The 57,671-nt window shown below is 51.7% G+C and carries 49 protein-coding genes (2 of these 49 running past the window's edge); 17 read left to right on the top strand and 32 right to left on the bottom strand.

Annotated elements, in window-relative coordinates:
• Positions 1 to 4: the 3' portion of a LytR/AlgR family response regulator transcription factor gene (locus BLX24_RS07625; RefSeq protein WP_071502787.1), read on the top strand. It extends 776 nt beyond the left edge of the window; 4 of the gene's 780 nt are visible here — the last part of the coding sequence; its start codon lies beyond the left edge, outside the window; its stop codon occupies positions 2 to 4.
• Positions 5 to 136: 132 nt separating this feature from the next.
• Here BLX24_RS07625 and BLX24_RS07620 read toward each other — a convergent pair whose 3' ends face one another.
• From BLX24_RS07620 to BLX24_RS07590, 7 genes are all read right to left on the bottom strand, one after another.
• A complete protein-coding gene (locus BLX24_RS07620) occupies positions 137 to 1,534 on the bottom strand; it encodes a DEAD/DEAH box helicase (protein ID WP_083421850.1) in 1,398 nt (465 codons plus the stop codon).
• 128 nt (positions 1,535 to 1,662) lie between these two features.
• Complete coding sequence (locus tag BLX24_RS07615) at positions 1,663 to 2,745, bottom strand: complex I subunit 1/NuoH family protein (protein ID WP_071502520.1); 1,083 nt, start codon at positions 2,743 to 2,745, stop codon at positions 1,663 to 1,665.
• An 87-nt stretch (positions 2,746 to 2,832) separates the two neighbouring features.
• Entirely contained in the window at positions 2,833 to 4,302 is a 1,470-nt protein-coding gene (gene asnS / locus BLX24_RS07610) for an asparagine--tRNA ligase (RefSeq protein WP_071502519.1), read from the bottom strand.
• Positions 4,303 to 4,470: 168 nt separating this feature from the next.
• On the bottom strand, positions 4,471 to 5,820 hold the full coding sequence (locus BLX24_RS07605) for a RagB/SusD family nutrient uptake outer membrane protein (RefSeq protein ID WP_071502518.1): 1,350 nt from the start codon (positions 5,818 to 5,820) through the stop codon (positions 4,471 to 4,473).
• 21 nt (positions 5,821 to 5,841) lie between these two features.
• A complete protein-coding gene (locus tag BLX24_RS07600) occupies positions 5,842 to 8,919 on the bottom strand; it encodes a SusC/RagA family TonB-linked outer membrane protein (RefSeq protein WP_071502517.1) in 3,078 nt (1,025 codons plus the stop codon).
• 199 nt (positions 8,920 to 9,118) lie between these two features.
• Positions 9,119 to 9,874 carry a LytR/AlgR family response regulator transcription factor gene (locus tag BLX24_RS07595; RefSeq protein WP_071502516.1) on the bottom strand — a complete coding sequence of 252 codons (756 nt, stop codon included), beginning with the start codon at positions 9,872 to 9,874 and terminating at the stop codon, positions 9,119 to 9,121.
• Between the two features lie 11 nt (positions 9,875 to 9,885).
• Positions 9,886 to 11,100 carry a sensor histidine kinase gene (locus tag BLX24_RS07590; RefSeq protein WP_229201733.1) on the bottom strand — a complete coding sequence of 405 codons (1,215 nt, stop codon included), beginning with the start codon at positions 11,098 to 11,100 and terminating at the stop codon, positions 9,886 to 9,888.
• 163 nt (positions 11,101 to 11,263) lie between these two features.
• Between BLX24_RS07590 and BLX24_RS32635 the strand changes: the two genes are divergently transcribed.
• Complete coding sequence (locus BLX24_RS32635; protein ID WP_071502514.1) at positions 11,264 to 12,013, top strand: outer membrane beta-barrel protein; 750 nt, start codon at positions 11,264 to 11,266, stop codon at positions 12,011 to 12,013.
• A 420-nt stretch (positions 12,014 to 12,433) separates the two neighbouring features.
• On the top strand, positions 12,434 to 14,887 hold the full coding sequence (locus tag BLX24_RS07580) for an outer membrane beta-barrel family protein (protein ID WP_071502513.1): 2,454 nt from the start codon (positions 12,434 to 12,436) through the stop codon (positions 14,885 to 14,887).
• A 171-nt stretch (positions 14,888 to 15,058) separates the two neighbouring features.
• Here BLX24_RS07580 and BLX24_RS07575 read toward each other — a convergent pair whose 3' ends face one another.
• Entirely contained in the window at positions 15,059 to 16,246 is a 1,188-nt protein-coding gene (locus BLX24_RS07575; protein WP_071502512.1) for a phosphoglycerate kinase, read from the bottom strand.
• Between the two features lie 152 nt (positions 16,247 to 16,398).
• Here BLX24_RS07575 and BLX24_RS07570 point away from each other — a divergent pair, with 152 nt between their 5' ends.
• Positions 16,399 to 16,929 (top strand): Uma2 family endonuclease, encoded by a 531-nt coding sequence (locus tag BLX24_RS07570; protein ID WP_229201732.1) that lies wholly within the window; start codon positions 16,399 to 16,401, stop codon positions 16,927 to 16,929.
• Here the strand turns inward: BLX24_RS07570 and BLX24_RS07565 are convergent.
• The 9 genes from BLX24_RS07565 to rimP form a co-directional block, all read right to left on the bottom strand.
• Positions 16,926 to 18,617: an NAD(P)-binding protein gene (locus BLX24_RS07565; protein ID WP_071502510.1), complete on the bottom strand. Its 1,692-nt coding sequence runs from the start codon at positions 18,615 to 18,617 to the stop codon at positions 16,926 to 16,928. The genes BLX24_RS07570 and BLX24_RS07565 overlap by 4 nt on opposite strands.
• A 13-nt stretch (positions 18,618 to 18,630) precedes the next feature.
• Complete coding sequence (locus BLX24_RS07560) at positions 18,631 to 20,157, bottom strand: polyamine aminopropyltransferase (protein ID WP_071502509.1); 1,527 nt, start codon at positions 20,155 to 20,157, stop codon at positions 18,631 to 18,633.
• A complete protein-coding gene (locus BLX24_RS07555) occupies positions 20,150 to 20,368 on the bottom strand; it encodes a DUF350 domain-containing protein (protein WP_071502508.1) in 219 nt (72 codons plus the stop codon). Before BLX24_RS07555 ends, BLX24_RS07560 begins: the two co-directional genes overlap by 8 nt.
• Before the next feature lie 12 nt (positions 20,369 to 20,380).
• Positions 20,381 to 20,602 (bottom strand): hypothetical protein, encoded by a 222-nt coding sequence (locus BLX24_RS07550; protein ID WP_071502507.1) that lies wholly within the window; start codon positions 20,600 to 20,602, stop codon positions 20,381 to 20,383.
• An 11-nt stretch (positions 20,603 to 20,613) separates the two neighbouring features.
• Positions 20,614 to 21,924 (bottom strand): DUF4178 domain-containing protein, encoded by a 1,311-nt coding sequence (locus BLX24_RS07545; RefSeq protein ID WP_071502506.1) that lies wholly within the window; start codon positions 21,922 to 21,924, stop codon positions 20,614 to 20,616.
• A gap of 6 nt (positions 21,925 to 21,930) precedes the next feature.
• Positions 21,931 to 22,284 carry an S-adenosylmethionine decarboxylase family protein gene (locus BLX24_RS07540; RefSeq protein ID WP_071502505.1) on the bottom strand — a complete coding sequence of 118 codons (354 nt, stop codon included), beginning with the start codon at positions 22,282 to 22,284 and terminating at the stop codon, positions 21,931 to 21,933.
• A 126-nt stretch (positions 22,285 to 22,410) separates the two neighbouring features.
• Positions 22,411 to 25,950 (bottom strand): translation initiation factor IF-2, encoded by a 3,540-nt coding sequence (gene infB, locus BLX24_RS07535; protein ID WP_071502504.1) that lies wholly within the window; start codon positions 25,948 to 25,950, stop codon positions 22,411 to 22,413.
• Positions 25,951 to 26,130: 180 nt separating this feature from the next.
• Entirely contained in the window at positions 26,131 to 27,375 is a 1,245-nt protein-coding gene (nusA, locus tag BLX24_RS07530; protein ID WP_071502503.1) for a transcription termination factor NusA, read from the bottom strand.
• A 79-nt stretch (positions 27,376 to 27,454) separates the two neighbouring features.
• Positions 27,455 to 27,976, bottom strand: coding sequence for a ribosome maturation factor RimP (gene rimP, locus BLX24_RS07525; protein WP_071502502.1), 522 nt, complete (start codon positions 27,974 to 27,976; stop codon positions 27,455 to 27,457).
• 240 nt (positions 27,977 to 28,216) lie between these two features.
• Here rimP and BLX24_RS07520 point away from each other — a divergent pair, with 240 nt between their 5' ends.
• Positions 28,217 to 29,326, top strand: coding sequence for an endonuclease/exonuclease/phosphatase family protein (locus BLX24_RS07520; RefSeq protein ID WP_071502501.1), 1,110 nt, complete (start codon positions 28,217 to 28,219; stop codon positions 29,324 to 29,326).
• 48 nt (positions 29,327 to 29,374) lie between these two features.
• Here the strand turns inward: BLX24_RS07520 and BLX24_RS07515 are convergent, their stop codons facing one another.
• The 3 genes from BLX24_RS07515 to BLX24_RS07505 form a co-directional block, all read right to left on the bottom strand.
• A complete protein-coding gene (locus BLX24_RS07515; protein ID WP_071502500.1) occupies positions 29,375 to 29,785 on the bottom strand; it encodes a molybdenum cofactor biosynthesis protein MoaE in 411 nt (136 codons plus the stop codon).
• Between the two features lie 30 nt (positions 29,786 to 29,815).
• Positions 29,816 to 30,064, bottom strand: coding sequence for a MoaD/ThiS family protein (locus tag BLX24_RS07510; RefSeq protein ID WP_071502499.1), 249 nt, complete (start codon positions 30,062 to 30,064; stop codon positions 29,816 to 29,818).
• A gap of 147 nt (positions 30,065 to 30,211) precedes the next feature.
• Positions 30,212 to 30,493, bottom strand: coding sequence for a hypothetical protein (locus BLX24_RS07505; RefSeq protein ID WP_071502498.1), 282 nt, complete (start codon positions 30,491 to 30,493; stop codon positions 30,212 to 30,214).
• 113 nt (positions 30,494 to 30,606) lie between these two features.
• On the opposite strand from BLX24_RS07505, the gene BLX24_RS07500 reads away from it, so the two are divergent.
• A complete protein-coding gene (locus BLX24_RS07500; protein WP_071502497.1) occupies positions 30,607 to 31,080 on the top strand; it encodes a hypothetical protein in 474 nt (157 codons plus the stop codon).
• A gap of 132 nt (positions 31,081 to 31,212) precedes the next feature.
• On the opposite strand, the gene BLX24_RS07495 is transcribed toward BLX24_RS07500, so the two are convergent.
• Positions 31,213 to 33,732 (bottom strand): S9 family peptidase, encoded by a 2,520-nt coding sequence (locus BLX24_RS07495; RefSeq protein WP_071502496.1) that lies wholly within the window; start codon positions 33,730 to 33,732, stop codon positions 31,213 to 31,215.
• Between the two features lie 180 nt (positions 33,733 to 33,912).
• Between BLX24_RS07495 and BLX24_RS07490 the strand changes: the two genes are divergently transcribed.
• From BLX24_RS07490 to BLX24_RS07480, 3 genes are all read left to right on the top strand, one after another.
• On the top strand, positions 33,913 to 34,785 hold the full coding sequence (locus tag BLX24_RS07490) for a YjiK family protein (protein ID WP_071502495.1): 873 nt from the start codon (positions 33,913 to 33,915) through the stop codon (positions 34,783 to 34,785).
• A gap of 73 nt (positions 34,786 to 34,858) precedes the next feature.
• On the top strand, positions 34,859 to 36,334 hold the full coding sequence (gene crtD, locus BLX24_RS07485) for a 1-hydroxycarotenoid 3,4-desaturase CrtD (RefSeq protein WP_071502494.1): 1,476 nt from the start codon (positions 34,859 to 34,861) through the stop codon (positions 36,332 to 36,334).
• Positions 36,335 to 36,361: 27 nt separating this feature from the next.
• Complete coding sequence (locus BLX24_RS07480) at positions 36,362 to 37,543, top strand: cation:proton antiporter domain-containing protein (RefSeq protein ID WP_071502493.1); 1,182 nt, start codon at positions 36,362 to 36,364, stop codon at positions 37,541 to 37,543.
• Here BLX24_RS07480 and BLX24_RS07475 read toward each other — a convergent pair.
• Positions 37,537 to 37,863 carry a hypothetical protein gene (locus tag BLX24_RS07475; RefSeq protein WP_071502492.1) on the bottom strand — a complete coding sequence of 109 codons (327 nt, stop codon included), beginning with the start codon at positions 37,861 to 37,863 and terminating at the stop codon, positions 37,537 to 37,539. The genes BLX24_RS07480 and BLX24_RS07475 overlap by 7 nt on opposite strands.
• Positions 37,864 to 38,133: 270 nt before the next feature.
• Between BLX24_RS07475 and BLX24_RS07470 the strand changes: the two genes are divergently transcribed.
• Positions 38,134 to 39,564, top strand: a complete 1,431-nt coding sequence (locus tag BLX24_RS07470; RefSeq protein ID WP_177225812.1) for an amidohydrolase — start codon at positions 38,134 to 38,136, stop codon at positions 39,562 to 39,564.
• Between the two features lie 97 nt (positions 39,565 to 39,661).
• On the opposite strand, the gene BLX24_RS07465 is transcribed toward BLX24_RS07470, so the two are convergent.
• A complete protein-coding gene (locus BLX24_RS07465; protein ID WP_143092598.1) occupies positions 39,662 to 39,826 on the bottom strand; it encodes a lmo0937 family membrane protein in 165 nt (54 codons plus the stop codon).
• Positions 39,827 to 40,152: 326 nt separating this feature from the next.
• On the opposite strand from BLX24_RS07465, the gene recG reads away from it, so the two are divergent.
• Positions 40,153 to 42,327: an ATP-dependent DNA helicase RecG gene (gene recG / locus BLX24_RS07460; RefSeq protein ID WP_083421849.1), complete on the top strand. Its 2,175-nt coding sequence runs from the start codon at positions 40,153 to 40,155 to the stop codon at positions 42,325 to 42,327.
• 194 nt (positions 42,328 to 42,521) lie between these two features.
• Positions 42,522 to 43,322, top strand: coding sequence for a transposase (locus BLX24_RS07455; RefSeq protein ID WP_071502489.1), 801 nt, complete (start codon positions 42,522 to 42,524; stop codon positions 43,320 to 43,322).
• A 283-nt stretch (positions 43,323 to 43,605) separates the two neighbouring features.
• Here the strand turns inward: BLX24_RS07455 and dacB are convergent, their stop codons facing one another.
• A complete protein-coding gene (dacB, locus tag BLX24_RS07450; RefSeq protein ID WP_310590773.1) occupies positions 43,606 to 45,033 on the bottom strand; it encodes a D-alanyl-D-alanine carboxypeptidase/D-alanyl-D-alanine endopeptidase in 1,428 nt (475 codons plus the stop codon).
• A gap of 274 nt (positions 45,034 to 45,307) precedes the next feature.
• Between dacB and BLX24_RS07445 the strand changes: the two genes are divergently transcribed.
• The 4 genes from BLX24_RS07445 to BLX24_RS07430 all read left to right on the top strand — a co-directional run bounded on the left by BLX24_RS07445 (position 45,308) and on the right by BLX24_RS07430 (position 49,822).
• The gene (locus BLX24_RS07445; RefSeq protein WP_071502487.1) at positions 45,308 to 46,747 is read left to right on the top strand and encodes an MBL fold metallo-hydrolase RNA specificity domain-containing protein; all 1,440 of its coding nucleotides are present in this window, start codon (positions 45,308 to 45,310) and stop codon (positions 46,745 to 46,747) included.
• A 50-nt stretch (positions 46,748 to 46,797) separates the two neighbouring features.
• Complete coding sequence (locus BLX24_RS07440; protein ID WP_071502486.1) at positions 46,798 to 47,751, top strand: acetyl-CoA carboxylase carboxyltransferase subunit alpha; 954 nt, start codon at positions 46,798 to 46,800, stop codon at positions 47,749 to 47,751.
• Positions 47,752 to 47,919: 168 nt separating this feature from the next.
• Positions 47,920 to 48,567 carry an HAD family hydrolase gene (locus tag BLX24_RS07435; protein WP_071502485.1) on the top strand — a complete coding sequence of 216 codons (648 nt, stop codon included), beginning with the start codon at positions 47,920 to 47,922 and terminating at the stop codon, positions 48,565 to 48,567.
• 97 nt (positions 48,568 to 48,664) lie between these two features.
• The gene (locus tag BLX24_RS07430; protein ID WP_071502484.1) at positions 48,665 to 49,822 is read left to right on the top strand and encodes a site-2 protease family protein; all 1,158 of its coding nucleotides are present in this window, start codon (positions 48,665 to 48,667) and stop codon (positions 49,820 to 49,822) included.
• Positions 49,823 to 49,825: 3 nt separating this feature from the next.
• On the opposite strand, the gene radC is transcribed toward BLX24_RS07430, so the two are convergent.
• The 3 genes from radC to BLX24_RS07415 all read right to left on the bottom strand — a co-directional run bounded on the left by radC (position 49,826) and on the right by BLX24_RS07415 (position 51,486).
• Positions 49,826 to 50,521 carry a RadC family protein gene (radC, locus tag BLX24_RS07425; RefSeq protein ID WP_071502483.1) on the bottom strand — a complete coding sequence of 232 codons (696 nt, stop codon included), beginning with the start codon at positions 50,519 to 50,521 and terminating at the stop codon, positions 49,826 to 49,828.
• A gap of 125 nt (positions 50,522 to 50,646) precedes the next feature.
• Positions 50,647 to 50,907, bottom strand: a complete 261-nt coding sequence (rpsT, locus tag BLX24_RS07420; RefSeq protein WP_071502482.1) for a 30S ribosomal protein S20 — start codon at positions 50,905 to 50,907, stop codon at positions 50,647 to 50,649.
• Positions 50,908 to 51,087: 180 nt separating this feature from the next.
• Complete coding sequence (locus tag BLX24_RS07415; RefSeq protein ID WP_071502785.1) at positions 51,088 to 51,486, bottom strand: Dabb family protein; 399 nt, start codon at positions 51,484 to 51,486, stop codon at positions 51,088 to 51,090.
• Between the two features lie 90 nt (positions 51,487 to 51,576).
• On the opposite strand from BLX24_RS07415, the gene BLX24_RS07410 reads away from it, so the two are divergent.
• A complete protein-coding gene (locus BLX24_RS07410; RefSeq protein WP_071502481.1) occupies positions 51,577 to 52,590 on the top strand; it encodes a zinc dependent phospholipase C family protein in 1,014 nt (337 codons plus the stop codon).
• A 55-nt stretch (positions 52,591 to 52,645) separates the two neighbouring features.
• Here the strand turns inward: BLX24_RS07410 and BLX24_RS07405 are convergent, their stop codons facing one another.
• The 5 genes from BLX24_RS07405 to BLX24_RS07385 form a co-directional block, all read right to left on the bottom strand.
• Entirely contained in the window at positions 52,646 to 53,704 is a 1,059-nt protein-coding gene (locus BLX24_RS07405) for a peptidoglycan DD-metalloendopeptidase family protein (RefSeq protein WP_071502480.1), read from the bottom strand.
• A gap of 85 nt (positions 53,705 to 53,789) precedes the next feature.
• Positions 53,790 to 54,743 carry a thioredoxin-disulfide reductase gene (gene trxB, locus BLX24_RS07400; protein WP_071502479.1) on the bottom strand — a complete coding sequence of 318 codons (954 nt, stop codon included), beginning with the start codon at positions 54,741 to 54,743 and terminating at the stop codon, positions 53,790 to 53,792.
• Between the two features lie 221 nt (positions 54,744 to 54,964).
• Complete coding sequence (locus BLX24_RS07395) at positions 54,965 to 56,854, bottom strand: OmpA family protein (protein ID WP_229201731.1); 1,890 nt, start codon at positions 56,852 to 56,854, stop codon at positions 54,965 to 54,967.
• An 89-nt stretch (positions 56,855 to 56,943) separates the two neighbouring features.
• Positions 56,944 to 57,567: a 7-carboxy-7-deazaguanine synthase QueE gene (locus BLX24_RS07390; protein ID WP_071502477.1), complete on the bottom strand. Its 624-nt coding sequence runs from the start codon at positions 57,565 to 57,567 to the stop codon at positions 56,944 to 56,946.
• A gap of 77 nt (positions 57,568 to 57,644) precedes the next feature.
• Positions 57,645 to 57,671: the end of a fibronectin type III domain-containing protein gene (locus BLX24_RS07385; protein WP_083421848.1), read on the bottom strand. 6,141 nt of this gene lie beyond the right edge of the window; the window shows 27 of its 6,168 coding nt (coding positions 6,142–6,168); the start codon falls outside the window, past its right edge; it ends in the stop codon at positions 57,645 to 57,647.

Here is a 57,671-nt window from a genome sequence, read left to right as displayed (position 1 = left end):
TTGATGGGATGGGGATGGCGGATGCTGGCTGGTTTTGATGCTGGATTGGCTGGATATAAACGTGGAGGCACGACTAAGAGTCGTGCCTCCACTATTCTTTATCTCTTTCTGCCTTTCGCCGCGCGACGGTCGTTCTTTAAATGACCGGCTTGGAGCGGGGGCGATTCCATTTTTTGAATGGGCGGGACGATTTATTGCCTGCGGCTGCCGGTTCACCGGAGCGGGCTGTTGGCGCTGCCTGTGCAGGTGCTTGCCGCTTTTCGTCTTTTGATCGTTCCCCGGACGGTTTTTGCCCGTTGCCCTGGCTTTTGCCGAAGGAGCGCTGTCCTGATTTTTGGGAAGGTTTCTGCGAGGCCGGTTTCGCTGGCGGCGTATCTGCTACCAGTTCCGGTATGCTCTGTAAAATACCTTTCTCTACTTCGGCAACCGGTATCGATTTGCCGATCAACTTCTGGATATCTTTCAGATAAGCCCGTTCCTCCCCGTCGCAGAATGAATAGGCCATGCCGCGGTGCCCTGCCCTGCCGGTCCGGCCGATGCGGTGTACGTAGGTTTCCGGAATGTTCGGCAGCTCGTAGTTAATAACGTGCGAGAGTTCATCAATGTCGATGCCACGGGCGGCAATATCCGTTGCAACCAGTACGCGGGTTTGTCCCGACTTAAAGTTGCTCAGGGCCCGCTGACGAGCTGTCTGCGATTTATTGCCGTGGATGGCTTCTGCCTTTACCCCGACTTTGCCCAGGTCTTTGGCTACGCGGTCAGCGCCGTGTTTGGTACGGGTAAAAACCAGTGCCGAAGCAATGGTCTGGTCCTGAAGCAGGTAAGCAAGCAGTTTACGCTTATCGCTTTTTTCCACAAAATACAGCTTTTGCTGAACGGTGTCTGCCGTTGAGGAAACCGGCGTAACCTCTACCCGTGAGGGATTAGAGAGAATGGTATTAGCGAGTTTGGCGACTTCGGTCGGCATGGTAGCCGAGAAGAATAGCGACTGGCGTTCGGCCGGCAATTTGGCAATAATCCGTTTAACGTCATGAACAAAGCCCATGTCGAGCATCCGGTCAGCCTCGTCGAGAACAAATGTATTCAGGCTTTTCAGCGAGATAAACCCCTGATTCATCAGGTCCAGTAAACGGCCGGGGGTAGCAATCAGGACATCTACGCCGGCTTTCAGGGCGTCGGTCTGTGGTTTTTGGCCCACGCCGCCAAAAATCACCGTATGGCGCAGCGGCAGATGACGGCCATAAGCCGAAAAGCTGTCGCCGATCTGGATGGCAAGCTCGCGGGTTGGTGTTAAAATTAACGCACGCACCGGACGCGCCCCTTTCTGAGCAGGTGGCCGGGCGTTTAAGCGCTGCAGCATCGGAATGGCAAACGCGGCGGTTTTACCCGTTCCGGTCTGGGCAACACCCAACAAATCGTTGCCGTCTAAGACGAGCGGAATGGCTTGTTGCTGAATCGGAGTAGGGGTTGAGTACCCTTCCTGCTGAAGGGCTTTTAGTATAGGGTCTATCAGACCAAGTTGCGAAAAAGTCATGTAGTCAGCTGGCGTATGCCGGTCTTGTCCGGAACGCCGATCGGTATTTATAATAGTAAAACAAGATCAGCCCTAAACAGTTCATTCGGGACGTGATAATGAGAATATTTGACTGATTTTGAGCAAAATCAGATCATCAGCAGGCGCCAGACACCGGAAATGAGCAGCAAGACAATACCAATGGGTGTCAGGACCTTCCAGCATAAAAACATCAATTGATCGACCCGGAGGCGTGGCAGCGTCCAGCGGACCCACATCTGCACCATAATCGCTGCAAGGGCTTTGGTCAGCAGCCAGAACGCACCGGTCAGGTTGCCCCAAACGGTCCCCGGTGAACCACTTGTCCAGTCGGCCAGCCGTACCGGCCCGATGTTTGGCAAAGGCGTATTCCAGCTGCCCAGAAACAAAATGGCTCCCAGAAAAGCGACCAGCAGCATCATGGCATATTCGCTCAGGAAAAGCAGTGCAAACCGCATGCCAGAATACTCGGTATTGAAACCGGCGACAATCTCCGATTCGCCTTCGGGTAAATCGAAAGGCGCCCGGTTGGCTTCGGCCAGGGTGGCGATAAAGAAAATCACGTAGGCAATCAGCAGAAAGGGATTCCGGAGGATGTTCCAGCTAAAAATACCGCCCCAGTCCGTAACGTCGATCCCGAGGGCCCGTATGCCGAACAGATAGTTGGGCTCGTAGGTATAAATGCCCTGCTGAAAGCTGATTTCCTGTAAGTTAAGCGACTGGCAAATCATCACCACACACAAAATCGTCAGGCCCAGCGGGATTTCGTACGATACAATCTGCGCTACCGACCGCATGGCGCCCAGCAGCGAATATTTGTTGTTGGAGCCCCAGCCCGCCATCAGAATACCGACCACATCGAAGGAGACAATGGCCATCAGGTAAAAAACACCGACCGCCGTAGCCGATCCCTGTAGATCGGGCGTGAGCGGCATCACCGCAAAACCCGCAAATACAGAGGCAAAAATGACAGAAGGGGCGAGGAGAAACAGTTTGCGGTCGGCGGCCGCCGGCACAATATCTTCTTTCTGGAGGAGTTTGAGCAAGTCAGCAAATAGCTGCAGCAACCCCCATTTCCCCACTTCCATCGGGCCCAGGCGATCCTGAATGAACGCCGATATTTTTCGTTCAAGGTAAACCCCGACGACAACAAAGCCGGATGAAAGTGCCAGAAAGATCGGTAATGCCAGCAAAATGGTAAAAGGTAAATGAATGTATATACGTAGAGACAAGGCAGGCCTTGTCTCTACAATAATCATATTCGTTATGCGGTGAATCGGTTAAAATTCAGCCGATTTAGGCGTCCGCGGGAACGGAATAACATCGCGGATGTTGCCCATGCCGGTTACGAACAGCACCAGGCGTTCGAAGCCAAGGCCAAAGCCGGCGTGTGGCGCGGTGCCGAAACGGCGCGTATCCAGATACCACCAGATCGCTTCCGGCTCGATTCCTACTTCTTCCATACGGGTAACCAGCTTGTCGAGGTTTTCTTCCCGCTGCGAACCACCGATGATTTCACCGATGCCCGGGAAGAGCACGTCCATCGCCCGGACGGTCGGGCCGAACACCTCGCCACGGGCGTTGGTCGCCGGTTCTTCGTCCTGCTTCATGTAGAACGCTTTGATCGCGCGCGGATAGTTGGTCAGGATAACCGGCTTTTTGAAGTGTTTCTCAACCAGGTAACGCTCATGTTCCGACTGCAGGTCGATGCCCCACGCCACCTCATACTGAAACTGGCCTTTTTTCGCCGGCTTCGAGTTCAGGAGAATGTCGATGGCATCCGTATATTTCAGGCGAACAAAGTCATTATCAACCACAAAACGCAGCTTTTCGATCAGCGTCATGTCGCTTTGTTCTTCCTTTTTCTTATTCTTTTCTTCTTCTTTCAAGCGGTTTTCGAGGAAGGCCAGGTCATCGGCGCAGTGGTCAAGCGCATACCGGATGACGGTCTTTACGAAATCTTCGGCCAGATTCATATTGTCTTCCAGCTCGAAGAAGGCCATTTCCGGCTCGATCATCCAGAACTCCGCCAGGTGGCGGGTGGTGTTTGAGTTTTCGGCGCGGAATGTGGGTCCGAACGTATAGATTTTACCCAAAGCCATGGCTCCTAATTCGCCTTCGAGCTGCCCCGACACGGTCAGGTTGGTCTCGCGGCCAAAGAAGTCCTGGCTGTAATCGACCTTGCCGTCTTCGGTCCGTGGCGGATTGATCGGGTCCAGCGTCGTTACGCGGAACATCTCACCGGCCCCTTCGGCATCCGAAGCAGTAACGATAGGCGTATTGAGGTAATAAAATCCGTTGTCGTTGAAATACTTATGAACGGCAAACGCCAGGGCATGGCGAATCCGCAGGATGGCGCTGAACGTATTCGTCCGCGGACGCAGGTGAGCAATCTCGCGCAGGAATTCCAGTGAGTGTTTTTTGGGCTGCAGCGGGTATTTCTCAGGGTCGGCGGTTCCGTAAACCGTTACGTTAACTACCTTTACCTCAACGGCCTGTCCTGAGCCCAACGACTCAATCAGATTGCCTTCCACTGCGAGGCAGGAACCAGTTGTAATCAGTTTCAGCGTTTCTTCTGATAACTGACCTGGTTCTGCTACAGCCTGAATATTGTGGATCGTTGAGCCGTCATTGATCGCAATGAAAACGGCGTTTTTACTTTCACGTTTGGTCCGTACCCAACCTTTTACGGTAACCGTCTGGCTGGCTGGTGCTGTTTGCAGTAATTGTTTAATTGGCAGATAACTCATTCGGAATGACTTACGGATTGATTTTCGTGGCGCAAAGATAACGCTCTCAACCGGATTTTACAGGTTTAAATGAAAAGTGATGCGGGGAGGGGGATTTAAAAAAGCAGTGGCACGACATTGTGCCGTGCCACCACTAAAAGAAAGTCTGACCACTCAGCAATCCGGAAATTAATATCCCGGATTCTGAACGAGTTGCTTGTTTGTATCAATTTCGCGCTGCGGAATCGGCATCACAAGGTTGTTGGCATTGTAGGCAACAGTACCAACGCGGCCGGCGGTACGCTTGACATCGTGAATCTGCTGTCCTTCAAAAGCCAGTTCGAGGTGGCGTTCTTTCAGGATAGCATCCAGCGTCAGCTGAGCCGTGGTCAGCGCCGGTAAACCAGCCCGTGTCCGGATGGCGTTGATATCGGCCAGCGGCGTAGCGCCGGTAGAGGTGCCGAGGCGGAAATTCGCCTCGGCCCGTATCAGATACATTTCAGACACACGGATGACCGGCACATCGCCAAACTGATCATTGTGCTTGCTGGTAAACGTGTTGTTGCTGGCGCGGTTAAAAAATGTTCCCCGCACATCACCCGTTGTATACAGGGCCAGGTGCTTTGACTGTACCCGCACGTCGCCGCGCCCCTGATTAAGCGATGAGGCGTAGAATGTATTCAGGTCATTGGCGCCATCCTGCTCCGACACCAGAATCTTGAAAATCAGTTCCGATCCCGATGTGGCATCGTCAAAAATTTTCTCGAAGTCGGTGTTGAGTGCATTCGCGCCGGTCTGAATCACCCGGTTCGCTGCATCGCGTGCACCGGCATAGTTCGCCTGTTGCAGGTAAACGCGGGCCAGTTGGGCGGCGGCGGCATTTTTGGTGGCGTAACCGCTGCCCGCGCTGTTGCTTAAGCCCTGCTCTGCTTTCGTCAGGTCGGCAATAATCTGGGTATACACTTCCGCAACGGTATTACGGGGCTTGTAGTCGGCGGTTGTAATATCGCGGGTTGGCGTCAGAATGAGCGGTACACCCGGGTTGGCGGTATTGGTGCCGTCGTTCCACTGTTTGGCAAACAGCCGGACCAGCTCAAAATAGAGGCTGCTCCGGATAAACAGTGCCTGCCCCTCGATGCTGGCGCGGTTTGCCGCCCCGACTTTATCCAGACCGGCCAGTACGTTGTTGGCGCGGTTGATGGTGTTGTAAGCGCTAAGCCAGATGTCCCGGACAACGGTATTCGACGGCGTGATGGTTTTCCGCCAGATTTCATCGAGTGTTGCGTACGTACCCCCGAAAACGACTTCACGGTCGTCGCCCAGAAACTCGCCTGAATACTGAATGGCACCGCCATACAGGTTTACACTGCTAAGACCGTCGTAGGCACCTTGCAGGGTAATCTGCACATCCTGTTCGGTCAGCAACGCATTGGTTTCTTCAATGGTTTGCGTTGGCTTTACGTCAAGGCGGCTATCGCAGGCAGTAACCATGAATAAGGTTGTGCCGGCCAGTAACCATATTTTTATGCTATTTTTCATGATCTCCAAGTCGTTGATGGTTTAGAATCCGATAGTTACCCCACCTGTAATGGTCCGTGCCTGGGGCGCCGTGTAGAAGTCATAGCCTTGTGCGATGTTCGATACCACATCATCGGCATTTACTTCCGGATCCCAGCCTACATACTTCGTAAAGGTCAACAGGTTCTGGCCGGTTACGAAAAGGCGGGCGCTGTTCATTTTAATCTTGCTCAGCAGGGCCTTCGGTACGTTATACGCCAGAGTCACGTTCCGCAACCGCACGTAGGAACCGTCAACGACAAAGCGGCTTGACGGCTGGGCACCGTTGTTGTAGAACAAACGGGCTTCCGGTACGTTTGTATTCGGGTTTTCCTTTGTCCAGGCGGCCAGCTGATTAACCGTCTGATTATCTTCGAATCGGCCGTTTGCCGATGAGTAGCGGCCCACCCCATAGAAGTTGATCTTGTTGCCGACTACGGCATTAAAAAACACGCTCAGGTCAAAGCCTTTGAAACTGAAAGTGTTGGTAATACCGCCCTGCCATTTCGGCATCGGGTTACCAACGACAACGCGTTGTGCCTGGCTGTAGACGTTGGTTGTAGACCGGTCCAGTGACCCATCGGTGTTCTGTGTGTTCTTATACCAGAGAGCGTCACCGTTGGCCGGATCAACACCGGCATACTCAGCGGTGTAGAAAACGCCCAGTGGCTGGCCTTCAACCGCGCGGCTCATGTTGTTGAGGCCGCCTTCAATAATCTGCCCCTGCAGGTCCTTAATCTTGTTGCGGTTTGCTGCGAAGTTGAGGCTGGTTTTCCATTTAAACTCGCCAACGATGTTGTCGGTGTTGATAACCACTTCAACGCCCTTATTTTCCAGTTTACCCACGTTACGGAACTGCGTTGCAAAACCGGATGTACCCGGCACGTTTACGTTCAGCAAGAGGCCGGTTGTTTGCTTGTTGTAGTAATCCAGCTCACCGTTGATGCGGTTGTTCAGGATACCAAAATCAAGACCGATGTCGGCCTGGTCGGTTGTTTCCCAGCTCAGGCCTGGGTTGGCCAGCTGTGATGGGCGCTGGCCCGGTAAAGCACCGTAGCTGGCATCACCGATGAACAGACCCAGTTGCGGGAAGTTACCGATTTCGGCGTTCCCGGTCCGGCCGTAGCTGGCCCGTAGTTTCAGGAAGCTGAACGTTCCGTTGTTTTTCAGGAAATCTTCTTCGGTAATTACCCAGCCTACTGACGCTGCCGGGAAGAAACCATAGCGGTTTTCACGACCGAAACGCGACGAACCATCCACACGCGCGCTCACACCTACCAGATAACGGTCGGCAAATTTATAGTTGGCGCGGGCGAAGTAAGACAGGAAGCGGTAGTCCGTTTGAGTTGAGCTACCTGATGAATATTTCGCGGCGCTGGCAATCATCCGGTAGGCGTCCGACGGGAAGTCGCGGCCCTCGATAAAGTTGGTTTTGCTTTGCGATTGCTGGTATGACAAGCCAAGCGTACCGTCGATTACACTTTTGCCAAACGACTTATTATAGCTGAAGAAATTGTTGGTGTTGTAGTTTTCAACCCGGACGTAGCGGTTGCGGCCCACGCCTTGTGGTGCGCCAAAGTTCCGCTGTGTTTTGCTGTTGTAGTACAGTTCTTCCTGCTGGTTCAGTACATCGACACCCAGTTCGGTACGGAATGACAGGCCCCGTGCGATTTCCAGCTGACCGTAAATGCTGCTGATATTCCGGTAAACGGTTGTGTTGTAATAAGCGTTTCCGATGTTAATCAGCGGGTTATAATACACCGGGATGCTAAGGTCGCCCGGAGGGGTTCCTACCGGTAAGCCCGTTGCCGGATCGGTCGACGGCGTCATTGGCGGCAGGGCCACCATCTGCATCGGGTTATCGAACTGGCGGTCGCCCGAAATCCGCTTGTTCAGCGTACGGCTGTTACCGGTGTTAAATCCAATCCGGAATTTGTCAGATACGCGGTGGTCAAGGTTAATCCGGCCCGACATCCGGCCAAGCTGGTTTCCGACCAGAATCCCTTTCTGATCCAGGATCTGGCCCGAGATATAGAATGATGTTTTTTCGTTACCACCGTTCAGGTTCAGGTCATACTGCTGGAAAGGCGCATCCTGATAGGCCAGATCACCCCAGTTGGTGCTCACCTGATTGGCGGTGCCGAATGTGCCGAGGCTCTGGGCTTCGAAGAAACTCTTCATGTACGAAGTATACGAATCCGGATCGTTTACGTCAAGGCTCTCGATGCGGTCAGAGTTACCGGCTGCTTTCAGGTAGAAGTCAACGTACTGCTGCGTATTCAGGAACGCCAGCTTCCGGCTTGGCGTGCTGGCACCGTACTGCGCACCGAATGTCACGTTTGTACGACCGGCTTTACCACGTTTGGTTGTAATCAGTACCACACCGTTGGCGGCCCGTGAACCATAAATGGCGGCGGCAGAGGCATCTTTCAGGATCTCGATCGACTCAATATCCTGCGGGTTAATGTCCGACAACGGGTTGGTTGCACCGTCAGACAGCGCCAGGTTGTCGGTCGTTACCGGAATACCGTCGATGACATATAACGGTTGGTTTGAGGCCGATACAGAAGACTGGCCACGCACACGGATCTGGATGCCCTGACCCAGTTTACCCGATCCGGCGTTGACCTGCACCCCGGCCGCTTTGCCCTGAATAGCCTGGTCAAACGTGGCCACCGGCATGTCCTGAATCTCGGATGTCCGGACTTTAGCGATATTACCTGTTACATCGCGTTTGATCTGCGAACCGAAACCGGTCACGATCACTTCCGACAGGTTGCGGACATTCGTCGCCAGTTTCACATCAATGGTTGTGCGGGCACCAACAACCTCTTCGGCAGTCGTAAACCCGATAAAGCTGAAGACAAGGGTTGATGTAGAGGAAACAGCGATCCGGTAATTACCCGAAGCGTCGGTAACAACTCCCCGTGACTGCCCTTTTACTGCTACTGAAACGCCGGGTAAACTGCTGCCGTCTTCTGCCGATGTAACACGGCCTGAAACAGTTTGATTTTGGGCAAAAGCCACCGAAGTAATCAGCCACGCAGTGATGATGAAGTAGAATCGTAAAGTAACTCTCATCTTTACACGTGATTTTTAGGTTAAAAATTCGGGTAAAAATAGGGTCGAATTTTAATAAATAATTAATCTATAGTATTATTCTGTTTTTATTACAGTAATTACTTAATAATGTTAAATAAAATTATTGTTTTAACAATAGTTGAAGGGCTTAGTAGTGAAGTAATTACGACAAAATAAAGGGTAAATTTATTTGTATACCTTATTGATCAATACGTTTATAAAAATCATCCCTGAATGTATCTCCGATCGGGATAATTGCCTTGCCGATATAAATCCGGTTTCGTTCAATTGAATCAATCCTTTTTAGGGCGATAATATAGGATTTATGCACCCGCATAAATTGTTCCGGCGGTAGCTTTTCATCCATACTTTTCATGGTTTGCAGGGCCAGAATCCGTTCGGTTGTGGTGTATATTGACAGGTAATCTTTTAATCCTTCTATATAGAGAATATCGGGTAAATTTACCCGCTGTAGTTTATACTCGGTTTTGACAAATATAAAATCAGGTGTTGTTGCCGGAGTTCTGGAAATAAGCGTATCCGGAGTGGCAGGGGAGGCTGCCGGATCACCGGCTGGGTCCGCCTTTTGCCAGGCTTTCTGAACGGCCTTCAGAAAGCGGTCAAACGAAATTGGTTTCAACAGATAATCGACCACATTGTATTCATAGCCTTCAAGGGCGTAGTCTGTATACGCTGTAGTCAGGATAATCCGGCATGTATGTGAAGTAAGGCCGCTCTCAGCGAGCTTCAGAAACTGCATACCGGTCAGCTCCGGCATCTGAATGTCGAGCAGAATCAGGTCGACCTCATTGCGTTGCAGGCGGGTCAGGGCGTCAATCGGACTGGTAGTGGCACCGACCAGGGTCAGGAAAGGCACTTTGGACACATAATCGGTGAGAATCATGTGTGCCAGGGGCTCATCATCCACAATCAGCGTACGTAGCGGGTTGGCCATTGTTTTCAGAGTCAAAGTTGAATGGTAAGATGACAAACGTAGGATCCGTTTTCATCATTAATCTGTAAGGTATGCCGGTTTGGGTACAGCAAAGCTAATCGCCGCTGCACATTTTGCAAACCAATACCACCAACCGCGTCTTTTTGCCGCTGCGACTTCTTGTTTTTGGTGATGAATGTCAATTGGCCTTGTTTAACCGAGAGCAGAATTGTGAGCGGCTGACTGGCATTGGTCAGGTCACCGTGTTTAAAGGCATTCTCCACAAACGTAATCAGCAACAGCGGTTCAATACGATACAGGTCGAGGTTACCTTCTGTCTGAACATGTACCTGCGCATTCGCTACGCGGATTTTTTCCAGATCAATCAGGTTAGTGAGGTATTTTACTTCTTTCGACAGGGCTACTTTCTGCGACTGGCCATCGGGACTGCTGCTCTCGTAGAGCATATACCGCATCAGCCCGGATAATTTAAGGATAGCTTCCGGTGCCTCCGGCGATTTGGTATAGGCAAGGGCGTAGATGTTGTTGAGTGTATTGAACAGAAAGTGCGGATTAACCTGCGATTTCAGAAAAGCGAGTTCGGCCGTGTTGCGTTCGGAGACCAGGCTGCTGCGTTCGATCTGGTAGGTAAACCAGTCTTCCACCAGTTTGACCAGCCAGCCCAGGCCAATTGTAGGCAACGCAAAATACAGATTGTCTTGTATATAATAAGCTAATGTTGTCCCGTCGGCGTAGTTCCGGGCGTTGAAAAGCAATGGCGAAATGATCTCCTCCAGCGAGTAGCGGACGGCGATAAAACTTAGGCCGGCCAGTAAGGTGCCCGCCAGGATGGCCACGTATTTCCGGGTAGGCAGGAACCGGTTCAGGACCCATACATGGTAGATATAGACACTGATCCAGCGCGCAAGCGTGAACGTGATGGTAAAATAGGAAAGTCGGCCCGGGCTGCTGGCAATGGTGAACAACTGCACAAAAAAAGCCAGCAGGTATAAGCTGTTGCGGATGAAGTTGGCCGATAACCGTGGAAAGGCGAGGTTCATGACTGTCGGAGTTTGCTGCAAACTTAACCGCAGGGAATACCCGTGCCAACAATCTTCGACAAACGCCCTGGTTTGTCCGACAAACCCGAAAGGCGGCAGGGGCTTATCCGGAAGTCCGTTCATCGGGACAGAAACAGGCTGGACGAGGTGTTTAGGGCGTTTGTCGAATGGATGCGGCAAGGGCATTTTCAACGCTGCAAATTTGAACCGTCGTTCAGAGCAGAATCGCTGGATGCCGGCACGAAGAAAAAAAATAAAAAAAAATGTGCAGGCGTGCAACCTGCGCTCAGAAAGCCTGCATCTACCCATCAGAAAACGACAAATACAAATCATAAACTCACAAAAAGCCATGAAAACGTTCTCAACCCTTTCGTTCGCAATTGCTGCTTTTGCCACTTCTATGGCTGCTGCCCAGACACCTTCAGACAGCACAAAAACTACCACCACGAGCTCAACGACGGTAACCACCATTACGATTGATACCAAAGCCGACCGTGTTGTGAAACGGGTAACGAAAGACTTCGGTCTGTATATCGGTTTCAATAACTGGAATTCGGCCGCACCGCTCAACTATGACCTCCGTACCGGCGGTTCCCGCTTTGTAGCCTTGTCATGGCGCCGGAACATCACGCTGGTGCAGGGGAAAAACGCTAAGCTGCGGTTGGGGATCGGACCAGAGATCGCCTGGAATAACTTTATGTTTGAAGACAACAAGGTGCTGGTAGAACGTAATAATGTCTTAGACGTAATTCCGGCTGTGCAACCGCTCCGTAAATCAAAACTGGTTGTTACGCAGGTAAACGTACCGGCCGTGCTGAATGTCCGTTTCTCGTCTGGCTTCTGGTTTGGTGCCGGTGCCTACATCGGAACGCGTGTTGATAGCTATACATCGCTGAAACCGGAAGAAACGGATGGCCGTAAAAACCGCGCGATCCGCGATCATGGTTCATACAACCTGAGTCCTGTCCGCTGGGGGGTAACCGGCGAAATCGGCTGGAACAAAGGCAGTGCCTTCTTCTTCCGCTATGAGCCGTCTCCGCTGTTCCGCGCCGGACAAGGCCCTGACTTAAATGTCTGGAGTGCCGGCCTGCGCCTGTAATCCCCTCGTAGAGACGCAAGATGTTGCGTCTCATTTCTGGGCCAGCCGATTTCTGTAATTAACCGTCTGATTCGGGCTAACCTAACGGTTTGATGAGACGCAAGATGTTGCGTCTCTACGGGGATTTTTGCGATTTAGTCGCTTGTTTTTGCGGGTTCATGCAACGTTTGGTTGTGGCCCTGCATCTTTAAAAAGAACTTTACATCGTCGTTAAGCACGTTTTGACGCTTTCCCCCCGACAGAACCAGTCATCCTTTCGAATCGACCATTCGTGTAAGAAAAGGTACTATGCAATGCAAACTACCTAACTTTGCAATGTAGTTCAACGGGGACAATAACCTGCCTGAGCAGTAACAACAACAACAGCTTGAACAGCAACAACACTGAATCTGAATCGTAGACAACAAATTTCTTAACACGATGAAAACGTTTATTACCTCCACATTTATTGCCGCTTTGCTTGCCACCACCACCTGGGCTCAGAACCCTGTTCGGGGTACTGTCCGTGGTACAGTCGTCGACGGTGCCGGTAAAGGACTGGAGTTTGTTACCATGATGCTGGTGAAGGCGAAAGACTCGACGCTGGTAAAAGGGGCGGTCAGCGATGTATCTGGTAAGTATGACTTCGAGAGTATCGGAGCCGGTCAGTACCGCGTATTGGCGCAGCAACTTGGCTTCCGTAAAACATATAGCGAAGCCTTTACGCTTGACCAGAATCATCCGTTTGCCGAACTGCCGGCCTTAGCGATGCTGGAGGAATCTAAAAACCTGAACGAAGTAAAAATAACGGCGAAAAAGCCGTTTATCGAGCAGGAAATCGACCGCACGGTAGTAAACGTAGAAAACAGCATCGTGTCGAGCGGCAGCACAGCGCTCGAAGTGCTGGAAAAAGCCCCGGGGGTAACCATCGACCGGCAAACCGATCAGCTGCAACTAAAAGGTAAATCAGGCGTGATTGTTATGATTGACGGCAAGCAAACCTATCTGTCGTCGGCTGATGTCGCTAACCTGCTGAAAAACACGCCAAGCGATAACATTGAGAAGATTGAGATCATCACAAACCCATCTTCAAAATATGATGCGGCGGGTAATGTCGGGATCATCAATATCCGGATGAAAAAGAATAAAAACTTCGGTACGAATGGAACACTGACTCTTGGTGCCGGTTATGGCCGCTTCGAAAAAGCCAATACTAACCTGAGCCTGAACCACCGCGTTGGCAAAATTAACGCCTTTGGCAACTATAGCTATTTCCACAACCGTCGTTTCCAGATGAACGAGATTTACCGGACCATTCCGAATGGTACGTCGCTGACTTATTTTGAGCAGAATTCGTATCGTCCGAACCGGTTTGACGGGCATAACGTACGGGCCGGTCTCGATTATTTCGTGAGTAAAAAAAGCACGATTGGTTTCCTGACCACGGGCTTTATCAACGACTGGCAGCAACTGAATGCCTTCAATTATACAACGATTAAGGATGCCAACGGCAATATTACCCTGAAACCGACTACGAATGTCGGGGTGAAGAACAAATGGAGCAACCTGACCGGCAACGTAAACTATAAGTACGATTTCGATGGTAAAGGCCGTGAGCTGACCGCCGATATGGACTATTCCTACTTCGATGGCGATTCGTATAACAACCTGAGCACTACCTATCAGGATGCCAAAGGGAATACGGTTCGTCCCGCAGAAATTGTGCGGAACATCATGCCGTCTGCCATTAACATCTGGGCGTTTAAGTCAGATTACGTACACCCGATGGCTAAGGGCGGAAAGTTTGAAGCCGGTGTCAAAAGCAGCTATGTATCGTCTGACAATAATATGAGCTACGACGATTTCGTCGATGGCCGCTGGGTACCGAATGCCGGTCAGTCTAACCAGTTTATTTATACCGAGAAGATTAATGCGGTCTATACGAACTATTCCGGCAAGATTGACAAACGGACCACGTTCCAGGCGGGTGTGCGGGTCGAAAACACGCAATCGCGGGGGAACTCGGTCACGCTGAATAAAGTGGTTGACCGGTCCTATACCAATCTGTTCCCTACCGTGTTCCTGTCGCGTCAGCTGGACACCAACAACGTTCTGAACCTGTCGTACAGCCGCCGGATCGACCGTCCGAATTACCAGAACCTGAATCCGTTCCGGTTCTATCTGGACCCGTATACCTACAAGGAAGGAAATCCGTACCTGCGTCCGCAGTTCACCAACTCGTTCCAGCTGACACACGTATATAAGGGAGCGTTCTCGACTTCATTAGGCTACAGCCGGACAACAGATGTGATTGTAGATGAAGTACCGGGCCAGATTGCCGAAAAAAATATCACATACGTAATCACGGACAATTTAGCGACCCAGGACAACGTTAACCTGACAATCAGCTTCCCGGTTCGGGTCAATAAGTGGTGGACGATGCAGAACAACGTAACGGCCTATTACAACAGATTTAACTCGCCGTATTTAGGTGCGCAGTACAATGTGTCGTTTGTTGCCTATAACCTGTACACTTCAAACTCCTTTGTACTGGGTAAGGGCTTTACCGCAGAGCTGTCAGGATGGTATAACTCGCCGGGTGTGTATGGTTTCTACCGCTACCAGCCCCAAGGCGCCTTCAGCATGGGTGTGCAGAAATCAGTACTCAACAAGAAAGGTACGCTGAAAGTAAACATTAACGACCCGCTGTGGCTGAACCGTTTCAATGGTATTGCGCAGTATCAGGATATTAATTTCCGGGTGAAAGCGGGTTGGGAAAGCCGGATTGTGCGGGCCACTTTTACGTACCGTTTCGGTAACCAGAATGTGAAAGGAGCGCGTCAGCGTCAGTCAGCGACATCGGCCGAACAAAGCCGCGCGGGAGGAAATAATTAGCGATTGGGTGAATGAGTGAGTGAGCGGATTTTAAAGATAAATACCACTCACTCACTCATTCGCACAATCACTCAATAGATATTAGTTTAGGTTAAGAAAATGTGCCGGAAAGCCACCTTCATCTTGAAAGGTGGCTTTTTTGATGCGGCTAGGCTAATATACTAAAAAGTATTATTTCAGCGCAGCAACACCCGGTAATTCTTTACCTTCCATGTATTCGAGCAACGCTCCGCCACCGGTTGATACGTAGCTGACGCGGTCACCATAACCAGCCTGGTTAATCGCAGACGCAGAGTCGCCGCCACCGATCAGGGAGAAGGCCCCGTTTTTTTCAGTCGCTTCTACAACCGCTTCAGCAATGGCGTTCGTGCCTTTGGCAAAGTTTTCGAACTCAAATACACCCATCGGACCGTTCCAGAGGATAGTCTTTGAGTTTTTCACTACTTCGGCAAATTGCTTGATCGATTCCGGACCAATGTCAAGACCTTCCCAGCCGTCAGGAATTTCGCCCGCAGCGGCAATCTGACGGTTCGCGTCGTTTGAGAACGCATCGGCGCAGAGGTTGTCGACCGGGAAAATAATGTTAACGCCTTTCTCTTTTGCTTTTTTCAGGATCTCAAGGGCCAGTTCCTGCTTGTCGGCTTCGAGCAATGATTTGCCGATGCTGCCACCCTGCGCTTTCACGAACGTGTAGGTCATACCACCGCCGATGATCAGGTTGTCAACTTTATCGAGTAAGCGTTCGATGATCAGGATTTTGTCAGAAATCTTTGCACCACCCATAATGGCGGTAAACGGTTTCTCTGCTTTTTCCAGGATCTTATCGGCATTTTCGATTTCAGCCAGCATCACATAGCCACACACACGGTCTTCAAAGAACTGACCGATAACAGCTGTTGAGGCATGGGCGCGGTGGGCGGTGCCGAAGGCATCGTTTACCCATACATCACCCAGTTTCGACAGTTTTTCGGCAAATTCAACATTGCCTTTTTCTTCTTCCTTGTAAAAACGCAGGTTTTCCAGCAACAGGATTTCGCCTGGTTGCAGCGCGGCAGCCTGATCAATGGCCGACTGACCAATGCAGTCATCGGCAAATTTAACCTCACGACCGAATGTTTCAGACAGTGTCGGCACCAGGTGCTTCAGAGAGTATTTCTCTTCCGGACCTCCTTTCGGACGGCCAAGGTGTGACATCAGAATGGCCGAGCCACCGTCGTTCAGGATTTTAGTGATTGTCGGAATCGTCGCTTTGATACGCGTATCATCCGTGATCGTAAAGTTGCTGTCGAGCGGTACGTTAAAGTCCACGCGGACTAAGGCTTTTTTACCGGCGAAGTTGTACGAATCAACCGTTTTCATTGTTTGTAAGTAGGTCGTTTGATTTCGGGGCGAACTTACTGAATTTGTCGCTACCAGCCGGTTATTTTCTTATTTTTGTTGGTAGCTAACCGGAGAAGACCATGATTGTGCCGTTACACATACCTCACGTTGAGCAATTTACAGATGACGAATTGGCCTCTTTCTGTACCGCCAACCCCGGGCTGCATATCGAGCGCGATGAGCACGGCATGCTCTTTATTGATATGTCACCTACCTACTTGTTAACCAGTTCGAATAACAGCGAGCTAAACGGAGAATTAATTATTTGGAACCGGCGCATAAAAGCCGGTAAAGTCATCGATTCAAACGGTGGTTTTTTCCTGCCCGACCGGTCGATGCGCGCCCCTGATGTCGCCTGGATTAAACGTGATCGCTGGGATGCGCTGAGCACCGGCGTTAAAAAATCCATCCCGTATCTGGTCCCTGATTTTGTGCTGGAACTGGCATCGGACACAGATAACCTGAATCAACTGCACGACAAGATGGGTATCTGGCTGAAAAACGGCGTGCGGCTTGGCTGGCTCGTCTCACCCCGTGATGGAAAAACATTTATTTACAAGCCTGACGCACCTGTCGTCACGAAGCTGTTTACGGAAACGCTAACCGGTGATGATGTGTTGATTGGCTTTGAAACCATATTAGCAGACATTCTTGAGCTTTAGGTATTCCGGCTCTTCAGCACTTCCTTTGCCGCGCGGATGCCCTGATAAAATGCTTCCTCAAAAATAGACATACCACTCAGATCGGAATGAGCAAAAAAGAGCTGACCGGCTATGGGTTGCGCGGCCTGCTGCCGGGCCTGTCCGGTGATAAATCCCCGCTGTGGTGCAATCATTCCGTGCCCCCAAATCCAGACCTGAATGTCGCTCACATAGGCTGTTACGCCCGGATGTCCCTGCTCCAGCTCAGCCAGAATCATCTGTTTCCAGTCGGCATACGGCGTCTGATACGCTTTCCGGCGGGCAAGGTCCGGTGCCTCATTCGTGAGCGGCCAATACAGCGTGATAACCTGTTGCTCGCTCTGCGGTTGCAGCGACTGATGTTGTGCCACCACATAACCTACCGAATCTGAACCGTAAATTACATTGTCCCAGCACAAAGGCATGCCACGCTCCTGCGGGAGCGCGGTAACGGTCAGGTTGGCCACCAGCCATGGGGCATACTGAAAATCCGCAGTTAGTGCCTGACGGTCAGGTGCAACAGGATTGATCAGTCGTTGGGTAATAAACTGCGGAGTTGCCAGAATCACCTGCCTGGCGCTGAAAAAAGCCGGTTGCTGCGTTTGGGCAGAAAACGCCTTGATATAGACTCGGTCGGTGTCGCGCCGGATGGAGTGTGCCAGCCAGCCTGTCAGGATCGGGCTTCTGGCTTGCCGGCGCAGATGGGCGGCCAGAAAGGCATTGCCTTCCGGCCAGGTCAGTACCGATGACGCTGATGCATTGGCGGCTTTGCCTTTGCGGGAGGCAAAGTAGTGCAGGCCTGCCCAGGCTGAGGTATTGGCCAGATTGGTGCCATAATCGTCTTTGCAGGCGTAGGCGAGGTACCAGCGCAGGCAGGGGGAGGTAAAGCCATGTTGGGCCAGATACTCCTCAAACGAAAGAGTGTCCAGTTTTTGCCACTCCGGATCCGTCGAAGATGCCGCGACAGGAATCGCAAACACATCGCGGCCATCGGCTCCGGTTGCGGCTTTGAGTTTGTCGGTCAGGGCCACAAACCGGCTGATTTGCGCCTGTTCGTCGGCGGGCACACCCATGGCCGGTAATAAGCCTTCCTGCCAATGCCCTTTAATCAGCAACCGCTCTTCCGGATCGTGGCAGAGGTGATAATCGTTATAGACGGGTAACCCTTCCGGCGAAAAGCCGGTAATGACGTCTGCTTGCTGTAAAAAGTCCAGTAACTCGCGGTTACGGACATCCGGTATGGGCAGGTAGTGGGCGCCCAGCGGATAGGGCGACACCGGATTTTCACCCGACTGCGCATTACCGCCTGTCTCTTCTTCCAGCTCGATCAGCAGAACATTCCGGACGCCCTGTTGTTCCAGCCAGCGGCGGGCCGATAACCCTGCTATGCCACCGCCGACGATCAGGATGTCGGCCTCGTGAGCCGGCTCTACCGACGGAACGGTAAACGGGGTATCCGGAAGCGCCCAGCGTCCGTGAGTAGCATCCCGCAACAGGTGGCCCAGCCGGTGGTTAGGGCCTGCCAGCTGACCGGTAATATGGCTGGTATCGCCGGTGGCTGCACACCCGTCCAGCGCTAGCGAACCTGAAAGCAGGGCCGCTGTTCCCACAACAGTTTGTTCCAGAAACTGTCGTCGGGAGGTTCGGGTCGTATCGTCAGAGTGAGGCATACCGGTGTCCGGATTAGTTGGCGTAAGGTGCCCATTCTTCCTCAAAGTACTGAACGAGCGCCTGATTATTAAGTTTATTTACCTCAGTCGGGACTTCGGCCATGTCGGTCGGAAAGTGGAGCATATCCCGCAATGTCTGCTGGTTCAGATAACGCAGATTTGGCGGTAGCCAGCCGTTTAAACGCCAGTGCTTATTCCGTAGTGCCAGCACATAGCCCCATTCCCCGAAGGAGGGCACATACAGGTGGTAAGGAATTGTCTGAAAACCAACAGCCTGAAGCGTATGGTTGATACACCAGTACGATTTTGGGGCAACAAACGGCGAGGTCGATTGTACGACTACCACCCCCGCAGGACGTAGCAGATGATCCAGTTCCTGATAGAACGTTGTCGTATAAAGCTTACCGATAGAATAGTTGGACGGGTCCGGGAAGTCAATGATAATGACGTCGTACCGGGTTGTGTCGGTACGGACCCACGTAAAGGCATCGGCGTTGATGACCTGCACTTTCGGCGATAACAGCGAATTCCGGTTTAGCTGCCGGAGACGGGAGTTTTGCCGGAACAACCGGGTCATGCCCGGATCAAGATCGACCAGCCGGATACTGGTCAGGGACGGGTATTTGAGCAGTTCCCGCACGGCCAGTCCATCGCCACCGCCTAACACCAGTACCTTTTCCGGCGATTGGGCGCCTTGCATAACCGGATGCACGAGTGCTTCATGGTAGCGGTATTCATCGGCCGAGCTGAATTGCAGGTTGCCGTTCAGGTACAGCCGCATGTCGCGGTGATTCTGGGTCAGGACGATGCGCTGGTAAGGGGTACTTTTCGCGTAAATTACCCGATCCTGAAACGATTGTCCTTCGGCAAAGGACATGATGCGGTCAGCAAAAACAAAACCGGTTGTCAGCATCAGTGCTGTGGCCACGATACCAGCCAGCAGCGAGGGGCGGAACGGGCGTGTTTCCGGAAACTGGTACAACAAAATGGCTGCGATACCTACGTTGAGGAAACCAAAAAAAACGGAGGTCCGGATCAGGCCCAGGTAAGGCACCAGTACGAGCGGGAATATGAGCGACGCCAGCAACGCCCCGATGTAGTCGAAGGTAAAGACCTGCGAAACCAGCTCTTTAAAGGCAATCCGGTTTTCCAGAATCCGCATCAGCAGCGGAATTTCCAGCCCAACCAGGATGCCGGTCAGGCTGACAAAGGTGTAGAGCAACAACCGGAACGAAGCCGCAAATTCAAACAGTATAAACAGGGTAGGCGCACTGAGGCCGCCGATGATGCCAACCATGAGCTCAATGCGGATAAACCATTTGAGCAGGTTACCCTCCAGAAATTTAGAGAGCCACGATCCGATGCCCATCGAAAACAGATAGACACCGATAATGGTCGAAAACTGCATGACGGAATCGCCGAGCAGATAACTGGCCAGCGTACCCGCTACCAGCTCGTAGATGAGGCCACAGGTAGCAATGATGAAAACGGAAATCAGCAACAGCAACGGCCGGTGATTGGTCGATCCGGAATCAGCCATGTATGGCGGAGCTAATGATGATCGCTACGGCCAGCATAAAACCGGCTGCCATGATGGCCAGGGCTACGTTTTGTTCATCAACAATTTTTTTCCAGAGGTTTTCGGGGGCTAGCTTCTCAATCACAACAAAGGCAACAACCAGAATGAGAATGCCCAGCAGGGAATACACGATTGAGGCCGTAATGTACTTGATATTCAGGTATTCTTCCATGTGTAAGGAGGGTTATTTGTGGTGAAATGAACTTCGTCCGCCATAGTAATGCCGGCTACGGCCGGCGTAATGATGGCTGCCGGCCTGCCCGTGATCTTCGACCGTCTCTTTATCATCACCGATGAGCCGTGTGCCGGTGAAGTCCGCCCAAATGAACAGACCCAGCAGCAGCCCGGCACCGATGGCATAAAATTTTACGGTCTTCAGTTGTGTAAAAATAGTCTGTAAAAACATCCTCGTAAGGGTTACGATTCCTCAATATCTGAATAATCGCTGTTACTCCAGCGACTGTAATCGAACCAACGTTGTCTGGCATACTGAAATAACGGGTAGACCAGTAACAGTCCGGCAATGAGAAACAGATTGGCGATTGGTGTTTTCTGCCGGACAGCAACGTGAATCTTTACCGGATCCAGGCTACCGGAGTACGGATAGATATTCAGGTGGTAGCGTCCGGATGGCATGCCGGATAAATACGCATCGTCTTTCCGGTCGCCTTCAGACCAGTGTTCACCGCCATCCACACCGTAATAATATTCGAGTGCTTTCGTGAAGGTGTAGGCTTTGCCGGATTCTTCATGAACAACACTCACCGGTAGTTCAAGCCATTGGTTATCAAGGGGTGAACTGAATGTGAACTCCAGCAGGGTAGGGCCGGTAACGGTAAAGGCAGGGGAAATAAACGGCTTAAAGCTGTTGGCTTCCGAATGCGCGCTGGTATCCCGATCCGCCGTGAACCCATCTTCATAGACCGCTTTATTCCAGCCGAACAGGCTGAAAAATACCTGCAGTATAAACAGTGCCAGCAGGGCATAAAGCGTCACCTGCTTCAGCGACGGCCAGCTTTGTTCAACGGGCGATGGCTGGCTGGCACCAATGCCGTGAGGCGTTGGAAGCTGGTCGTTGTTAAGCCCGAAGGCGGCGGCGATGTCAGCTGGCTGGATGTATTCGCCGGTGTACCAATCCGATTGACTGCCCAGTTGCTCGTGCGTCAGGCTGAAGGGCGGGTGGATGTATTCCGATACTTCCATGTCCTTGTCTGCCAGGATGTTCCAGTCAAACTCGCCGACGGCATACAGCGTTTCCGGGCGGTAGCGATGAAACAGGCGGTATTGCCGGTCGGGGGTGTCGACATAGCGGGCTTTCCCTTTGCCAGCAAATTCGTCGTATTGGCCTTTGTCGGGCATAATCAGGGTCCAGTGCCCGTTGTACTCGGCAAGCATGCTGTGATTACCATCGCGGTCGAGCAAGACATATTCGCCCCAGCTGTCGGGTGCTTCCTGCTCTTTGCGGTAGAGATAGCCGACAACGCGCACCCACGTCTGCCGGAGGAAGCCTTCCTGCCCGATCCTGAGCAAAGGTAACGAAGGTGTCTGGCCGAAAAGGTGCAACTTAACCGGGGGACCTTCCTGCTCATAGTCAAAAAACTGATGGCAGTGGGGACAGCCATAATAGTAACTGTCTATCCGATCATAGTAAACAACATCTTTCTGACAGTTCGGGCAAATGAGCGTTTCGGCTGTCTGACCGGCAGGTGTAGTGTCGGGTTGGCTCATAACAGGTTATCGGCTGACTTCTTGAACATGTACAGCGGTGGCGTTAAAAAAGGCCAGCGTTTCGGCATAGATCCGGCGCACTTTCCCGGAATTATCATGCTGAAAGTTAGACAAAAAAACATCAAAAGTAGCTAACCCATGCTCCGGCCAGGTATGGATGGAGAGGTGCGACTCTGTCAGCCCGATAACTGCCGTAAAGCTTTGATTAGGAAAGGTATGGTATACTTCGCCGACTTTGCACAGCTTGAGCTCGTCAATAAGCTGATTGAAAAAAGCCTGGCAGCCGCTCACATCAGTGAGCTGTTCGGCAGCCGTCGAAAAGGTAGCCAGTATGTGCAGGCCCGGGTCGTAGGATTTCATGATACAAGTATACGATAAACCGACTTCCGGTCAGTTACCGTCTGTATGAGTGGTTATTCCGGGCCAACAAAAAGCCCCCGGCCATGTTGACTGGCCGGGGGCTGCATATGGTTGGTAAACGCGGTCTTAGAGAGTACGTTTAACCTCTTTGATTTCGAATGCTTCGATTTGGTCACCGATTTCGATGTCGTTGAAATTCTTAACGCTCAGACCACATTCGTAACCCTGACGAACTTCACCCACATCATCCTTAAAGCGTTTCAGCGCGCTGATCTCGCCGGTATGGATAACGATGAAGTCACGGATAACCCGAACTTTGTTGTTCCGTTTGATGGTACCTTCGGTAACCATACAGCCGGCAACTGTACCGATCTTACTGATTTTGAATACCTCACGAACATCGATGTTACCAGTGATAACCTCTTCTGTTGTTGGTGCCAACAAGCCTTCCATCGCGTCGCGGATCTCGTTGATCGCGTCGTAGATGATGGAGTACAGACGGATTTCGATTTGTTCCTGCTCGGCAAGACGACGGGCGTTTACCGACGGACGAACCTGGAAGCCGACGATGATCGCATCGGAGGCCGATGCCAGCAGTACGTCTGATTCCGAAATCTGACCAACTGCCTTTTGCAGGATGTTGACCTGTACTTCGCCGGTCGACAGCTGAAGCAGTGAATCGGAAAGGGCTTCTACTGAACCGTCCACGTCACCTTTCACAATGATGTTCAGTTCTTTGAAGCTGCCGATCGCCTTACGACGGCCAATCTCTTCCAGCGTGATATGCTTCCGGGTACGCAGCGACTGCTCACGCAGCAATTGTTCCCGTTTGTTAGCAATTTCACGGGCTTCACGCTCCGTTTCCATTACATTGAACTTATCACCGGCCTGCGGTGCTCCCGGAAGACCCAGAATCTGAACCGGTGTCGACGGACCAGCTTCTTTAATCCGGCCACCAATGTCATCGGTCATGGCACGGATACGTCCGTAATGTGCTCCTACGAGCATGATATCACCCTGACGCAGGGTACCGTTTTCGATCAGTACCGTTGAAACATATCCACGACCTTTGTCAAGCGATGCTTCAATGACAGTACCAACGGCTTTCCGGTTTGGATTTGCTTTCAGTTCCAGTAATTCTGCTTCGAGCAATACTTTCTCAAGCAGATCGTCGATACCAAGACCTGACTTCGATGAAATTTCCTGTGCCTGGTATTTACCACCCCAGTCTTCCACGAGCATGTTCATGTTAGCGAGCTCTTCGCGGATTTTTTCAGTGTTGGCACCAGGTTTATCGACTTTCGAGAAGGCGAATACAATCGGTACACCGGCTACCTGCGCGTGGTTGATGGCTTCACGCGTTTGTGGCATGATGCTGTCGTCAGCGGCAATTACGATGATAACCACGTCGGTTACTTTCGCACCACGGGCACGCATCGCGGTAAAGGCTTCGTGACCCGGTGTGTCGAGGAATGTTACCATCCGGCCGTCTTTGGTCTTCACGCTATAAGCACCAATGTGTTGTGTGATCCCACCGGCTTCACCCGCGGCTACTTTCGCACGGCGGATGTAGTCAAGCAAGGAAGTTTTACCGTGGTCAACGTGACCCATGATCGTAACGATCGGTGCCCGTGGCTCAAGGGTTTCAGGCGCGTCAGCTTCTTCAACGATACCTGATTCAACTTCTTCTTCTGCTGTTACGAACTGTACGTCGTAGCCAAATTCATCGGCAATAACGGTGATGGCTTCTGCATCGAGACGCTGGTTGATCGAAACGAACATACCCAGGCTCATACAGGTTCCGATTACTTCGTTTACCGAAACATCCATCAGGGAGGCAAGGTCGTTTGCGGAAACGAACTCGGTTACCTTCAGGATTTTTGATTCCTGCTGATCCAGTTCAGCCTGTTCGCGAACTCTGTCAGCGCGTTCGCGGCGACGGTCACGGCGGCGGTCTGCACCACGGTTTGGCTGGTTACCGGCCATCCGTGCGCGTGTTTCCTGGATTGACTTTTTAACGTCTGCATCCGTTGGTGCTTCACGGCGGTCGCGTTTGTTACGGTCATTGCGGTTATTACCACCCTGAGCCGGTTTTTTATTGGCGCCGCTGCCACCTCCGCCTGTATTAGCCGGGGCCGTTCCGCCTGTACCGGCGTTCTGGTTCGGGCGGTTATCGTTCCGGTCATTACGCGGACCCTGATTTTGCCGGTCATTACGCGGTCCGCCCTGTTGCTGGCCGGCTCCTTGCGGGCGATCCTGCTGATTACGGTTACCACCACCATGTTCCGGCCGCTGGCCCTGGCCTTGTCCCTGCGGGCGTTGTCCCTGACCCTGTCCCTGCGGACGCTGGCCCTGGCCTTGTCCGTGTGGACGCTGACCCTGGCCCTGACCTTGTCCGTGCGGACGTTGGCCCTGACCCTGACCCTGTCCGGCGTTTGGCTGACCCTGAGCAGGGTTTACCGGTACGCCTTCTTTTCCACGAATCCGTTTCCGTTTCTTCTTCTTGTCCCGATCGTTATTCGACGAACGTGTTGGTTCAACCGGCAGCTCGATTTTGCCCAGAATCTTCAGGCCGCCTAATTGGTGGCGACCCTCCGCGCGGATCGTTTCCGGCTCAATATCTGAACCGTGATCAGTTCCGTGAGCAGCAGGCGTTTCCGGTTCCGGCGTACGTTGTGGCTCACTCGGACGGGCAGCGTTACGCTGTTCGGATTGAGGAGCGGGTGTTTGGTTTTGCTGGCGACTCTGAGAACGCTGCTCTGGTTGAGTCTGCTCAGCTTTTGGTAATACAGCTTCGATTGGCTTCGTAGGTTCCGCTTGTTTATTCTCGTTGGATTTGTCAGCAACAACTGGTGCGGACACCCCGGCTGGTTTCGGTTCCACTGGTTTGGGAGTTTCCACTGGCTTTGAGGGTTCTGGCTGTACAGCTTTTTCGGCCACGACAGGGGCAACCGGCTCCGGCTTAGGGGCTGGTGCAGGCTGTGGTTTCTCCTGAACAGGTACTGTTGGCTGAGCCACTTTTACCTCCGGTTTAGGTTCAGCCGGCTGTGGTTTTGGTGGTTCAGGTTGTTGTTGAACAGGTGCTTTCGCTTCAACCGGAGGTGCAGGTGGTGCAACTGGTTGAACGGGAGCAGGGGTTGCTTCCTGTACGGGAGCCTTGACCGGTTCCGGTGCCGGAGCAACTGGTTTATGTTCGGCCGGCGGGGTCGCGGGTTTAGCCGGAGCTGCCTGAGCAGGTGTTCCGGAGCTAATCGCTGACGAGCCGGGTTTTGCATTCAAATCAATTTTACCCAATACTTTGAGCCCTGGTAATACAGAGCCGCTTGCCGCTTCCGGCTTTACTTCAGCGGGTGCGGGTTTAGATTCACTTGCTGGTTGTGGTGTGGAGTTTACCGGACGACCGGCATCATCCCGACGATATAAAATAACGTCTTCCTGCTTACGGGTTGGTTCGGCCACCGTCTCGGCGGTCTTGCGGTTGCCTTGCTGTAACTCCGTAGATTTAAACTCTTTCGCTAAGTAATCAAGCTGTTCGGCGTTGATCTTAGCGTTGGGGTTACTTTCGACTTTAAAACCTTTGGCAGAAAGACGACTCACCACCGTGGACAGTCCCACGTTGAGAATTTTTGCCACCTGGTTTAGCCGCATTGATTTATCTTCTGCCATACGTTCCTTTTCTATTCAATAATCTAATGGGCAAAGTTAATGGTTGTTTGTATCCTTAGAACAACGGTTATGCTAAGAAAAATCCCTGGCTTTTATATTTTGCGTAAAGCACAGCGCACAGCTATGAATGAAACAGCTGTTTCGGGTGTTTCATTCATAGCTATGCGCCTTACACACAGACTATTCGAATTCGTGACGTAAAATATCAAGAATTTCTTCGATTGTGTCTTCCTCAAGGTCAGAACGACGCACAAGCTCTTCCTTACTCAAGGCCAGCACACTCTTTGCCGTATCGAGCCCGACACGACGAAGCTCGTCGATGATCCACTCGTCGATCTCATCCGAGAACTCGTTCAGATCAACGTCTTCATCGTCTTCCGGCCCTTCATTTTCCCGGAATACATCCAGTTCCAGATCAACCAGACGACCCGCCAGCTTGATATTCTGCCCGCCCTTACCGATCGCCAGTGATACCTGATCCGGTTTCAGAAAAACAGCCACGCGGCGGTTATCGCGGTCAATATTCATGGTGCTGATTTTGGCAGGGCTCAGCGCCCGGCTGATCAGCAGCTCAAGGTTGTCGGTGTAGTTGATAACATCAATATTCTCGTTACCCAGTTCCCGGACAATACTATGAATCCGTGAACCTTTCATCCCTACACAGGCACCCACCGGATCAATCCGGTCGTCGTAAGACTCAACGGCTACTTTAGCCCGCTCACCCGGCTCACGCACGATTTTGCGGATAGAGATCAGTCCGTCGTAGATTTCCGGAATTTCCGTTTCAAATAAACGTTCCAAAAAGACTGGTGATGTACGCGACAGAATGATTTTCGGTGTCCCGTTGTTCATTTCTGCCCGGTGTATTACCGCTTTTACAGTCTCCCCTTTCCGGTAACGATCTTTTGGGATCTGTTCCGTCCGCGGTAGACTCAGTTCATTATTTTCTCCGTCGACAAGAATGATTTCATGCTTCAGCAGCTGATAAACCTCCGCTGTGATCAGATCACCAACCTGGTCTTTGTATTTCTGATACAATAACTCTTTTTCCAGATCTTTGATTTTCTGGATCAGTGTCTGACGGGCTGTCTGTACTACCCGGCGCCCGAAATCTTCCAGTTTTACTTCCTCTGCAACCTGTTCGCCTACTTCAAAATCGTCCTGAATTTTGCGGGCTTCCGCCAGAGGAATTTTATCATAATCCCAAATATCTTCTGAGTTATCATCGACGATTTCGCGGGTACGCCACATTTCAAGGTCACCACTTTCGGCGTTGATGATTACGTCAAAGTTTTCGTCAGTCCCGTACTTCTTGCGGATCATGGTCCGGAAGACTTCTTCCAGGATCGCAATCATGGTGGGCCGGTCGATATTTTTCGACCGGGCAAAATCAGCAAATGATTCTATCAGTGCTCCACTGGTCATAAACTTGAATAAGTCTACGGTTTACGGATCAATGTCATGACCCAAAGTACTTCTTCCGGTCGGGACATCGGTCAATAAACTATTTAAAGGAAATTTCTACCTGTGCTTTTTGTATCTGTTCGAATTGAATAAAGGTTGGCCCTTCTGGTTGAGCAATCTCAGCGTCGTCTGCTTTCTTTTTACCCCTGGCTTTTTTCGCAGGAACAACGTCCAATACAATGTGATTGTCGGTCAGGTCAGTCAGTTTGCCGGGTAAAACACGGCCGTCTGCCAGGGTGACCTGTAACTGACGACCAATATTTTTGCGGAACTGCCATGGTTGTGTTAACGGAAAGTCAACACCCGGCGATGAAACTTCAAGGGTAAATGCACGACCGTCGAAAAGATCTGTTTCGTCTAACTGATTACCCAACTGGCGACTGACGCTGGCACACTGATCAATGGTGATGCCTGTGTCGCTGTCGAGCAGAATCGTTACCTTTAAACGGCCTCCCTGCTTACCCGCTACCTGAATGTCAACAATGTGAACTGCAGAACCATTCGTTGCATCGACAGGCAAGTAAGGCTGAATGAGTTCTGCTAATTTTTCCTTTGTATCCATTCCTTTACTGTAACAAAAAAGGGAGTTGAACTCCCTTTGCCGAACACCTCAATACTAAATAAACGGTGCAAATATAGCAGATTCTAAATGAAATAGCAAATAGAAGCCCCCTTGAGATAGCGGCTAACACGTCGGTAAAGCGCAGAATCTGGGCCTGAACATAAAAAACGGCCTGATTTATGTGGTAAGCCGTCCGGTGTCTGCTATTTTTGAGTCTTTATAGGTTGTCAATACACGTACATGCCAACGTTTTTTTCGGTTAAAGCGCTTATCCGGTCTTTCTTCCGGTCCGTTTTCTGGTCGGTCAATACAGGGTTGGCTGTATATACACTGGTTGTTTATTATCTCCTTTACCGGCTGCCGGTCGAACATTGGTCGGCCAGTATGCTGATGCTGAGTTTACCCGTTACCTGGGTCTTTCATCTGCTGTTTATAGGCGGGTGGGCGGTTAACCGTTCTGCGAAAATTGTGCTTTCTCTGCTGATTATGCTGGCCGGTTTCTGGTTGTGGCCCCGTACGCTGGCGCTGCACTGGGGGAAGCAGAAAACAACAGAAGGGGCAAAGCCATTGTCGGTTTTCAGCTACAACGTGATGGGATTTAATGTCTCAGACCGCGATAAAAGAGATACTGCCAAAATCCGTGCGATGACCGACTGGGTTATCGGGCTTGATGCCGATGTAAAGTGCTTTCAGGAGTTTCAGAGTCATGAAAACCGGCCGCCTCTCAATATGGTAGAGCGTTTCCGGCAGGCGGGGTACCGGTATCAGATCCTGATGAATCCCGGGCACTACGACTATCCGGGCACAGCCCTGTTTTCGCGTTATCCGATCCTGGACTCCGGCCGGGAGGCGTTTGGCCGGGAAATGAATGGCCTGGTCTGGGCCGATCTCAATGTGGGCCGGAAGCGTATCCGCGTGATTTGCATCCATTTACAATCGATGGGTATCCGCGTCGGCCGTGTCATCCGGCAGGATGAAATGGCCGGTGTCCGGCATGAAACCAAAGGCATTCTCGGCGCCCTTAAATCCGGGTTTATTGACCGGCGGGAGCAACTGGCAATCGTTGAGAAATACATCAGCGAGAGCCCTTATCCGGTCATTGTAACCGGTGACTTCAATGAAACGCCCTACAGTGTAGTCTATACCCTGATGCGGCAACGGCTTTCCAACGCGTTTGAAGAGGCAGGACATGGGTTTGGTTTTACCCTCAACCGGTCTCCCCGCTACATCCGGATCGACAATCAGTTTTTTGCGCCGGGTATCGAGGTACTGGATTTCCAGACACTGCGGTCTATTCCGTACTCGGATCATTATCCGATCATGGGTAGTTACGCCGTGCCTCAGGATTGAGCACCTTCGGGGAAGTTGAGAATTTCCCCGAAGGATGACTGAAAAGGCCTATGGATGGGCATTCACCCAGACTTCGCCGTCGGTCAGTACTTCTTTTTTCCAGATCGGTACTGTTTGCTTGATGGTATCGATGATATACCGGCAGGCATCAAATGAGTCTGCGCGGTGAGGCGTTGCCACCCCGATCAGCACGGCTGTTTCCCCCACCCGTAGCACCCCTGTCCGGTGAATGATGACATACCGTAAGATGTTCCAGCGCTGGCAGGCCTGATCGGCGATTTTCTGCATTTCGCTGATCGCCATCCGGCCATAGGCTTCATATTCGAGCCGGTCAACGGCACGGTCGGCTGTATTGTCACGGACAACACCCAGAAAAAAGTTAATGGCACCGGCCTGATCAGATTGTAAATATTTTTGTGCTGAGCCCATGTCGATGGGGTCAGAAGTTAAGGCAACCATATTGTCAAAAAGAGGATAGGCAATTGAGTGTTAACCTCCGCTTACAGGAGGGATGATGGCAATTTCGTCATTTGCTGCCAACCGGGTAGCTGGTTCTGCATATTCGCCGTTTACGGCAACCAGCAATGAGCTGATGCCGGCCATGGGCGGGTATTCCTGCTTTAAATAATCCAGTAAATCCGAGACGGTAGCGTTGCCGGACAGCGCACAGGGGACAACGGATTTTCCGGCTATGTCACGGGTAATGCCAAAAAGTAATACGTTCAATGATTGATTCATAGTCAAAGAAAAGCAGGATTTACCAGCAAATCAATGTAAAAACAGGAGAACGCGGCCCCTGGTTCTGTCTGAGGCCATGTTCTCCTGCAAAATAAACGGAAATCAGATGCTAACAAGCTGTCCGGCGTTTTTTTGTCGGGCAAAAGCTTATTTCGACTCGTCCAGCTTCTTTTCGGCTTTTTTCAGGCCTTTTTTTGTTTTCTTCAGGGCCTTATCAGTTCCCTTTTTGACATCAGCCTTTACTTCACGACTTTCTTCCTTGATATCCTGACCAGCCTCGCGGGTTTCGCGCTTGATTTTATTGCCGGCGGCGTTTGCCGTACGTTTAGCCTGACGGCCGGTTTCTTTGGCTGATTCTTTAACGTCCTGGGCGGTGGCCAGCGACAGGGTAGCCACAACCAGGGCAACCATGCATACGATCTTTTTCATTGGAGTTGAGTAATTAAATGCATCACCTTAACCCTGCACCGCTACGATTGTTTATTAAAATGATTTCTCAGGGAATCGTTAATTTGCCCGCTCAAACCAATTTTCAACGTTATATGCAGTTTGCTAAGTATTGTTTTGGCCTGTTGGTGGCAGGAGTATTCGTGATGGGTTGTAATAAGGACAAAGCAGATCCTGATCTGGCGGCTGTAGTAGAGGGAAATTATCAGGTGTATGCCTATCGCCTGGGACAGGATTCGGTCAATCTGCCGACGCCGCCTTCATCAACGGTCGTTTCCGGTACCTCAACGTTTGTGGTAAACAGCTCACTTTCGTTTAAAAAATCGACGAACACGCAGTCGTCCATCAATTTTGTGTTTTCAGCCGCAAAGCAGCAGAATATCAACGGCGCTCAGTTTACTACATCGACCAGCCGTAATCAGACCGGAACGGTTGATCTGGTGAGTAACCCGGGCGGCTCTGTAGTGATTTCATCAGGCGGGCAGCAGCTCGGCGCAGGCGATAGCCAGACCGTGCGCCTGACGCTGGAAACATCCAACGGGACACTAAGGGTGTACGCGAAGCGGTAAAAAAGTAAAATGGATAATGGAACAGGTACCATGAAAAGGAAACTAGTAGCTCTGCCTGGAAAAGCCGGGCTACGTCCTTTTTTATCGTACATTAGTCATTATCCATTTTACATTAGCCATTCAAGCCGTGGTTTACTTATCGCCTCCGCCAGCTTTGCCGGGTTGTTGTTTGCCGGCTTGCAGGGCAGGGGCGTTTTTGACGTATTTGTCGAGCCAGCCATTCATTTCATGCAGCATGTGCATGAGTGATTCCTGAGCGGCATAGCCGTGGCTTTCGTAAGGGAGGAAAACCAGTTTGGTGGTAGCACCGAAACCTTTCAGGGCGTTATAATAGCGTTCCGACTGGATCGGGAAAGTACCGGTGTTGTTGTCGGCTTCGCCGTGGATCAGTAACAGCGGGGTTTTCATTTTGTCCGCATTCATAAACGGCGACATGCGGTTGTATACGTCCGGTGCCTGCCAGTAGGTACGCTGTTCATTCTGAAATCCGAACGGGGTCAGGGTACGGTTGTAGGCGCCTGAACGGGCAATACCGGCACGGAACAGGTTTGAGTGGGTTAACAGGTTGGCTGTCATGAAGGCGCCGTATGAGTGACCGCCTACACCGACTTTGGTCGGATCAACAACGCCCAGCCGGACCCCTTCGTCAATGGCGGCTTTAGCACTGGCAACCAGCTGCTCTACATAGGTATCATTTGGTTCTTTGTCGCCTTCGCCGATAATCGGGATGCTGGCGTTGTCAAGAACAGCATAGCCCATAGTGGCAAAAATAGCGGCACCGGATACGGCAATGCGGTTGAAACGGTAAGGAGATCCCGACACTTGTCCGGCAGCATCCTTGCTCTTAAACTCGGCCGGATAAGCCCACATGAATGTCGGCAGCGGACCATCTTCTTTCTTGTAGCCGGCCGGCAGATACAACGTTGCTGTCAGGTCAACGCCATCCGAGCGTTTGTAGCGGAGCTGCTGTTTCTGAATACCTTTCAGCTGCGGATACGGGTGCGGGAAAGCGGTTATCTGTGTCAGCACCGGTTGCTTTTTGGCCGGTTTCAGGTTCCGGATAAAGTAATTCGGGTTTTCTTCGGGGGTTTCGCGGGTGGTCAGAATCAGCCCTTTAGCAGCATCAAGTACCGTAACCGGCTGTTCAAATACGGTAGCATCGGCTCCCGCACCGCCTGAGCGCCACAACTGACGGGTTTGTTTGGTGTTCAGATTCAGAACGCTTACAAACGGACGATCTCCTTCCGGTGATGACCCCACGCTGTTGACCATCATAATCTCATTGTTGGGCAGGATGTTCAGTACCTCGCGGCCAAACTGATTCCGGCGGGTATCGGGCTGACCCGGGTTACCGTAGCGGTCTTCCGAAGAACGGTCGAACAGCACCGTTGACTCACCGGTTTTCGGGTTGTAGATTTTCGTCAGTGATTTCCGCGTTTGCCGCCAGCGCTCATGCACAAAGGCGACGGTTTCGGTGCCCCAGTCAAAACCGCCGAAGCGATACGTTGAGGCATAAATTTCTTTCGGGGTAGCAAAAGGAGCTTCCAGCTGGTAAACACGGTCGCGGATATCGGCTTTTTGTTTAGGATCGCCGTTGTCCTGAGCTACGGTGTAATAGACGGCTGCCGGTACATCTGGACGCCATTCGAAGTTGCGTGGGCCGGTAGGGGCTCCGTCGCTGGCCCAGGCAATGTTTTCCTGCAACGGCGCATCGTTCAGCGTTTTCACCAGGGCTCCCTTTGCATCGAAAATAGCTGTCCGTACCGGAAAACTGTTGACCGGCACCAGATAGGAGAAGGGTTTGTGAATCGTCTCCAGCATCACATAGCTGCCGTCCGGCGAAGGTTCGGCGCTGGCAATCAGACCCGGTTCGCCCAGTTTCTGAACGCTGCCATCGAGTCCTAACCGCATTGCCTGAGCCGTGGCATAATAGGCAAACTGCTGTTCATCGGAAGGGTTTTTCAATAAATCCTGATAAGTGGCCGCCTGGGCTTTTTTGCCCAGGTTTTCCTGGACGGTCGGTCCTGACGGTACACGACTGACCGCCGGAGCGGCACCGCGCTCGGCCGGAATGGCTTTCACGATCAGCGTTTTACTGTCTGACAGCCACCGGTAAGGTGTCCCTAACACCGCGTTGAGGGCCAGATCAGATAGCTTACGGGCCGAAGCGGTTGCTACATCAATTACGTACAACTCAATCCGGCTGTCGGTTGAATTGGTAAAGGCAATTTTGGTCTCATCGGGTGACCACTGCACATAGCTGATCTGGGCCGGCGACGGAAGCCCGCTGATGGCCTTCTCGGCACCCGCCGGAATCGGCTTTAGTTTCAGGTTGGTCAGATAGGTAGCACGGCTCGGGCCATTGTTGGCCGGATTCATCCGCAGACCCGCCAGACGAAGCTCAGGCTGAGACAGTTCGGCAATGGTCGGGTTTGCCGCCCGGTCCATAATCAGCAGATAATCTCCTTTCGACGAAATGGCTACGCCAGGGGTTGGTACGGCTGTAACAAGGTCAGCCAGTGCTTTCGGGGGCGTTTTGTAGCCGGATGCATCCTGTGCCTGAAGAGGAAGGTTGGCCAGCACGCCCAGACCGAACAACAAGAGCGGATGTCCGATGCGGCTGCGTTTGCCGATTTGTGATGAAGAACACATAAAACGCTTGGGTTAAGTTTACCTATCCAAAATTATTAACGACTTATCGTTTATTTATCAAAATATAAAATTAATCGTAAAAAAATGCGTTGAAGCAGGCAATAGAGCCAAAGGATAAAGGTTTACGGCTTTTTTCGGGTTGGTTTTCGTTACTTTGTCAGTATCAATCAATCTTCGTCAATGCGTACTTTTGTTTTTATTGTTGTGCTTGCAGGGCTGGCGGCGTGTGACCCTCAAACGAATCCGGTCGACGGGGCTCAGTTTGTAACTGAACCTAAGGCCATTGCCATTACACCGGGTCAGATCGATGAAGCCTCGGGGATGGTTGCTTCCCGGAGTATGCCCGGAAACCTATGGGTACAACAAGACAGTGGAAACCCCGCTGATATTGCCTTGCTGGGCGAAGATGGAACCGTGAAGGGAAAAATGCCGCTGCCGTCGCCGGTTGATAACCGCGATTGGGAGGATATGGGTATCGGACCCGGCCCTCAGGATGGCACAAACTATATCTATCTGGCAGATACCGGCGATAATAACCTGCAATACCCGTTTTATCTTATCTACCGTTTTCCGGAACCCAAAAGCCTGACCGAACCGGTTACGAAAGCCGAACGGATGTTTTTTAACTATCCCGACGGATCACACGATGCAGAGGCGCTCATCGTTGACCCGAAAACCAAGGATATCTGGATCATTACCAAACGGGAGCAGAAGGTGCGCTTATACCGTTTCCCGTATCCGCAGAATATCAACGCGGTAACGACCGTGCAGGACTATGGCGAACTGCCCTTTTCGGTTGTGACGGGGGCCGCCATTTCCTCAGACGGCAATGAGATTCTGGTGCGTACGTATACCAATATCTATTACTGGAAACGGCAGAACAACGAGATAATCGCCGAGACACTGCAGCGCCGTGAAGGCCGGTCGGTGCCTTACCGCTTCGAGCCGCAGGGTGAGGCCGTCTGTTTCGATAAAGACAATAAAGGCTATTTTACGTTGAGTGAGCGGAACAATGCGTCGTCTGTTTCGTTGTATTACTACGCGAAAAAGTAAGGCGCAGGGATGTGGGCTTGCCGACTAAAATGCCCGTTCCGGCCTGCTGTGCGCCATCGTTCACGTAACCTGCATGAAATCTGCTGTTATTATCGGAGCCGGTATTGCCGGTATTGCGGCCTCCATCCGGCTGGCTGCCAAAGGATATACCGTTGATGTTTTTGAAGCCAATGCGTATCCGGGCGGTAAACTGTCGACGTTCGATCTGCCAAACCCGGCCGGAGAGAACTACCGGTTTGATGCCGGTCCATCGCTCTTTACGCTGCCTGAGCTGGTAAACGACCTGTTCCGGCTGGCCGGCGAAAACCCTGCTGACTGGTTCAGGTATATCCGTTTGCCCGAAATCTGCCGCTATTTCTGGGATGACGGTACCCGCCTCACTGCCTGGGGAGATACCAACGCTTTTGCTGAGGAGGTGGAACGCAAACTGGGCGAACCGGCTGCACATATCCGCAACTTTCTGGCCGACAGTGCGTTTAAATACGGCATCACAGAAAGCCTGTTTCTCCAGGATTCGTTACACAAAGCCGGTACCTGGCTCAACCGGCGGGCCTTGAATGGCTACCTGAACCTGCCGAAGCTCGGCCTTTTCGGAACCATGAACGGCGCAAACCAACGGACGTTTTCCCATCCGAAGCTGGTGCAGCTGTTTAACCGGTATGCCACCTACAACGGCTCCGATCCTTATCAGACACCGGCCCTGCTCAATATCATTCCTCATCTGGAATACAACATCGGCGCGTATTTTCCGGAAAAAGGCATGGTCGATATTACCAATGCCCTGACCGCTTTGGCCCGCCGCCTGCAGGTAAGGTTTCATTTCGGGACCCCGGTTGACCGGATTGTGGTACAAAACGGCAAAGCGGCCGGAGTAGAGGTGAGGGGTGAGGTCAAACGCTGTGATGTGGTTGTGTCGAACATGGATGTGACGCCGACATACCGGAAACTGCTGCCCGATCAGCCTGCACCCGAGCGGACACTGAAACAGCCCCGGTCTTCGTCGGGCCTGATCTTTTACTGGGGCATCCGCCGGACGTTTCCGGAACTGGATATGCATAATATTTTTTTCTCGAACGACTACCGGACCGAATTCGATTACCTGTTCAGACGGCGCGACCGGATATACGAAGACCCGACCATTTACCTTAACATTACCAGCAAAAACAAACCGGATGATGCACCGGCAGGTTGCGAAAACTGGTTTATCCTGCTGAATGCACCGGCCAATGAAGGGCAGGACTGGGATACCATCATTGCCGAAACCCGGCAGCAGGTTATCCGGAAACTAAGTCATAACCTGGGCGTCGATGTCGGGTCACTGATCGAATGCGAGGCAATTCTTGACCCGCGGACCATCGAAGCCCGCACATCGTCGGCACAGGGGGCTCTCTACGGTACAGCGTCGAATAACCGGTTTGCGGCCTTCCTGCGGCATCCTAACTTTTCGTCCGGTATCCGGAACCTCTATTTTGTGGGTGGCAGTGTGCACCCCGGCGGCGGGATTCCGCTATGCCTGCTGTCGGCTAAAATCGCGGCGCAGTGGGCATAAAGACGGCTATATTGCTATCTTTACCGCATGGATTCATCGTCGTTGATTATTGGTCTGAGTCTGGCTGTACTGATTTCCTACGCGTTTGACTTTCTGAGTAGCCGCTTCAAAACACCGTCGGTGGTGCTTCTGCTGGGTCTTGGCATGACCATCCGGCAGATTACGGCCTATTTTGATGTTCAGATTCCGTACGTAACGCCAACACTTTCTACATTAGGTACTATCGGGTTGATTATGATCGTTCTGGAGGGCGGTCTGGATCTGGAGCTACGTCCCGAAAAGTATGGCCTGTTACGACGAACGGCGCTGATGGCGCTGGTATCAATTGTGCTGACAACCTTGCTGATTGCCGGTACATTGTTTCTGCTACTCGAAGAATCCTTTTACCGGTGTCTGGTCAATGCCATTCCGTTTTCGGTAATCAGCAGTGCCGTGGCCATTCCCAGTGTCAGGAACCTGTCCTACGGGCAACGGGAGTTTGTGACCTACGAAACGGCCTTTTCCGACATCATCGGGATCATGCTGTTTAATTTTCTGTTACTGGCCCAGTCGTCGGTTCTGGGGGCAACGTTTACCTTTGTCCGTGATACGATCCTGATGGCGCTGATCTCCCTGATCTGCTGTTTCGGATTATTATACCTCATCGGCCGCATCAACCATCAGGTAAAGTTTCTGCCCATTATTTCGGTGCTGATTCTGGTCTATGCCGTTGCAGAAAGCTATCACCTGTCGTCGCTGTTATTGATTCTGGTATTCGGGCTGTTTCTGAATAATACCGAACTGTTTATCCGCGGGCGGCTGGATAAAATCCTGAAAAACGACCTGTTTGAGAAAGAACTGGAACAGCTCAAAAACCTGACTGCCGAGGGGTCCTTTGTGGTCCGTACGTTTTTCTTCCTGCTTTTTGGCTATGCCGCCAACCTGCCTGATCTGATCGACCCCGATACGCTGATTGTCAGCCTGATTTTTATTGTAATTATTCTGGCCGTCCGGTTGTTGTCCCTGCGCCTGACGTTTACCGGCCCGCTAACGCCTCTGTTCTGGATTGCGCCCAGAGGGTTGATCACGATTTTGTTATACCTGAGCATTCCGGACAGCATCAAACTGACCGGCTTCCGGGAAGGTATCCTGATGATGGTTGTTATTTTCTCTGCCCTGGTGATGATGGGCGGGGTCATCGGGTATAAAGGCCGGCAAGACAGTCAGTAAGGTTTCGCAGCCCGCAAATAGTGTATAAAGGCAAACCAGCGCCTCTGCTGCCGGTAGCGGAGATTATGATCGTGCGCAAAGGCCTCGCGTTCGAAGCTGATATTCCGGTAGGCCCGATAATGGTTTTTATACTGAATCCGCCGGATCAGGTATTCAGCAAAATACCATATATAAAAGATAATCAGCCCCAGTTCGAGCTGCTGACGTAGATGAATGCGTTCGTGATTGATCAGACAGGGGTCGGTTACTGCCTCTTTTACCAGCACAAACGGCCAGAGTGCCATCCCGTCGACCCATAAAAAGGAAACCCGTATTACCATCGGTTTGGTAACACTTCTTTACCGCTCCTGATTCCCGTTAAACAGCCAAAAAATGAGCTGACTACCTTTGTCTTTTGTCTGTTCTGAAATATTGTTAAATCGCTGGATAAAGCTATATTATTTGTATAAACTGCATAGTGGCTGGCGCTTTGTTTGGGTAGAATGCCTTATTTTGGGATAATATTACTTTGTTTCCGGATTTTGGAACCTGTGAGATTCTAACTTAATCTAAACATGAAACTTTTTCATAAACCAGGGTCAGTGTCAATAATGATGCTGGCAGCGACGACGTTAACCTTCGGGCAAGCCAAAGTTACGAAAGAGCAGCAGGAGGTAATTGCAGGCCTGGATGCCAAAAAAGCGCATTACGGGACTATAGCCCATCAGATTTGGGATTGGGCCGAAGTTGGCTATCAGGAATATAAAAGCTCAAACCTGCTGCAGGATGAGCTGAAAAAAGAAGGATTTACCGTACAGGCCGGTGTTGCTGAGATTCCGACCGCATTTGTGGCTACCTATGGTAGTGGTAAACCGGTCATTGCGATCCTGGCGGAGTATGATGCCTTGCCGGGAATCAATCAGGATGCCTCACCGGAGCGGAAACCGGTTGAGGGGAAGAAAGCCGGGCACGCCTGCGGGCATCACCTGTTTGGTACGGGATCGTCGGCGGCGGCCATTGCGGTGAAAAACTGGATGCAGAAAACGGGTCAGAAGGGTACGATCCGCCTCTATGGCACACCGGCCGAAGAAGGCGGGTCAGGAAAAGTGTACATGGTTCGGGCTGGTTTGTTCAGCGATGTTGATGTGGTGCTGCACTGGCACCCGGCCGATTCAAACGGGGCTGACGGCTCAACGTCGCTGGCTAATATTGCCGGGAAGTTCCGGTTCCGCGGCATTTCGGCCCACGCCGCTGCTTCGCCGGAGCGTGGCCGTTCTGCGCTTGATGGTGTAGAGTCGATGAACTACATGGTCAACATGATGCGCGAACACATCCCGTCGGATACGCGGGTACACTATGTGATTACCAAAGGTGGTGAAGCGCCAAACGTTGTACCTGACTTTGCCGAAGTGTATTACTATGCCCGTAATAAAGACCGTGCCATTGTACAGGATGTCTGGAAGCGGATTGTGAAGGCCGCAGAAGGAGCTGCTCTGGGTACGGAAACAAAAATGGATTACGAAATCATTGGCGGTGTATATAACCTCCTGCCGATTGAGACACTCGGTCAGTTGATGCATAAAAACCTGTCGGTTGTGGGGGGCGTAAGCTACACGCCGGAAGAAGAAAAATTCGCGGAGAAAATCGGGGAGTCGTTCGGAGCTACGTTTGGCTCCATCAAAAAGCCGGGTGAAGCAGCTACCGTTTCGCCGTTTGCGATGCGGAACGATGCCGGAGGCGGATCAACCGACGTAGGTGATGTGAGCTGGGCCGTTCCGACAGTCGGGATGCGGGCAGCTACGTGGGTGCCGGGCACTGCGGCGCACAGCTGGCAGGCGATTGCGGCCGGTGGTACGGATATCGGTACCAAAGGCATGATGGTAGCTGCCAAATCGCTGGCACTGACAGCCATTGATCTGTACAAAGACCCGGCGTTGATTCAGAAAGCCCGCGAGGAGTGGATCAAGGCACGCGGCGGTCTGGAGTATAAATATGAAGCCCTGTTAGGCAACCGTAAACCGGCACTGGATTACCGGAAATAACCCGGCAGGTTGGCCGGAGACCGGAATGATCTAAGAAAGCCGCTGAATACTGGTTAAACCAGTATTCAGCGGCTTTTGATGTTATCAGGTAGTGCGTTTATACCGGTGAATTCCCGCGAATCACACGTAACAGAATCATGATGATAGCAATGACCAGCAATGCATGGATCAGATTACCTAAACCGAAGCCGCCGAAGCCCAAAAATCCGATGAGCCAAACGATGATCAGAATCACGGCGATTGTATACAGAAGATTTCCCATAACGTTGATAATGAACGGTTGGATAGCCCGTTGAGTATCGGATAGAAAATTCTGTGCCAAAGTGTAAAAAGACCCTTTCTGCGCTTAAATCGGGGTTTCAGGTCTGTATGTTGTCGGAAAACTACAACGAACTCACCACAATGTTGGGGAAGTTTTTACGCATTCATATCATAAAGTGTCAATGTTTGGCAGATGGGCTATCATAAGCCTGCCGGATCATCGTTGTGTTAACCGATAGCATAGCTGTTAGGCACAGACGGGGAGAGCCAATAGCCCCGAAAAACCGAAAAATGATGTAAATTTGACAAAAACAGGGAGCAATACGCATGAATGAAACGGGCACAAATGACGCTGATCAGTCCGGTGTTGCACCGGCAGGACCAAACCGGTCTACAGAGCGTACGCCTACTTTTTTTGATACCCGCATTGAGTTCCTCCGGGGAGTAGGGCCGCAACGGGCCGAACTCCTGAATAAGGAGCTGAATATTTTTACATACGGGGATTTACTGCAACACTACCCGTTCCGGTTTGATGACCGGACACGTTTTTATACCATCAGCGAACTGGACGAAAGTCTGCCTGCCGCCCAGGTGCGGGGGCGCTTACGGGATTGGTATACCGAAGGGGAGGGGTCCAAAAAACGGGTTGTGGCTACCTTTACCGATGGTACCGGCAGTATGAGCCTTGTTTGGTTTCAGGGACTGACCTGGCTGGAAAAAACGCTCCGGCGGGAAGGTGAATATGTGGTCTATGGCAAACCGCAGCCGTTTAACGGCCGCTACAGCATCGTCCATCCCGAACTGGACAATATTCATCCGGATCATGAACTGGAAACGGGTATGGTACCGGTGTATAACCTGACCGAAAAACTGCGTAAGCGCCACCTCGACAGTAAGGCCATCGGCAAGATTATGCGGACGCTGCTGGAAGGCGCATGGCCGCATCTCCGCGAAACCTTACCCGATGAGCTGATACAAAAATACCGGCTGATCGGTAAACGGGAAGCGCTCTGGAATATCCATCTGCCGCAGAGTCCGGCATGGCTCCGGCAGGCCGAACGCCGGCTGAAATTTGAAGAATTGTTTTACAACCAGCTCCGGCTGATTTCCAATAAACTACTCCAGAAGGAAGAGTATCCCGGACAGGTATTTGCCAATACGCAGTTGCTCAAGCATTTTTACGAACACCTGCTGCCTTTCCCGCTGACCGGTGCGCAAAAACGGGTGCTGAAAGAAATCCGGACCGACTTTGTGAGCGGTAAACAGATGAACCGCCTGTTGCAGGGCGATGTGGGTAGTGGTAAAACGATTGTTGCGTTTATCGCCATGCTGATGGCCATTGACAACGGCGCTCAGGCCTGCCTGATGGCCCCAACCGAAATTCTGGCCGATCAGCATTACAACGGTCTGAAGCCCTTTGCGGATGCCATGGGCCTGAATATCTCTATCCTGACGGGGTCTACTACCACGAAGCGGCGCAAAACCCTGCATCCCGAACTACAGGAGGGCAAAACACACATCATCGTGGGGACACATGCCTTGCTGGAAGATGCGGTACAGTTCAAAAATCTGGGGCTTTGCATTATTGATGAGCAGCACCGGTTCGGGGTGGCTCAGCGGGCTAAAATGTGGGCTAAAAATCCGGTTATTCCGCCGCATATTCTGGTAATGACTGCGACCCCGATCCCGCGTACATTGGCTATGACGTTGTATGGGAACCTCGACATTTCGGTAATTGACGAGTTACCGGCTGGCCGAAAGCCTATCAAAACCGTGCACAAATACGATAAACACCGGTCGGAGATCTTTGGGTTTATGCGCCAGGAAATCGAGAAGGGCCGGCAGGTGTATGTGGTTTATCCGCTGATTGAAGAATCTGAAAAGCTGGACTATAAAGACCTGATGGATGGCTTTGAGAGCATACAGCGGGCCTTCCCACGGCCGAAATACGAGATTGGTATCCTGCATGGAAAAATGCTGCCTTACGAAAAGGACGACGAAATGCAGCGTTTCCTGCGTCACGAAACCCAGATTCTGGTGGCGACAACGGTTATCGAAGTGGGGGTAAATGTGCCGAATGCCAGTGTAATGGTTATCGAAAGTGCGGAACGGTTCGGCCTGTCGCAGCTGCACCAGTTACGGGGCCGCGTGGGTCGGGGCAGCGAACAGTCGTACTGCGTGCTGATGACCGGCTACAAGCTGAGCTCGGATACGAAAACCCGGATTGAAACCATGGTGCGGACCAACAACGGCTTCGAAATTGCCGATGTCGATCTTCAGCTACGTGGTCCGGGTGACCTGACCGGTACCCAGCAAAGCGGCCTGATGGACCTGATGATTGCCGACCTCGCCAAAGATGGTCCGATTCTGACCGCCGCACGGGAGTCTGCCCAGAAGATACTGGACGAGGACCCTCATTTTGTGCTACCCCAAAACGCGCCCATCCGGAATCACATTGACGCCTTGGGCAAAAAAGAAAATAACTGGAGCCGCATCTCGTAGGGGCGACTCCATGTGGTCGCCCGATTTTGACGGGATATGGTGGTCGCCGGCTTTAGACGGGATATGGTGGTCGCCCGATTTTAATGAAAGACGCCCACCCGGCTTTAATGAAAAACATGGCAAAGTTTTCATGGTTAAGTATCTGTCCTCAACATAACCCGTCAAAATGCAGGTATTAACTGAACCTGCATTTTATGACTTATCGCCGTTCCATTCGTCTTCCTGATTATGACTATGCTCAGGAAGGGGCCTATTTCATAACGATCTGTATTCAACATCATGAACATCGGTTAGGGTATATTTCTAACGATGCAATGACTCTGTCGCCAGCCGGGGAAATGGTGATGACATGGTGGCAGAAGTTGCCCGAAAAATTTCCGGACATCGAACTTGGCGCATACGTTGTCATGCCCAACCATTTCCACGGCATCATTATAAACGTAGGGGTGACCCCACGTGGTCGCCCGCAAGATGATGCGAAAGACAACGGATCATGCCACCACGAAAAAAATAATGTAGGGGCGACCCCACGTGGTCGCCTGACCGATGAAGTCCAGTGTCACAATATGATGCATATTGATTTGGGCGACGACGCGGGGCTGGACCCTGCACGTGATTTGGGCGACCACGTGGGGTTGGACCTTGCACGTGATTTGGGCGACCACGTGGGGCTGGACCCTGCACGTGATTTGGGCGACGACGCGGGGCTGGACCCTGCACGTGATTTGGGCGACCACGCGGGGCTGGAGCCTGCACGTGATTTGGGCGACCACGTGGGGTCGCCCCTACGGGACATTGTTGGTTGGTTTAAAACAATGACAACCAACGAATATATCCGGAATGTAAAACATAACGGCTGGCCAAGGTTTGACAAACGACTCTGGCAACGGAATTATTATGAACACATCATCCGGACTGATCGGGCATTTAACAATATCACGACATATATTATCGAAAATCCACAACGCTGGAGATCTGACCGGTTATTCTCGTAGGGGCGACCCCACGTGGTCGCCCTGATTAAGCGTAAAACCAACAACCCCACGTGGTCGCCCTGATTAAGCGTAAAACCAACAACCCCACGTGGTCGCCCTGATTAAGCGTAAAACCAACAACCCCACGTGGTCGCCCTGATTAAGCGTAAAACCAACAACCCCACGTGGTCGCCCTGATTATGCGTAAACCAACAAGCCACGTAGCCGCCCTGATTATGCGTAAACCAACAACCTCATATGGCAGGAAACTCCGTGTGCGTTGGGCGGCCACGTGGGGCCGCCCCTACAGGTCTACCAACAACGCCATCAGGCGCTCTAATTGATTACCGACAGCGCGGCTTTGGCCAGGGGTGTATTTGTTGATCATGACCGAAAATGACATCAACTCACCGCTTTTGGCGGTGAAATATCCGGCATAGGCGCGGACGCCTTCAATCGTGCCGCTCTTGGCCCGCACATTGCCGGCGGCAGGGGTGTTCCGCGCCATGTTTCGCACGGTCCCTGTCTGGCCAACAACCGGAATGGTTTCGTAAAACTGCGGGAACACGCGCTCACGGCCCATCGCGGCCAGAATGCCCGTCATGTTGTCGGCCGTTAACGCCCCGACGGTCGATAAGCCGCTTCCGTCGCGGATACGGAAACCGTCCAGGTTGGCCCCTTTGCTGCGCCAGAAACGTTCAACTGCCTCTACGGCGTCAGCAACCGACCGGGTTTTCGGGTTAATCTGGCGGGCCGCCGTCCGGAGCAGGGCCTCGGCATAGAGGTTAATGCTCTGGAAATTGGTTTGCTGCGCCAGTTCCAGCAAAACCGGCGATTTGTACTGGTGCAGTACAATGCGTTTCGGAACGACTTTGGCATCTGGCCGGCCGGTTTTCACTGCGTCAGGCCATGGCTGATCGGGGCGGACAGCAACGGGCGGGTTCAGGATGCGAACGCTGTCATTACGGAGCTGCCCGGCCAGGGCAAAGGCTACATACTGTGCCGGATCCGGTAAAGACCCTTTCACTGCAAATTCAGAAACCCCCATGGGTACTTTGCCGGTAAGCCACTGCTGCTCAGCAAACGGCGCCCCGTAAATATTGACCTGATCACCGGTGCCGGCCTTATCCGTTGTTACGCGGTTGATGAGTGTCAGATAAGGCAGGGCGGGCTCGGTGCGGAGAACGGTTGCGGGACTGTCAACGGTTTTGCCGGGACGGAAAATAACCCGGTACAGGTTTTCATTGAAGTTGAGCGCACTTAGGCCGGCACCATAGTAATTCCCCAGATCGCCCCAGGGCCAGGTATCGGGTGTGGGCAGGTCGTCATACAATGCCGCATCACCAATCACAACGCCGTCAATACGTTTTATACCAGCCTTTCTGACCGCGTCTGACCAGATCAGTAAGAGGGTGTTTGCATCAGGATAACCCGTATAGCGCCAGGTACCCAGCGAGGGGTCGCCTGAGCCACGCAGGTACAGATTACCGGTCAGGGTACTATCCCTGATGATCCCGTCGTATTCCAGCGTAGTCGTATAGGTAAAGTTAGGCCCAAGGGTAGCGAGTGCCGTAGCGGTTGTGATCAGTTTCAGGGTAGAGGCCGACGACAGGCTTTGTCGGCTGTTGTAACCGACCAGACTTTCGCCGTCGCGGACGCGCCGGACCGAGAGCGCAACGGTGCCATGGCGGGCAAGCGGTCCGTTCTGAAACTGATCCAGAAAGGTCAGCAACCGTTGCGTGGCGGTTGAGTCACTGGCTGTAACCTGATTTTGGGTGTTTGATAAATTTTGTGCACTGACCTGGCCACATAACCAACAGCTTAACAACCAATAGGCAAGAGATTTAACTTTTCGTATGTGCATCTGGAATAAAACAGGGGTTAGGAAATCGCCCCGTTAGTCGTAACTTTGCAAAAGTAGCGGTTTTTCGCACGCCGGACTTGTGTTTAATCAATCTCATTAACGCGACACATTGACGATAGATTACGACGTTTAAGCTGAACGCATGAAGTTATCATTTTTGGGGGCAGCCCGGCAAGTTACCGGCAGCATGTACCTGTTGGAAACTGAGGATGACTACCGTATCCTGATCGACTGTGGGTCTGACTTAGAGCGTTCCAACGGCCAAACGCCTCCAACTGCACCAATTACTGGCGGACATGCCACGGGATTTTTTCCCTTTGAGCCCTCCAGTATTCACCTGGTCCTGCTGACTCACGCTCACGTGGATCATTCAGGCAACTTGCCAAACCTGTATCGGGAAGGATACGAAGGGCAGATTCTGTGTACAGAAGCAACACATTCCTTAACCGAATTGCTGCTTAAAGATGCGGCTTCTCTGAACCAGAAGCGGATCAACGAACTCAACGCCAGCAAAAAAAAGCGGGTGAAAGATCGGCAGCAGCAATTACAGAAAGATTTATACCTTGATAAACAGGTTCGGGAAACCATGGAAAACGTGGTTTCTATCCAGTTTAACCGGCGCTTTCGGGTTAATGATAGTGTAGATGTAACCTTTATACCGGCGGGTCACCTGCTCGGGGCAGCGCATATTGTGCTTAATATCCGTGAAAACGGCGAACGGAAAAGTATTTGTTTCTCCGGCGATATCGGCCGGAAAAATTATCCGTTGCTGACCGATCCGGCCCCCGTACCGCAGGTAGATTATCTGGTTTGTGAAAGTACGTATGGCAACCGCCTGCACGAAGACCTGAAAAAACCGGAAGAAGCACTCGCCGATGTGATTAAGCGTACCTGCATCGACATTCCGGGCCGGCTGATTATTCCGTCGTTTTCGGTGGGCCGTACGCAGGCGCTGCTGTATACGCTGAATAAGCTCTATACCGATTACAATTTCCCGCCGATCAAGGTTTTTTCCGATAGTCCGCTCGCGCTGGAAAGCACGCGGGTTTACGAAAAAAACATCCGGTTACTGAACGCCGATGCGCGTGAGTTTTACGAAGAGAACGAAAGCCTTTTCGACTTTGAAAACTTTCAGTATCTGGAGTCGGCTAAGGCAAGTAAAGCCATCTCGAACCACTATGAGCCGTGTATCATCATCTCGTCTTCGGGCATGGTACAGGGCGGACGGGTTGAATACCACGTAGCGAACAACATCAGCAACCCGTATTGTACGATTCTGATGATCGGCTATTGTGCAGAAGGAACGTTAGGCTGGCGGCTGCTCAACGGGCAATCGACCCTGACCATTAAAGGCAAGGAACACGCCGTTATGGCGAATATTGAAAAAGTGGACGTATTCAGCGGACACGGCGACCGCGACGATCTGATGCGATTTGTCGGTATGCAGTCGACCCAAACCCTGAAACAAGTATTTTTGGTCCACGGTGAGTACCCAAGTATGGAAGCCTTTCAGCAGACGCTGACCGAAGCAGGATATGCCAACGTCACGATTCCGAAAAAAGGCGACAGTTTTGACTTATAAGTGAGTGGCGGGTTAACGCCCCCACGTCGTCACTGACTATTTACCAAACGATGAGAACGTACTTAGATTTTGAAAAACCGATAGCAGATCTGGAAGCGCGGTTGACCGAAACCAAAAAACTGGCCCAGCACTCAGGCGTAGACGTAAGTGATGCGGTAGACGTACTGGAGCAAAGTATTGATAAGCTTCGGCGTGAAATTTTCGAAAACCTGACCCGCTGGCAGCGTGTTCAACTGTCCCGTCATCCGGACCGGCCTTATACACTGGATTATATCTCATTGATGTGTGACCAGTTTATTGAGCTGCACGGCGACCGTACGGTGCGCGATGATCCGGCGATGGTTGGTGGTTTCTGCGATATCGACGGACAAACAGTGATGATCATCGGTCAGCAGAAAGGCCGGAACACCAAGCAGCGTCAGCACCGGAACTTCGGGATGCCCAATCCGGAAGGCTACCGGAAAGCGCTTCGCCTGATGCAGATGGCTGAGAAGTTCCGGAAACCGATTATTACCTTTATTGATACACCGGGGGCTTTTCCGGGGCTGGAAGCCGAAGAACGGGGTCAGGGAGAAGCCATCGCCCGCAACCTGCGTGATATGATGACGCTCAAAGTGCCGGTGATTTGTATCGTTATCGGCGAAGGGGCCTCAGGCGGTGCGTTGGGCATCGGCATCGGTGACCGTGTGATGATGCTCGAAAATACCTGGTATTCGGTTATTTCACCGGAAAACTGCTCGACGATCCTCTGGAGAAGCTGGGATTATAAGGAGCAGGCGGCCGAAGCGATGAAGCTGACCGCCCGTGATATGAAAGATGCCGGCCTGGTAGACGGTATCATCGAAGAACCGGTTGGTGGTGCTCATAACGACCATCAGGGTATGGCGCAGATTCTGAAAAGCGTGATTCTGGCTACCCTCGACGAACTGAACGCCCTGAGTCCTCAGGAGCGTATTAATCAGCGGATTGATAAATTCTGCTCAATGGGCGTTGTTCTGGAGTAAAACCGCAACCGCAACAGACAGAAACGGATCATACTATAGTGGCACAGTGAGTGGTTAACCCCGCTTGTTGTGCCACTGTTCATTTAGAGCACGGCGATTTAATCGGTAATCATACCGAAAAACTAAACTTTACCTTACCTTAGGGGCGATTCTCAACATCTTTAGACAATGTCTTCAATACTGACGCAGCCTAACCTCCGGAATATCATTTTTGACCTTGGCGATGTTATCATTCCGATTGATCTGAGCGCTCCCATCCGCAATTTTGCCATGTTGGCTAACCTCTCTGAAGAGGAAGTGACTACGCTCTGGCAGGAACACAATCAGATAATGGCCTACGAAACAGGCCTGATCGACGACCAGGCGTTCCGGCAGCATGTCAGGGATTTGCTGAAACAGCGCGGAGTCGCATCGGATGACTGGGCGGATGAAGTAATTGATACCGCCTGGAATACGATTTTGCTGGATCTGCCGGTTGAGCGGGTAAAACGCATTCAGCAGCTGCAGGGCAAATACCGCCTGTTTTTGCTGAGTAACACCAGCCCGATTCATATCCAGCGGGTAAATCAGATCCTTACTGATCTGGACCTTCCGGTTCTGGACGATTTGTTTGAGCGGGTATTTTACTCGTATGAGGTTCGTCTGGCCAAACCGGCACCTGAGATTTATACCTATGTGTTGCAGGAAGCCGGTCTTGAGGCCGATGAAACGGCATTTCTGGATGATAACTATGCCAACATTCAGGGTGCCTTGTCGGTTGGTATACATGCTACACACGTACAGAAGCCATTGACGATTCTGGATTATCTGGCGTAGCCGGCATCTGGTGTGCTGCATTTTTGTGGAGTAATAGCGCATATGACCTCTGGTGCAGGCGTTATGTACTCATCGTCTTTTTCCGGTATTTTGACTCATGAATCCCAACGTAAAAAAAGTACTCATACACGGCGGATTATTTTTAGTAACTCTCCTCACCACCACCTTAGCCGGTGCCGAATGGATATACGGCCGTTTTCCGGACATGCCTAAAGGATTTCCCTCACTAACCCTGGATGAAATACGGACCGGCTTTCAGTTTTCCATTCCGTTTCTGACTGTACTGACGGTACATGAGTTCGGGCATTATTTTACCGCAAAAGCCAATAGAGTCAGGGTGACGCTGCCGTTTTATCTGCCGTTCTGGCTGGGTATGTTTTACATCAACAGCATCGGTACGTTCGGGGCGTTTATCCGCATTCAGGACTATATCAACAGCCGCAGAAAGTATTTCGATATTGGCATTGCCGGGCCGCTGGCCGGGTTTGTGGTGGCGATTGTGCTGATCTGGTATGGTTTTACGCATTTGCCGCCGATCGATTATATTTTCAAAATCCATCCGGAGTATAAGAAATTCGGACTCCGCTATGGGGAGTATGCCTATCTGAATCTGCCCGAAGGAACAGCCATGAAACTGGGCGACAACCTGATTTTCTGGTTTTTCAAGACATATGTAGCCGATCCGTCTCGGTTACCGCACCCGTACGAAATGGTACATTATCCGTATTTGCTGGCGGGTTATTTGTCGTTGTTTTTTACGTCGCTGAACCTGTTGCCGATCGGGCAGCTGGATGGGGGGCATGTTTTATATGCGCTGATCGGCTCAAAACGACACCGCCTGATAGCGCCGGTTTTATACGTCCTGTTCATGTTTTATGCTGGTCTGGGCTTGTATACGGTTGACACGTTTTCGACCGCGAGCGACGAAGCGTTTTACAAAGAGCTCATGAATCTGGGCATTTACATTTTGTTTCTTTACATCTGCTTTTACCGCCTGACTGAAGACCGAGGAATGACCTGGGTACTTGCCTTAAGTATGGTATTAGTGCAGTTTGGCGTTACATGGCTGTTTCCTGCCGTTCGGGGCTATTCCGGGTTTCTGGCGTTCGGGTTTTTATTGGGGCGATTTATTGGCGTATATCACCCCGAAACCGAATTACAGGAGCCACTGGACACAAAGCGCAAGGTGCTGGGCTGGCTGGCACTGATTGTTTTTCTGATCAGTTTTAGTCCGGCACCGTTTGACTTTTTGTAGGGGCTATAAAATTCCTTCATCGGCAAAGCTGAAATAGGCTTTGTCGGTGAAAATCAAATGATCGAGCACCGGAATATCGAGTAGTTTTCCGGCTTCGCGTAGCTTGCGGGTCAGCTCTTTATCGGCCTGAGAAGGCATCCGGTTCCCGGACGGGTGATTGTGGCTTAGAATCATACCGCTGGCCAGATGTTCGAGGGCGAATTTAAAAATCATCTTTGGGTCTGCTACGGTACCCGATACGCCGCCTGCCGAAACCTGAACAGGCCGTAGTACTTCGTTAGCCCTGTTCAGGAGTAATATCCAGAATTCTTCGTGGGGTTTATCAAGCAGATGGGGCACCAGCTCTTCATAAGCATCACGCGAGCAGGTAATCCGGCGGCGTTGTAACCGGTCCTGCTCTTTCCGTCGCCGGCCGAGTTCGAGTGCGGCAATAATGGTAATGGCTTTGGCCTCGCCAATCCCTTTGAATCGGGACAGGTCTTTTATGCTCAGCCGTGCCAGCTCATTCAGATTGTTACTGACACTCTGCATGATGATGCGCGAAACATCAACCGCAGACAGCTCGGCTGTCCCGGACCCGATTAAAATGGCAATAAGTTCGGCTTCAGATAAGGCAGCTTTGCCTTTATACATCAGTTTTTCACGCGGGCGGTCTTCTTCGGCCCAGCTTTTAATACTTCCGGGGTTTTCGTAAGGCATTGCAGGTATGTTGTCAGTTCGTCTGGTTTTGACGGATACCTTGCCGGAAGGGCACAAAAAAACCGGTCATTGAGATACCAATGACCGGTTTTATATGAATGTGAAAAGCGTAAACGCTGATCAGATTAAGCCGTAGCCAGTTTGTTTACGTAGCGAGCCAATTTCGATTTGTTATTAGCTGCCTTGTTTTTGTGAATGACGTTGCGTTTTGCCAGTTTGTCCAGTGCTGAAGCTACCGTTTTGAACAGTTCAACTGCCATTGCATGGTCGTGTGTTTCACGCAGTTTTTTTACCAGATTCCGGGTTGTTTTGTGCTGGTAACGGTTCAACAACCGTTTCTTGGCACTTGACCGGATCGCTTTCTTTGCCGATTTATGATTTGCCATTGTGTATTATAACGAATTTCCTGATTTCGCGAAAAGGTCTGCAAAATTACTTTTTCCTGATGGAATTGCCAACTATTCGCAAGAAATTCTTTGGCAAGCTGCTGATTCTATTCAGGATATTCATCAATTACCCTGTGCGGAGCGAACGGATAAACATCCTGAATCAATCCCAACTCCTTATTAAGGTTGAATTTCTGCGTTTACAACAAGGACCTTCTCCCAGTTCTCCTGGTTATCCTGAACGAACTCTTTGTAGGCCGCACTTTTTTCAAATTTTTTCATGTCCTCCTCGCTCTGGAATGTCAGATAATGCATGACATCGTAACCTTCAGAGGCCTTTCCCGTCAGAATAGTGCGTCCGGCAGAGTAGTTTACAATCTCCTTAATTTCATGCTTTAAACCGGCAAAGTCATGCATATGGTGTTCAATTGCCCGATTTTCAATCCCGTTTTTGAACTTTATGCAAAAAATCTGCTGTTTTTGGGCTTTTCTTGCAGGAGAGTATGCACCGTAGATTAATAATGCTAATACGCTGAAAAGTACTAAAACGAGTGCGTAGCCTTTGGTTTCGCGTTTCATTGTTTTGGTATTTTTTATGTTTTTCAAAATATTGTTCTGTTTGTCACAGTACTTTATTTTGATAGTCTAATTTTATCTTCGTAAAGTACTATGTTGGTTCAAAGGTATCTGTTTTTTATTTGGTTGTATGCATCCGTACAAAATTTTTTTTCAGTGGCCCGTGCTGAACCACTGAAAAAGCCGCAGATTATTTGGGGATTTTACGCACATCAACAAATAAACCGGTTGGCGGTATTTACGCTTCCGCCGGAAATGATGCCGTTTTTTAAAAAGCATATCGGCTTTCTGACCGACAATGCTGTCAATCCGGATAAACGCCGGTATGCGGTTGTCGGCGAGGCACCGCGGCATTTCATTGATCTGGATATGTATCCGGATACATCGGCGGATGCCTTGCCCCGGTATTACAAAACGGCCGCTGACCGTTTCGGAGAAGACACACTGGCAATGCATGGGATTGTGCCGTGGCATATTCAGCTGGCGAAGTACCAGCTGACCGAAGCGTTTCAACAGAAGAATATACGGAAAATCCTGCGCCTGGCCGCTGATTTAGGGCATTACATTGCAGATGCCAATGTGCCGCTGCATACGACCCGCAACTACAACGGGCAGCTGACCGGGCAGCATGGCATTCATGGCTTCTGGGAAAGCCGTTTGCCGGAGCTGTTCAGTGCTGAATATGATTTCTGGGTCGGGCCGGCTTCATACGTTTACTCGCCTCAGAAAGCCGCCTGGCGGGCGGTGTTTAACGCACACGCAGCCCTGGATTCTGTACTCTGTTATGAGGATGAGGTCACCCGGCAGGCAGGAGACCGGAAGAAGTTTGGTTTTGAAGATCGTAACGGGGCATCGGTCAAAGTGTATAGTGCGGATTTTTCGCGGCAGTACCATGAACGCCTGAAAGGACAGGTAGAGCGGCAGATGCGGGCGTCGGTCAAAATGGTGGGCGATTTCTGGTATACCTGTTGGGTTGATGCGGGCCAGCCTGATTTGCGTAAACTGGCCGAAAAAGAATTGACAATAGATGAAAAAGCGGAAGAAGAAGAAACCGAAAAACGCAGCTGGATTAAACGACTGCTGCATATCCGGAGCGAGGATGAGTGAAAAAAGCCCTGCCTACGGTTAGTGTAGACAGGGCTTTTTCTGAGAGTGCCGGTAGTTAATTGACCCGGAGTTTCTGGCCCGGCCGCAAACGCGACCGTGAGGATAAATGATTTTTGCGGGCAAGGGTCGACACCGAAAGGCCGTAACGACCGGCAATCGACGATAAGGTTTCGCCCGGGCGAACGCGGTGAAGTACCGTACGTTTAAAGCGGGTAGGAGTGCCGCTACTGCCTGACCGGCCGCCGCGCAGGTAATCCCATGCGCTGCTGGTCAGCAGAAAATGCTCGCCTACAACCTGATTTTCCGGAAAACGGAAAACGTTAAGCGGACTGAACGGATTACCTTCGTAGCGGGTTTCGAAATGCAGGTGAGCCCCGTAACTACGGCCTGTATTTCCACCCAGACCAATCTGATCGCCTGCCTTTACCAGCTGACCTTGTTCAACCAGCTGTTTGGACAAGTGACCATATAACGTTTCCAGACCATTATAATGCCGGACAACCACAAAACGGCCATAACCATTGCCGTTCCAGCCAACGACACGGACAATGCCATCAAAGGCTGAATAAACCGGATCGCCGGTTTCGAGGTCCAGGTCGGCGCCTGTGTGCCAGCGGCCCCACCGGTAACCGAAGTTAGAGGTTAGCTTACCCTCCTGCAACGGGGCCGACCAGAAGTGGTTCGCGGGCGGGTCATATAACTTGATATCGATGGTTTCGTCGAACTCCAGCGGGTCAAGGCCATATGGGTTGATGATGTTCGAATCCCAGACCTGGTAGTATTCGGCAATTTTAACCCATTCGTCACCTACCTGAACAGAATCAACTACTTCGACAACTTCAATTTCGCCCTGGTCGATCATGCTGGTGTCTTCTGCAACAACGGGATTGACCTCTTTCTTTGGCTCGAATTGGTTATTGAAACGTAAGTTGGTTGTTTCCTGCTCAAATACTTCAACGGGTTTTGCCGGTGTTTGGGCTGCCGGGAAATTCGGGTTGTTTTTGGGTTTAATGTTGGGCGTTTTTTTAAACAAGCCGCGTTCCTGGGCCTGCACGTTGGCGGTAACGCAGCAACCACCAGCGGCCAGAAGGCATAATAGAATTAGTTTTCTCATCCTTTTCAGATGGGTTTACAGGGGGCTGTCGGGGCTGGCAGACAAATCAGTCAGGGAAACAGCCACCTGTAAACGGAGTTTGGGGTTAATGTACAAGCTGCTCCTGAAACTCAAGCGTCACCAGATACCGCTCAGCATCCAGCGCCGCCATACAACCCGTACCGGCTGCCGTAATGGCCTGACGGTAAACATGGTCCTGCGCGTCACCACAGGCAAATACACCCGGAATATTGGTCCGTGTACTGCCTTTTTCTGTAATAATATACCCGTTCTCGTCGAGCGTCAGGTAGTCCTGGAAAATTTCTGTATTGGGCTTGTGCCCGATGGCAACAAAGAAGCCGGTAGCCGTAATGTCTGACTCTTCGTTCGTAACGATGTTCCGTACCCGAACACCGCTTACTTCCTCATCACCCAGTACCTCAACTGTTTCGGTATTCCAGTGAATATGAATGTTTGGCTTTGCCATTACCCGTTGCTGCATGAATTTCGACGCACGCATCTCGCCCCGACGAACCAGCATGTGTACATTACGGCACATGTTCGACAGGTAGTGGGCTTCTTCAGCGGCGGTATCACCGGCACCGACAATCACAACATCCTGACCACGGAAGAAGAAACCATCGCAGACCGCACACGCCGAAACGCCGCGACCATTGAGCCGCATTTCTGACGGCAGGCCCAGCCATTTCGCCGAAGCACCGGTCGAAATAATAACGGTATCGGCCGTAATCTCATGCTGATCGTCGACGATAGCGCGGAACGGCCGCTCTGAAAAATCAACTTTAGTCACTAAACCATAGCGTACATCCGTGCCGAAACGACGCGCCTGGGCTTCAAAGTCCTGCATCATAACAGGGCCCTGAATACCGTCGGGATAACCCGGGAAGTTTTCAACATCGTTTGTAATCGTCAGTTGGCCGCCCGGTTGCGGACCCTGATACAGGATGGGACTCAGGTTTGCGCGTGCGGCATAAATTGCTGCTGTATAACCGGCCGGACCTGAACCAATAATAAGGCACTTAACGTGTTCTGGAGTCATGGTAGGTAAGTTGTCTGCCATTTGATAAACTATTTGTTCACTTATTTACAGTGATGTACTCCGACAACGTATGCAAAGTTGAAAAAATTTCATTGAGAAACCAAGCTGTTTGGTGGAGTGATGGACAGTAAAAAGGTGAATTTGTACAAATCAATGAATTGTAATAAAAAGCGTCTTCCCCCGTCCGGAAAACTTTTTCCGGACGGGGGAAGACGCCTGAATTATAGCACATGCCATTCAATCCGGCGATTGAGACGGCGGTTTTCTTCGGTTGTATTCGGCACTAAAGGTTTGGTTTCGCCATAGCCGGTTGCCTGGATACGTCCTGCTTCGATACCAGCTTTGGCCAGATAATCAACTACGGCCTGTGCCCGTTTTTTTGACAGGTTCAGGTTGGTAGCAGCCTCACCCTGATCGTCGGTGTGGCCGGCAATTTCGATCTTAACGGTCGGATTGGTTTTCAGGAAATCCACCAGCCGGCTAAGCTCCGTGCGGGATTTGTCGGCCAGATCATAACGGCCCGACTCAAAGAAGATGTTGTTCAGCGTTTCCCTGGCCGCATCTTTCCCGGTGCTAATCGGTTCGAGCGGTACGCTAAGCGTCAGACCGTCGCCTTTGGTTTTCCGGGTGAAATCAAACGAAAGACTTTTAAAGAGGTAACCGGGTACGCTGACATACAGGGCATATTCGCCGCCGCTCGGCAGCACCGATGTGTACTGACCCGTTTGGGCATCGGCCGTAATGCGGTTAATCACCTGTTTGGTTGCCAGGTCAATGAGCTCAATGGTGGCGGGCAGCGGTTTTTTTGTCCGTGCATCCACGATGGTGCCTTTCAGATAACTGACCGGTTTCACCCGTTCGCGCAGGGACTCCGGAAGGTCGAACATATACAGGCGTGATTTCTGCGAAACCCCTTCTTTCTGCTCCTCATACGAATAATAGGCGCGGGTGCCATTGGCCGTTACAAACAGCGATGCCTGATCATCAGCATTGTTGATGGGATAGCCCAGGTTCACCGGCTGCGACCAGCTTTTCGGTGCATCGGTTCCGGTCGGGTTATCCGACACAAACAGGTCATACCCACCCATGCCAACGTGTCCGTCCGAAGCGAAAAACAAGCTGCGGCCGTTGGCATGGATAAACGGAGACGCTTCGTTGAACGGCGTATTTACCGGAGCACCGAGGTTGACGGGCGTCTGCCAGTTGCCATCCGGATCGAGGTCGGTGCGCCAGACATCACGTTTGCCAAGCCCGCCCGGACGGTCCGACACAAAATACAGGCGACGGCCATCGGCTGAAAGCGATGGCTGTGACTCATAAAAACGACTGTTGACAACCGGACCTAAATTCTGCGGTGCCGACCACTCGCTGCCGGTTTTGCGGCTGACATACAGATCACAGCCGCCAAGGCCGGCGCGGTTCTGACAGGCCGTGTAGACCAGCATCCGCCCATCGGCCGATAAACTGGCCGTCCCTTCGTTGTCGGGCGTATTGATGGCCTGCGAGATCGAAACAGGCGCATTCCAGGTTTCACCGGTAAAGGTGGATACCTGCAAATCTTCGTCGCCTTCGGCTTTGAGCGCCGTGAACACCAGCGTTTGTTCGTCGGCGGTCAGTACCGGGAAATATTGGGAAAGCGTTGTTTGCAGGGTAGGGGATACCGGCCTTGGCGTAACCGACTGCGGGTTCTGCATGGCTTCCTGCCCGAATTTTGCGGTTGCGATCAGGCGCTGAATCCGAGAAGCCTGGGCCGATTGTGGGGCAAAGGCGGTCAGGTAGCGTTCCAGCACGGGCAGGGCTTCGGCATACCGCCCCTGCCGCATTAGCAGCGACGAAACCGACTGGAAGGCGACGCCTGTCACGGCCGGATCGGGTTGCAGCCGGATAGCGTTCTGAAACGATGCCAGGGCCGCCTCATACCGTTTCCGGAATTCGTAGAGCTGACCCAGTTTGATGTGTGCATCCAGAAACTCGGGCGACCGTTTGATGGCTTCCTGCATAAAGGTAATGGCCTCCTCCGGCTTCCGCTCGGTGAACAGCTTATTACCCTGAACATAGAGATCACGGGCTTTCGAATCCTGCGCATGGGTTGGGCAGGGTGCATAGAGCATGGTGCATAAGGCCAGTATCCTCAGCCCGCTTCGCCACGCCCTGTGCCCTATGCTCTTTGCGCTAAGCACTACGCCCTCAGCCCCGGCTGTCAGGGAATATCCATGTACTTGTGTGTTTGCAACGAAACCTGCCATTGCGGATTACTTTTTACGTATTCAACGATGAGGGGCAACATTTCGTTTGTCCGGCTCCATTCCGGTTGCAAAAACAGGCGGCAATCGGGCCGTAAATGCGGAACGAACGACTCGGCAAAGGCAAAGTCTGATTTGTTATAGATGATGACTTTCAGCTCGTTGGCCTGTGCATAGATGCCCGGATGCGGTTCCTTGAATTTTTTGGGTGAAAAGCAGATCCAGTCCCACGAACCTGTTACAGGATAGACGCCGGAGGTTTCGATATTGGTCCGGAAGCCGGCCGTTTGCAGGGCGTTTGTGAGGCCGGTGAGGTCGTGCATGAGCGGTTCGCCGCCGGTGATTACGGCCATGCGGCCAGAATATTGCAGCGCTCCGTCCAGAATGGTATCAATGGACAGTTGCGGATGGAGGCCGGCGTCCCACGATTCCTTTACGTCGCACCAGTGGCAACCCACGTCGCAGCCGCCGAGACGGATGAAGTATGCCGCGCGGCCTGTGTGTGCGCCCTCTCCCTGCAGGGTGTAGAACGCTTCCATGACCGGCAGTGTATGCGTAGTTGTTTGTTGTTCAGTAACCATGCCGCAAAGATACGACATTCCGGCGGGTTGCCGGTGAAAAGCACAGGCGGCCCCCACGGGCCGCCTGTGGTATTGGTTTAGAAGCCGAGTTGTAGCCGGGCCCC

Origin of the sequence: Arsenicibacter rosenii, assembly GCF_001870735.1 — a bacterium.
Taxonomy (GTDB): Bacteria; Bacteroidota; Bacteroidia; order Cytophagales; family Spirosomataceae; genus Arsenicibacter; species Arsenicibacter rosenii.
The sequence above is the reverse complement of the archived record's forward strand: the minus strand, read 5'-3'. Positions and strand labels throughout refer to the sequence as shown.

Excerpts from the sequence above, each read along its gene's own strand:
- BLX24_RS07580 (WP_071502513.1), top strand. The coding sequence starts at position 12,434 with ATGAAAACGTTTATTACCTCCACATTTATTGCCGCTTTGCTTGCCACC.
- BLX24_RS07490 (WP_071502495.1), top strand. The coding sequence starts at position 33,913 with ATGCGTACTTTTGTTTTTATTGTTGTGCTTGCAGGGCTGGCGGCGTGT.
- BLX24_RS07565 (WP_071502510.1), bottom strand. The coding sequence starts at position 18,617 with ATGCCTCACTCTGACGATACGACCCGAACCTCCCGACGACAGTTTCTG.
- asnS (WP_071502519.1), bottom strand. The coding sequence starts at position 4,302 with ATGAGTTATCTGCCAATTAAACAATTACTGCAAACAGCACCAGCCAGC.
- BLX24_RS07455 (WP_071502489.1), top strand. The coding sequence starts at position 42,522 with ATGACTTATCGCCGTTCCATTCGTCTTCCTGATTATGACTATGCTCAG.
- BLX24_RS07620 (WP_083421850.1), bottom strand. The coding sequence starts at position 1,534 with ATGACTTTTTCGCAACTTGGTCTGATAGACCCTATACTAAAAGCCCTT.
- BLX24_RS07430 (WP_071502484.1), top strand. The coding sequence starts at position 48,665 with ATGAATCCCAACGTAAAAAAAGTACTCATACACGGCGGATTATTTTTA.
- infB (WP_071502504.1), bottom strand. The coding sequence starts at position 25,950 with ATGGCAGAAGATAAATCAATGCGGCTAAACCAGGTGGCAAAAATTCTC.
- BLX24_RS07520 (WP_071502501.1), top strand. The coding sequence starts at position 28,217 with ATGCCAACGTTTTTTTCGGTTAAAGCGCTTATCCGGTCTTTCTTCCGG.
- BLX24_RS07395 (WP_229201731.1), bottom strand. The coding sequence starts at position 56,854 with ATGCTCTATGCACCCTGCCCAACCCATGCGCAGGATTCGAAAGCCCGT.
- rpsT (WP_071502482.1), bottom strand. The coding sequence starts at position 50,907 with ATGGCAAATCATAAATCGGCAAAGAAAGCGATCCGGTCAAGTGCCAAG.
- BLX24_RS07390 (WP_071502477.1), bottom strand. The coding sequence starts at position 57,567 with ATGGTTACTGAACAACAAACAACTACGCATACACTGCCGGTCATGGAA.
- BLX24_RS07605 (WP_071502518.1), bottom strand. The coding sequence starts at position 5,820 with ATGAAAAATAGCATAAAAATATGGTTACTGGCCGGCACAACCTTATTC.
- recG (WP_083421849.1), top strand. The coding sequence starts at position 40,153 with ATGAATGAAACGGGCACAAATGACGCTGATCAGTCCGGTGTTGCACCG.
- BLX24_RS07600 (WP_071502517.1), bottom strand. The coding sequence starts at position 8,919 with ATGAGAGTTACTTTACGATTCTACTTCATCATCACTGCGTGGCTGATT.
- BLX24_RS07415 (WP_071502785.1), bottom strand. The coding sequence starts at position 51,486 with ATGAAACGCGAAACCAAAGGCTACGCACTCGTTTTAGTACTTTTCAGC.
- nusA (WP_071502503.1), bottom strand. The coding sequence starts at position 27,375 with ATGACCAGTGGAGCACTGATAGAATCATTTGCTGATTTTGCCCGGTCG.
- BLX24_RS07555 (WP_071502508.1), bottom strand. The coding sequence starts at position 20,368 with ATGGAAGAATACCTGAATATCAAGTACATTACGGCCTCAATCGTGTAT.
- BLX24_RS07480 (WP_071502493.1), top strand. The coding sequence starts at position 36,362 with ATGGATTCATCGTCGTTGATTATTGGTCTGAGTCTGGCTGTACTGATT.
- BLX24_RS07410 (WP_071502481.1), top strand. The coding sequence starts at position 51,577 with ATGTTGGTTCAAAGGTATCTGTTTTTTATTTGGTTGTATGCATCCGTA.
- BLX24_RS07405 (WP_071502480.1), bottom strand. The coding sequence starts at position 53,704 with ATGAGAAAACTAATTCTATTATGCCTTCTGGCCGCTGGTGGTTGCTGC.
- BLX24_RS07540 (WP_071502505.1), bottom strand. The coding sequence starts at position 22,284 with ATGAAATCCTACGACCCGGGCCTGCACATACTGGCTACCTTTTCGACG.
- BLX24_RS32635 (WP_071502514.1), top strand. The coding sequence starts at position 11,264 with ATGAAAACGTTCTCAACCCTTTCGTTCGCAATTGCTGCTTTTGCCACT.
- BLX24_RS07560 (WP_071502509.1), bottom strand. The coding sequence starts at position 20,157 with ATGGCTGATTCCGGATCGACCAATCACCGGCCGTTGCTGTTGCTGATT.
- radC (WP_071502483.1), bottom strand. The coding sequence starts at position 50,521 with ATGCCTTACGAAAACCCCGGAAGTATTAAAAGCTGGGCCGAAGAAGAC.
- BLX24_RS07440 (WP_071502486.1), top strand. The coding sequence starts at position 46,798 with ATGAGAACGTACTTAGATTTTGAAAAACCGATAGCAGATCTGGAAGCG.
- BLX24_RS07545 (WP_071502506.1), bottom strand. The coding sequence starts at position 21,924 with ATGAGCCAACCCGACACTACACCTGCCGGTCAGACAGCCGAAACGCTC.
- BLX24_RS07470 (WP_177225812.1), top strand. The coding sequence starts at position 38,134 with ATGATGCTGGCAGCGACGACGTTAACCTTCGGGCAAGCCAAAGTTACG.
- crtD (WP_071502494.1), top strand. The coding sequence starts at position 34,859 with ATGAAATCTGCTGTTATTATCGGAGCCGGTATTGCCGGTATTGCGGCC.
- rimP (WP_071502502.1), bottom strand. The coding sequence starts at position 27,976 with ATGGATACAAAGGAAAAATTAGCAGAACTCATTCAGCCTTACTTGCCT.
- BLX24_RS07500 (WP_071502497.1), top strand. The coding sequence starts at position 30,607 with ATGCAGTTTGCTAAGTATTGTTTTGGCCTGTTGGTGGCAGGAGTATTC.
- trxB (WP_071502479.1), bottom strand. The coding sequence starts at position 54,743 with ATGACTCCAGAACACGTTAAGTGCCTTATTATTGGTTCAGGTCCGGCC.
- BLX24_RS07595 (WP_071502516.1), bottom strand. The coding sequence starts at position 9,874 with ATGGCCAACCCGCTACGTACGCTGATTGTGGATGATGAGCCCCTGGCA.
- BLX24_RS07505 (WP_071502498.1), bottom strand. The coding sequence starts at position 30,493 with ATGAAAAAGATCGTATGCATGGTTGCCCTGGTTGTGGCTACCCTGTCG.
- BLX24_RS07590 (WP_229201733.1), bottom strand. The coding sequence starts at position 11,100 with ATGCCCTTGCCGCATCCATTCGACAAACGCCCTAAACACCTCGTCCAG.
- BLX24_RS07510 (WP_071502499.1), bottom strand. The coding sequence starts at position 30,064 with ATGAATCAATCATTGAACGTATTACTTTTTGGCATTACCCGTGACATA.
- BLX24_RS07515 (WP_071502500.1), bottom strand. The coding sequence starts at position 29,785 with ATGGTTGCCTTAACTTCTGACCCCATCGACATGGGCTCAGCACAAAAA.
- BLX24_RS07465 (WP_143092598.1), bottom strand. The coding sequence starts at position 39,826 with ATGGGAAATCTTCTGTATACAATCGCCGTGATTCTGATCATCGTTTGG.
- BLX24_RS07445 (WP_071502487.1), top strand. The coding sequence starts at position 45,308 with ATGAAGTTATCATTTTTGGGGGCAGCCCGGCAAGTTACCGGCAGCATG.
- BLX24_RS07495 (WP_071502496.1), bottom strand. The coding sequence starts at position 33,732 with ATGTGTTCTTCATCACAAATCGGCAAACGCAGCCGCATCGGACATCCG.
- BLX24_RS07550 (WP_071502507.1), bottom strand. The coding sequence starts at position 20,602 with ATGTTTTTACAGACTATTTTTACACAACTGAAGACCGTAAAATTTTAT.
- BLX24_RS07575 (WP_071502512.1), bottom strand. The coding sequence starts at position 16,246 with ATGAAAACGGTTGATTCGTACAACTTCGCCGGTAAAAAAGCCTTAGTC.
- BLX24_RS07435 (WP_071502485.1), top strand. The coding sequence starts at position 47,920 with ATGTCTTCAATACTGACGCAGCCTAACCTCCGGAATATCATTTTTGAC.
- BLX24_RS07475 (WP_071502492.1), bottom strand. The coding sequence starts at position 37,863 with ATGGTAATACGGGTTTCCTTTTTATGGGTCGACGGGATGGCACTCTGG.